This window comes from Vibrio sp. 704 (genome assembly GCF_033339295.1).
In genome coordinates this window covers 230,686-288,356 of the sequence record NZ_JAWOUH010000001.1, presented here as the reverse complement: position 1 = coordinate 288,356, position 57,671 = coordinate 230,686, and the positions used below count along the sequence as shown (strand labels likewise).

Genomic DNA, 57,671 nt, shown 5'->3' with positions numbered 1-57,671 from the left:
TCAGTAAGACCAACTGATTATCTAGGTTTTTCGGCAGGTTTTCTTTACCCGTTATGTTATTCAACATCGCAGCCCATTCGTTATTATAAGAAGGTACGCGCTATTCGGCGCAAATGACAAACTCCACTGTATTGTTTTAGCCCAAGCGCTTCAAAAACGATCATGAAACCAAGGGAAAAGTAGCAAACAGTAATCACTGAGTGCTACTTAGAGGAACGCCGATACAAACCGCTATTTGCTGTCTGCTACGGCATAAGAACGTAGGTCACTACTTACGTGTTCTTGGCTGAATGTATATGGATTATCGTCATCAGCTAACTCGAATGCATCGTAGGTGCAGTCACCGATATCATTTCTCGGACAAACATAAACATTCGAACGTTCTATCATTTCTGTGTGGCATTTCGGGCATAGGTTTTTCATGTCACTCTCCTCTGATAACTTATTGATACATTGATAATTCCATGTTCTAGAGATCCATCTCCCTCCTTTACCTAAAACATCACTTAAACCCAACTTTGTTACACCCCAATTACTGAATCGGTGAGACAAAACCATCGGGCTTAAGAGCGACCAAACTACAGTTAATCGATTGCAAAATATTTTCAGCCGTATTACCAATGACATAACCAGATATACCAGTCCTCGCTAAGGTTCCCATTACCAGCACGTCTACCTCAATACTCTCTACGTAATCTGGAATCTTTTCGTCGGGTTTTCCATGCAGGTGGTGAATCACAATTTCACCTGTAATCCCAGACTCCTCCAACAGCTGTTGCAGAGCTTGTTTATGATCGGCTTTTGCCTTGTCGAGTTCATGTTTCAACTCAGCATCATCGACTTGAATCCAAGCGTTACCATTAAGGTAGTTTTCTAAGTAATACTCCCAGCAAGAAATCACGTGTAAACGACTATCGCAGGTGTCGGCTATCGAACGCGATAATTCGAGTAAACGCACGGCTAATGAGTGCTGTTCATCGCTTGCCGTTAATGGGTCGATAGCCACAGCAACACGGCGCTTATCTCTTGGCTTATCAATTGGTCGGTGCAACCAAAGCGGACAAGGGCATTTTCGTAACAGAGTCATATCAATAGCTTTGAAACCCTCAGCACCTTCACCGAGCGGTTCAGCTTCTTTGATGATGAGATCTTTATTATCAGCTAATGCTTCTTGAATAATACAGACAGCGGGCTTTTCACTGCTTTTCACAGTAAGAGGAAATGCGAGATCCTCTTCAGAGAGTCCCAGCTTCTGTCTGTATTCGTGAATACTTTGTTTGAGTGAGTCTTGCAGCGATTGCTCATAACTTTGCTGATACTGGATCATGTCTGTTGGGAAATCAGGACACGCTATTAGCCCTGAGAGAGGCACTTTGTTGCTAGATGCAATCCTCATCGCTTGTTCGAGGGCGTCACTATGGCCTGGCAATCCTTGTGTTGCAAAAAGTATGTTTGCGAATCGTTTCATACACACCTCCTTGTTTGGTTAAATATTAACCACCCACAAAGTATAATACCTAACGGATAATTGTAACGGCTTGTGACGTTGATGAAATCAATTCTCATTAAGAGACGGATATTGCTTCATTTTGTTTTACGTCACACTCTCCTTTCTTCACAACTATCGCCTTCGACCTAAATAAATTCCGCTACCTAAAGTTGAGACCAAATAAAAACCCAAATTACTCAAAGTTTTTTCTCACCTTGAGTAACTTGGGTATAAGCAATAACACACTTAGTGTCCGGATTTAAATGGATGGCCTAAATTTTCACGCAACTTAGTTTAAAGATGCCATCTCAATCACGAATCGATATGCAAAGTTTTACGGCTTTAGTGACCTAAAATCGCCGTAACTCAATGTTAAGGTTGTTGTTTTGTCGGTGCCAAAGCAATTTCACGAACACATACACCTTGCGGTTGCTGATAAGCAAACAGCACTGCGCGTGCGATGTCATCTGCGGCCAACACACCGCCCATATCCACCTTCCAGGCGTCATAACCATCTTTAATATCTTGAGACGTTGTATGTGAAAGTAATTCCGTTTCCACTGCACCAGGTGCAATCGTGGTAACGCGAACATTTGATGACGCAACTTCTTCACGTACGTTTTCAGAAATAGCATGAACCGCAAATTTGGTACCGCAATAAGCAGCATGATCAGGGAATGTTTTCTTGCCCGCAATAGAGCTGATGTTAATGATCGTACCACTGTTACGTGCTTTCATAGGTGCTAGGACGGACTGCATGCCATTGAGCAAGCCAATTACGTTCACATCAAACATGCGCTTCCACTCCGATGCTTCCTGAGTATCTATCTGACCGAGAAGCATAACGCCTGCGTTATTTACAAGTGCATCTACCGGACCATACAACGCTTCAGCTTTCTCTATTGCAGCCTCGAAAGAAGCTTTGTCGGTCACATCTACCTTTTCACAAAGCGTATTTGGTAAGTTTAATGCTTCCAAACGTTCTACACGTCTTGCTAACAAAAGAAGAGCATGGCCCTGGTCACTGAAGTGACGTGCAATCGCTTCACCAATGCCTGAACTAGCGCCTGTAATAACAATTAACTTTTTCATTTTGAATCCTTAATCGAACGGTTTACATCAGTGGCGGTAAGTTTAAGAAAACTTTGTTTGTTGATATATACCGACCTAGTTGAAACACTGTTGTTATACTGCAACAATACTTTTTTGAATTATGAAGAAGTCATCATGCAAACACACATCAACCTTGCGGATATTCGCTCTTTCGTCCTAATCGCTCAACTAGGAAACTTCACGAAAGCAGCAGAGCAACTTGGCGTTTCTCGCTCACACGTTTCACGTCAAATAACAAATCTGGAGCAACAGATTGGTGTCACTTTGCTACAAAGGACCACTCGAACACTGAACCTCACCGAAGCAGGCAAGGTTCTGTATAAACAGTGTGAAACTGCCCTTCACAATATTGAGCAAGCTGTTATGGCAGTGGTTGATGATGTAGAAGACTTAAGAGGTGACATTCGTATCAACTGTGTGGGGGGCTATTTAGGAGAAGACGTTGTCGCAGATATCGTTGCTCAATTTCTAATCCAACACCCACAAGTGAGCATTAACTTAGATTTTAGTAGCCATCGTGTCGATTTAATCGCAGATGAATTCGATATCGCTTTTCGAATGGGAAAGTTAGACGACTCCAACTTTATCGCTCGCAAACTGATCGATGTGGAAATGGGGACATACGCAAGCCCAAACTATTTAGAAACATATGGCTATCCTTCACATCCAAAGGACTTAGAAAAACACGTTTGTTTGACAGGTAGTGTGACACGGTGGGCATTTGAGAACACGAATACAAAGCAGTCAACTGAACACCAGATACGTGGACAGTTACGATGTAAGAGCGGCAGAGTAATGATAAAAGCAGCCTTGGCGGGAAATGGCATCATCCGTGTGCCAACACTTTATTGCCAACAAGAACTCCAGACAGGCAAGCTAAAAGAAGTGTTTACCGACTGGAGCATTCCGAGTGTGGAATTTTCACTCCTTTATCATCACGACCGACATCAACCAAAACGCATCCGAGCCTTTGTTGATTTTACCACGCAATACTTTCGCAAACTGCAGAGTAAAGACAAGTAACCTGCATGTTGGTACCTGTCTATGTATGTTTTATAGGCTGAGCCTGCGAACCTGAGGTTTGTTCTAGAAAGAGTGTGAGCATTTTGACGCTTAAGGCTTGGTTTTCATAAACGTCAGAGGTGTTTGTCCAGTTTGCTTTTTGAAAAATGCAATAAAAGCACTGTCTGACGAAAACTCCAGCCAATCGGCAACTGCGCTGACTGGCATGCCCGTTGATAACAATTCAACTGCTTTTAAAAGCCTCCACTGTTGCCGCCAATCTTGATAATTCATGCCCGTTTCCGACTTAAATAATCGTGTTACCGTCTTGGTGCTTGCCCCAACTTTGCTTGCAAGAGTAGTAAGCGAAGGAGCCAGAAATGAAGGTTCAACCAACTCTCGACGAAACGTTGTTAAGCGCCGATGCGATGGCAAAGGCAACTGAAACGAATAACGTTTCGCAGCATAAAACTCCTCCCAAAAAAGCGCCGTCGTATTTACCATCTCGCTGCTAGGCTTATCCCACTCCCAAAATGACATTTTATCAATAAGAGCTTGGAGTAAATTATTCACTTCTATCATCGTGATCTTACTCGGACAGGCAAACTCCTCACAATCAAAATACAAAGATCGATACGCCACCACATTCGTCATTAGTGCGCGATGCGGCGTATTAGGTGGGATCCAAACCGCCTTTGTCGGTGGCAAAATACAAATCGAGTCTTCCAGAGCAAAACTCATACAACCTTGAGGTGCGTACAATAACTGCCCTTTCTTGTGCATATGCATACCTGAGTCGTGCTTGCCAATATCCGCAGCAATTCCCACTACACAATTAGAAATTTTGTCTGCATCAAATTGTGTTTTTTCGTTAATAAGCGCCATTTTGTCCGAATGTTGATGTATTTGGTTTTTATGTTGTTATTAGATCAATCATAGCCTCATTTATACTGCCCGCCAACTTCATTAACGATGGGTAACAATATGAATACTAAGCCCTCTTTATGGCTCATGCTGGTTATGTTGATGTTTCCGCAAATTGTAGAAACCATCTATAGCCCAGCGTTGAGCTCAATCGCTCTATCATTTGATGTAAACCACGCACAAGCAGCCCAAACATTGTCGATTTACTTCCTAGCTTTTGCCATTGGCGTTGTAGTTTGGGGAGTTCTCGCAGATAAACTGGGAAGAAGGCCCACCATGCTTATTGGGCTCTTTATCTATGGCTGCGCATCTTTACTCGCAACTCAAACCGAAAGCTTTGCTGTTGTCATGGCCGCGCGAGCCCTAAGCGCATTTGGTATCGCGGTAGGATCCGTTGTCACACAGACCATGCTTCGTGACGCGTTTGACGGTCAAGAACTGAGTAAAGTCTTTAGCTTAATGGGGATGGGTATATCAATCAGCCCGGTAGTTGGCATGCTATTAGGCGGGCAGCTTACAGCGCTTGGTGGATACCGTTATGTGTTTTTTGCCTTGTTTTTAATCGCGTTAGTATTGCTCGCTTATAACGTTATTAAGCTTCCTGAAACACAGAAGGAACAGACACCAGTACGGTTGCATCAACTTAGCTGGGAAATGGTAAGAGACGCGCGAATTTGGCGCTCAGGATTATTGGTTGCTTTGTATAACATTGCTCTATTTTCTTATTACCAGCTTGGCGCATTTACTTTCTCAGCACTTGGGTATAACTCCGAACAATTTGGATACAGTGGCATGGTACTGGGGTTAGGCACTCTGCTTGGGAGTTATTTAAACAAATCCCTAGTGTCTAAAAATGTTCGAAAAAGCCAACTACTTTGGCTCTCAGCAGTATTGCTTAGTTTGGGATCAGTCGGTGTGTTGATTCTGAGCCAATCAATCTGGTTTGTTGCTCCAATGGTGTTAGTCGTCATGTCTTATGGGATTGCGATACCCAATATACTCAGTGACGCACTCGTTGATTATAAACAACAGGTAGGTAGCGCAGGCGCTTTATTTGGGCTCATGTACTACATCATGATCGGGACGGGATTAGCGATGGCTGGAACAGCACAAAACTTAGGTGTCGTTCTATTAGCATGTAGCTGTTTAGCGATTTTATTAGCGTTTTCTAAAAGGCAAGTTCATACCAACTTGTGACCAGATACTACGCATTGCTTGCCTAATCTTCCGAAGATTGGTCTACATCTTTTCTAACGGTTAACTAAAACGTAAATAAAAAGCGCCTGTCGGCGCTTTTTATCTGAACATTTCTTATCCAAACATCTCGAGTAAATTTTCTAGAAAAGCTAACTCTTTATTACAATGAATTTTATTTAGGCTCTCACTGGAATCTATTGCTATTTAACCCCAAGCTTCAAACTCATTGGGCTTTACGTGCTTTATTTTTAATCTAACGTTAGGATCCAGAGCTGTTTCAGTCCCCATTTCACAGAAGTATTCAACAGCATCTTCGTCTTCAATCATGTCAACGGAGTTAGCAACGACACTCAACCGCCCACCACCTCTAGTCAATGAAAAATACACATTCTTGTTTTCATTTACTTCAAACTTCAAAGGAATGAATTCAGGTTCTTCAAAAGAAATATCTATCCATTTATAGTTATCTAAACTCTTCCCTTGTCTTGGAGTATAAACTGTTTTCAACCCATTTTCGTCAACAACAAAATACATCGAATTCTCGGCTTGATTAAAGCAAGCTTTCAAACTGCCACCTTTATTTTCCAAATTACATGTAAATACAACAGGGTCTTGTTCGCAGTCTGCATTTACAAAAAATGGTAACGGAAAAATAAATAAAAACCCCACTACCTTAATAAATTTACAAACCATATTAAACTTAAGTTTATCGACTGAATTTAAAAATAAAAACAATACTGAGCCTTGTCAAAATAGAGAACGCGAACATACATCGGACATTCCAAAAAATGAAACATTCATCAACAACTACTCTAGTCTTCTATACTATTCATAAGTTAATGTCGATCGTCATATCTTGTACAGATTTATATAAATTGTTAACTATAAAATCAGAGAGTGCTCTTCTATCATAACTTTCCAAGTTAATAATACTCTCTGGAGATTGCACATTGACTTTATATATCGTTTTTTTTCCTTCTCTTTTATCAAAACTCTCTTCGAGATATAAAACATCGGTTAGAACAATTTTATTATTTTTGTAAGAATAAACCAAAATAAAACTATAATTAGAATTATCTTCCTGTGTTGTTGTTAATATAATATTGTTTCCAAAATTTTGGTCGACTGAATAACCCAGTTTCTTTACTAGAGTATTTGATATAATCAATTTATAATTAATATCATCTTCTAAAATATCAGGATAATTACTCTCATTGCCTGAAATCGTTGATATTTGATTATCACCAAGCAATATATCTTGACCTAAAAAACGTTGCTCAGATTTTGAAAAGTAATAATCTCCATCAATTTTATTTACCTCAATTTCAACTTTTTTATTTTTAAGATCTATTAAAAATAAATCTTCAACTTGAGAAAAAGAACTAAAGCTAAATAAAGCTGAGGATATAAATACGATCAACCTTACTAAAAATTTATTCATTACATAAAACCTCATATATATCCAAAAAATACTTTGTTCTTTTTTCTTTGTCAGAACGTGGAAGGCGTGAGTTAACAACATTAGTGATACTATTTGTACTAGCTATAGTTCCGGACACTTTCTCATTCAAATTATTAACATCCCAAAAGCCAAGAGCAGCTAAAAAACCTTCTTTGGTTTTCAAAACCGAGTAAGGGTCATCTGAAATATTAAAACCCAAGTCTTGAATTTTATTTTCCAATCTAGTTTGAACAGCGTCATAGTTATATTTCCAAGTTAACTGTATAAACCCCTTCCCCTTATACCTCAATCCAGAAACGTCCCCTCCCTTGACGAGTACAAAATGGCCATCTGGTGAGTCACAAGAATAAACACGTTTCGCTATCTCATCTTCCTGAGGAAGCTGGCTATAATAATAGCTTCTTCTTCTCACATACTTTTTCTTATCCGCCTGTGAAAGTGCTTTGTATTCACTTTCATCAATTCGTATATAGCCAAGACTAACTGCTTCTTCAGGGTATTTATTGAAGTAACGCTTAAACATTTCTTTTAACCGATCGACAGAATACCATAAGTCCTCTTCATTACCTTCTAGTTTCGAACCAACTTCAGCTCTTATCTGAGCAAAAAATTGTGCTGCTCGTTCATTGGTATTTATTTCAAAGCTACTAGCATATTTATTAAATAAGTCACGCACTTCTTCTCTTTTACTGAGGGAAGAATCTGGAAACATCAGATTCATTTGCTTTTGAGTCACGTAGTAACCCGAAACAAAAGAATTAACAAAAGGCCAATAATGCCAAAGGCTCTTATCATCGCTTAGTTGCAAATCACCTTGTAAATCTTGCATCCATGAGAACTTATCTGCTCTTTCCAGTTCGAATTGCGAGAAAAGATCAAAGCTATCCATCACTTGATCGCGCCATGGGGAGTTACGGTAGTCCTCTATAGTCACAAAACCAGCGGAGCACTTAATATCTAGAGCTTCCTTTGCGGTCTGATGGATTGATTCATAAAGACTTTGTGACGACTCTGTATGCCAATCTGTAGGATGTTTTACAATAAATCGCTCAAAGTGTTTACGCTTACCGTCTAAGTATACTTTGGCATCGCGAGCAGTGAACGAGGAGAAGTCCGTTACTTGATCTTCTGTCACAGATTCAAGTAATTGCTGAATAAACGAATTACTCATATCAACGGCACCGCTACTATCGGCCCCATCGAGAACAACAAGTGGATTTTCTTCCGCATTTTTGGGAGAAATCTGTTTTTTGAAAAATTCGGGCGGCTCCTCAAAAGAGAACATCTCGATATGCACACGATTATCTTCTTTCTTAGTTCCAATTGCATCGTTACTGTACTCATGCAGTCCCATGTAACCGATATCTTCCCCAGCTGAAACCTTTATCCCCTCTCTAAATAGGAGTGGGAGTAAAGAAACCACACTACCGTCCCTAATCATTGCCGCCTTGTCCGACATCCATTTAGGTTCTGAAACTGGTTCTGATAGGACAGCAGAGGAATCTTCTAAAATGTCAAAGTCACTATTGAGACCCGAAGCAAACCAAACAATCTTGTTTAACAGTGCTTTTTCGCTACCACTTGCCGATTTACCATTCTCTACCACACGGCACTTTATCATTTTGTAGGTATTTTTGTCGATCTGGTATGGATGGGTCTCCTTCTCTTCTGCATACAGGTATTCAAGTAATGTTCCTTTAGACATCGACTGTTTTTTTTCACCAGAATTAGTAGGCACATCACTATGTTTGAAAGTGCGTACATTTCTCGCTTCTTGTAAACGGTAACGCGTGGTTATAGATGAATTGGCGCCAATATCTGAAGGTGGCGCAAGGTGCATATAAAGTGTATAGAACTTAAATACATCTTCATTATCTTCGGGGTTTACAGCCTCATGCTCGATAAGCACAAAGTTATTACTATACTTAAACTCTTGCTCTTGGTACGTTGATGTTAGGTAATCAGGATTTATGCGAAATGCCACTATTTTTCCATCAAGCATCGCTTGAATAGGTCTGAGCCCTTTCCCCCACGGTAACATTTTTGATGTTAAGTGAATGCCACTATGCCAACCGTACCCTTGTCCTATTAAATAACGACCGCTCTTAGCTTGATCAAACAATTTCGTAAAATCACTGAGCGTGTAGTAAGCGTCACCTTCTCGTTGCGCTATCGGAAAAACTGCATCCATGATTTAAATGTCCTAGTCAGAAAAGTTATCGTCAAAAGTGACAAATGATGGGCGGTTCAAGTTGTTTGACTTCGTGTACACCACCGCATTAACCCTACCTAAATTAGTAGCAAAGCTAGATTGGCTCGCTATGTTAACGGTACTCCCAAGGGCCATTGCCGATATAGAAATTAGGGTGTCATTTTTGGTTTCGAAAATTTGGCTAATGACGTCAGGAAGTGCTTGTTTGAAGTGGTTAAGTGCTTTTTTATAACCGTTTATACCCTCTTCAACAGAACTCAACGATCTTGCAGAAGCTTGGCTTTGTATGAAATCTAAACGACCGATGATTTCACTGTTTAGCTCATCGATGTATGAACAGATTTGATTGTTTATCAACGTCCATAAAACAAACTGCAAATACTTCACAGTATTCCCAGTCCCTAAAAAGCGAAGCTTCGCTAATAATTCATAGGGAGGCTCAAACACATCAGCTTGATATAAGACTCTCAATATATCGCCATTTTCGTGCACTTGCTCCAAGAGCAGTTCAACTAAAGGTTCATATTTCTCTAGCGCAGTAGTATCAGTTTGGATGTGATAAAGTGCCGAAACATAAGCATCAGAAAAATCTTTAGAGTGATTTTGACTAATCGCATAAGGAGACGATATACGGCTTTGCTCTAACACAATATCTTTAAAGTCATCATCACTGAAGGATGGGGACATCAATATGCCCCAGTCATTAGCAACCCCAACACGATCTTCCCAAAATGGCGAGCGGCGACCTGCGACAAACGTACAAAAATCATTCGGATCAGGGTAAGTTTCCGTAACAATATTTTCAGCTAAAGATTGGTTCGGGGTGTAAGAGTCTTGAGTTTCGCTGAGCACTAACCTGCATTCTTTTAGAGCGAGACCATTAACAGATGCTTTTCCGCTAGAGTCCAGCACTCCACTCCCAATGACAGCACCTGAAGGTTCGACTAAAGAAAATTGTGCATTAGAGTAAGGGAGCCCATTTGGATATTTGCATTCTATATCCAGCGTATACGTCCCTTCCTGCTCTTCAGTCACAGAAACCGATGGGTTTTGTGCGCCACCCAAACACATAGTGTTAGCTTTATTCATGGTCATTTGATCGGACAGGCGACATACGCCCTTACCTTCAAATTTAACCGTTGGTGAGGCTGAAATGAATTTTGCTTCGGCTTCTATCGTGCCTGAGGCAACGCCTTTTCTGTCACCGCCCGCATCGCCAGTACTTTTTGAGAACGTACTGCCCTTGATAGCGACACTGTTACCGCCATCCATAGAGACCGTCGTAGTCCCACCTGCAAGGTCTGCTGATTTAGCATTGTTGCCATAAGGGATAGGAACGACTGGCTTGCCGACCTTAGTTAAACAAACATCTGGGAGCGTTGCATTCGCTTCACCACCTGAGCCTTTATGAACTATCGAAAGTCCATTCGCACCAACTGTTACGCCCATAACCAATCCATTTGAATTTTATTGATTGAATGATAAAAGAGATCGCAAACTGCAATCTCTCTAAATAACTAGTGAATTTCACTAAAAGACCAGTGATATTCACAATAAGCCCTAAAACTGACAGAAGATCTCATTTTAGATCTCTGGTTATCTATACATTTCAAGCAGTTGCTGAAATTTTAAGTCTATGACGATGTAGGTTGCCGCATACATAAGCGCAAACGTCATCGCACTAAGACTTAAGATCAGCTTGGGTGAAATTACCCTTTTTAACGGCTTCTTTAGATATTTAGCTTTAAGGTTGATTAAAGAAACTTTTTCTTGTTCTGCTAGGCGGTCATCTCGCACTAATCGATAAATGGTGCTGCCAATTTCCGCTAACTTTTCGTTGCCACGCTCTTCACGGCCGTACTTGCCTTGGAAACCAAGTTGAAGCAATAAATAGAGAAACTCTATAACGTGACGGTATTTGCGAGGGTCGGCTTTTAAGCGGTCGAGAATAACGAAAAACTTGTCACCACCAGATGTTTCGTTATGGAATTCAGACAGTAAGCTGTTCTGGCTCCAGTGACTATTTGCTCCCCATTCTTGCCGACAAACAGATTCATCAATCGCCGCACACAAGCAGTAACGAATAACAAGAACCGAAGCACGATCGAGCTCCATTTCATTAAGTTTTCGTTCGCCTTTTCGAATCTCACGTGCCACTTGTTCACGAAATGGCATCGGGTCATCAAGCCAAGGGATCGAAGACATACAAGACAGACTGGCGATCAACCATGAGAACTGGTCCACTAGCGGGTTAATACCCATGTTGTCGATAGATAGATCTTGTACTGCGATGTTTCTCGACAAGTCAGGCGCTGGCATTACCTCCATTGGTTTGCCAGGCTCTGGTTGGAATAAGACTACGGTGACGTCGGTTTCTGCGTAACTCATAGACGAACGGCCCAAAGTTGCAATGATAAGTTAGCGAAATCGCCCGCAACGTGAATCGCAATCGCAGCAGTGTTCTTCAATGCCATCCACTCTTCGCCCGTTTTATCGAGCTCGAAATAGGTGTAGCCAGCGTGATACGGCAGCGCGCGTGGCACTACTGGCATTGGTTTGATCTCAATCCCAGGCAGTTGAAGGTTAATCAAGTCACGTATGTTATCGATAGAACCGATCTTCGTTTGGCTGACAAACTGGGTATGCAGAACATCCAAGGTCACGTCGGCTTTAACTGCGAGGATAAAGGTTGTCGTATCAATGATCTTATTGTCAGGGATTGCTGCCGTTCTGATGCCATAGTTCTGATCTTTTAAGGTTAGTGGAATTGCTCTTTGCTCAGACATCACGCTCAATGTCATTTTCGCACTGTCTAGGACGCGAGAAAGACAGCTAGTAAGATCACCATGATTGTACTTCGTAAACTCAATAGGTCGGCGTGTCGTTGAGCACAGCGTCGAAAGCTCACCCTCTGCCTGAAGAAGAATTCGATACAAAGACTCAGGATGCACAGCTTCTGTGCTTGCGAAATGCCAAAACAAGGGTTCGTATCGGTTGAGCGCTTGCAATAGCATAAAGTCAGAAACCGATGATACGCCTTGTTGATCCACCACCCCTAATCGCTGAACTATCGATTCCGCGCGATGCTTCAACATAGAAGCAAACTCGGTCGCAAATTTACTCAGTACTGTCGACGCATGAATATCGATGCAGGTAGGAATGAAACTATCATCTAAGATCACGCTGCCATCAGGCTTCACTTCTGAGATCTTTAAGATCGGAATAGACGTGTAAGCACTCTTATCTTCATGATCGTACATTAAGCAAAAGTTAAGCTTACCGACGACGATATTTGCCATGTCTTCCGAATCATAACAAGCGTCAACCGCTTCTTGAGATTCCATCGTATAGCGCGCACCGTCTTTTTTGGTACCAAATAACTCAGAACGTTCCGATGGTAACGGACAGCACAAATAAACGACTTTATCGGCAATCGAAGGATCTACATCTTTCACTTCAGGCAGCTCAGCAAGCAACGGAAGCTCAAATGGTGTCCGGTCTTGTAAAATACCTTCAGCACGAGTAATACCGATTTTACCCAGTGCTAGTAACTGAGAGTTGATTTCTAAACGTTTAATTCCCCAATGCAAAGGCGATGCATTGGCACTCAGTAGGCTCGATAGTTTACTTTGCGAACGATCGAGTTGTTGAAAATGCTGCGGCTTCATGAACATTCCATCTTGCCAAACAACTGGATTGTATAAAGACATGTTTCTATCCCTTAAAAGTAAACCTGTTCAATGCCGCGAGTGTTATCAGAAATTAACTCACTGCCCTCTAACTTGAGCTTGATGTAGTACTCGCTCTTCTCTTCAATAACTTCCACTTTTCGCCATGACGAACCATCAATATCACGAAAAGCCACTGAAAAACCGACGGCACGAGTGTCAGGGTCTAGCGTTAGCATTTCATGAACTTTTCCACCTGGCTGTATTTGATACTCGTAACGTTTGATGTACTCATCACCCAACGACGCTTTATCGCTCTCAAACAAGGCAAAGAAATCTAAGCTTCGGAACAATACTGGCGAACTTAATTCGTGAAGACGGAGAATAACTGGAGATGACTGGCCCCCATTTCTCACATTGAGTACAGGTGATGCCTCAATAACCAATTCAATCGACGAAGTTTCTGGTGTGATACCAGTGGACTCTTTAAATTGATCCCACATGGAACAACCGGACAACATGGCAAATCCGAGTAATACTGCGATACTACGCATGGTTTCCCTTAATCACTTTGTTATAGTTTTTCTTAATCAGCCCTTTTAAGGATGTTTCATTAAGCAGGCGACGATTATTAGTGTAGAAATCTAGGTATTCGGCCCACAGCTTTGACTTAGTTGAGAACAAAGACTGGCTAGCGACCCTGTTAGCAAATGCTACGGGATCGTTCGTTTCAGACTGTTCTAAAACGAGCTCATTCAGTGCTTTGTTAAACATAACTTGGTGATCGTTCAGCTCATCGAGCATTTGTTCAACCAGTTCATTTGGAGCCAGTAATTGCTGACTATTCAAAGTGAGCATTAGCTCTGCGATGTTCGAGTTAGCCTCACTCGCACTCTGCTCATCTTTTAACGATTCCACTTCGTGCAACTCTTTCTGTAGGTTATCAATACATAAACGCAAGCAAGTGCCCATTTGCTTGAATAACTGCGCCTCGTTTGTCATCAACTCTGGATTTCGAATACCCAAACCATCAAAAAACGCTTGCGCTATATCTGGAGAGCAAACGGCCGCATCAGTATCGACTTGTGCTTTCGTCGTACTGTTTATCGCGTGCTCTGCCGTAGGTATTTGAAGTTGCTGATTAGTGTTAGGAGAAGGCGTAAAAGATTGGGTCATCTCTTCCCATTTTGACCCTGTATTTGCCTGCTCTACGACCATCTCAGTAACATTAGGCGTACGATGTTGTCTTTGAATCGTGCTATCTGGGGCTACTGTGCCAGGTTGTATCGCCTCAACTGAGGCAATATCGGCTCTATGTGCCTTACCGCTTTCTGGCGCTAATGCATCATTGACTGATGCGTTACTCTTGGTTTCCGCAGCCATCCAGTCTTCAGGGATTAGGCTTGGCTGATCGAATTCGGAATATATGCTGAAACTGTCATCGACCACCTGACGCGTACTTTCCACGGTTCTAGGTTGTTCAGATTCTGTACGCTCATTATCACGAATTAAGTAATCGTCATCTCGCTGCATCGAAAAGTTAAGGTGAGCAACAGGATCATGACAATCAATGTCATCCTGTTTAGTCTCCATAAACAAATCTTCTAAGGCACCGACTTTTTCTTCCTCTTCGACAACCGCATCTCCTAGACTAACCAGAGGATCGCTAGATACTCGCTCAGGAGCAATATCAGCGGCGATGTCTAGTGTTGAGGTAACGTGCTCAAGAGAAACACCAATCTCATATTGCCCTAAAGAAATGATGTCGCCATCAACTATCGCAACGGGTTGATTTTTTAGTATTTTATTCCCATTTACCATTGTGCCGTTAGTTGATACGTCACTTATATAGTAGGTATCTCCATACACGCTGAGCAAACAATGAGTGCCCGATATAAAGCGGTTGTGATCGGCTAAAGACACGCTACAGCTTGGGGAACGACCTATCGAACCACCACTTTCAGGCATTTCAATATGCTTTGCACCGGTGTATTCCTCTGGACACTTTGAGATAAATAAAACTAGCTGATTTGAGTACATTTACGAACCTCAAAAGAGCAAAGAAACTGATAGTTCAAGCCCACCAATTCCATCATTTACAACCGGAAGGATATAAGAGGCCTGCGGGATAATTTGTATATGGGCGTCAGGATTACTGCCTAACTTTATAGCAATACCAAGGGTCACAACCGCACCTAACTCAAACTGGTCGATGTCTTCAACACTCTCATAACGATAGCCCTCTTGGTCTACTTGCCAGCGATTAGAATATTGCGAGTAACCGACAGACAAGCCCGCACCAACGTATGGCGTGAAAACACTCCAAGAAGTCAACGCATATTGAGGAACAACACGAAGTTCATAGTTCGTCGCTTCTTGATATAAGCCGTTTGCTGGCGCTTCAATATCTTCTGCTAGATAGTTTAGCCCTAACCACCAACGCCAACGGTTATTGTTTTCATCAATAGGACGAGTATGAACTAAGCCGAACCTAAGCGTATCCTGCTCACCACTTTTACCTTCATCGTATTTAATGCTATCGATAGTCAACATACTGGTAGAGAGTCCAAATCGCTCCCCTTTTGCCATTACAACAGAAGAAAATAGACACATGGCTGAAATCAGCCCAATTTGACTTGGTTTTAGCATTTCGTCCCTCTAGGAAAACCGATATTCTACTTAGAGGCGAAAGATATCAATTATATTCTCTTTTTCAATATGCCTAAAAAAACACCTATAATTTAATACATTTTAACTATCAGGTTGGTTGTTTTACCTACAAACAAAAACTAAAGAACCGACTACAGATTAAGTGACGAGACAGTAAATCTTTCTATTTAAATAGAAGTAACAGAATTTGATTGCTAATTGAACAAAACGTAATCTCCGATAACAATTTAGTTACTTTTTAATCAACGTTCTCATCTTCATATATAAGTTTCTTCTTATAAATAGACTTAACTATTGATATTAATATTATGAACAAAGATCACACTAAAAGTAATTTAATTTCTTTTAATGAATTTTTATTATCTAATCCGCTTATTTTGTCTATAGAATTGCGGCAGATGTGCACTGCTTATAATTTAATATAACAGTAGTGAAATCCTATATAACTTAATACTTCTATATGATCAGTTGGAACTTTCCTTATGTTTTTTACCGACTTCGCTCGAAGACCAATCGATGAAAATAACCCAAGCGGCTCTAATCCTAATGGTTCTGAGGATTTTGACGAAATTAAACGTCAAATAAACAACCTGAATAAAGTCACAGGGAGAGTCTCGTGGAAAACGGTTCAAACACTCTCAAAAAAGATCTTGAGTACCCAAGCGAAAGACCTACGTTGTTGCTGTTACTTTACCGTTGCATCAACCTATAACGACGGCTTAAGAGGCCTTGTCGAAGGGTTAAACTCAATACTTGATGTATGTGTCGTATATTGGTTCAACGCGTATCCAGAGCATTCAAAGTCAAAGGCACGAATGAGCGCTATTGAATGGATGGTAGAGCATACTGAAAAACGAATTAATAAGTATCGGGCGTTACCAGAAGAGCTTCCATTGATAGAGGCAGCACATCAATTATGCTTGAGGATTGAGGAAGAGCTTCGTCTTCATTACGGTATTGAAGCGCCGTCACTAGGTCGCATTCGCCGTATTTTGAATCAATGGATTGAGCAGATAAAAGAACAACAAATTGCGGCTGAGTTACGCGAGAAAAAACAAGCCAACACTAGCGCTCCTGCAGCAACGCAGAAGGCACCTGAAATTAAAGTGAATGTGTCTCCCTCTCCAGCACCGGTGTCATCACCCAACCTAAATAGCCAAGAGAAAGCATCACCGGCAAAGTCTGGTCGATTTATGATCTACTTCGTTATTGGTTTGATTGTTACTGCGATATGTTCACATTTCATGTACGAGCAACAACGTTATCGAACATTGGAACAAAAAATTAATCAAGCTTCACTTAATGAACTTGTAAATTTGGTCGCCTCGTTAGATTACGAAAATAAAAAATATGCTCAGTCATTGAAAACGCAGGCCATTAATCGTGTCGATATTATGATGAATAACTGGTTTTTAGACTCGGCAAAAGTAAGTAACGTCAGCGAGCTCGATAGCTTGACCAATGAATTAATCGCAATCTATCCGGATTCGTCTTCTGCACAGCAGCTACGTCAAAACTTTTTGACACAGAGCGCCCATTTAGAAGACCAGTTTATGGATGTTTATAAGCGATTCTCAGACGCAAGAACGGTGTTTGCCAACGTAGCTAGACAGAATGTAGATAAGAACTCTGAAAAGGCGTACGAATACAGTAACTCGTTATTCCCGCTTTTAGGTCGTATTGAATACGCTGAAAAGTATTCACAGCAAAAGGAAATTGACCGCGCAACCCTTTTACTGAACATCTACCTATATAAATTGAGTCAGCTACAAGCTGAAAAAACTGACAATAAATAACAATACAATTAAAGAAGTTTTAGGCTTATGTTCAAACAAAAACTGTTTAGAAATCCAGTGGTGATTTCTACTATATTGATGTTTTTAGTGGTTGCAATTATCACCACTATTTATCTGCTTTTTCTTGACGAAATCGATCAACTTTATCTTTGGCTGACCCTTGGTGCTATCGCCATTGTTTACGTCACTTTTCAATTCACATTATGGTTGAAGAAAAAGAACAACGCTAAAGCTCAACATTTGGAAACCGAGGAAGAAGCACTTTCTATGGTTATCCAGCCTCTTCTTGCTAACTCAGGCAAGAAACCAATTTACCTGATGCTTGGTAATAAAGGGTCAGGGCGACGTCAATTTTTATTTAATTCTAGTGCAATTAAACCGATGGATCGCACTAGAACCGCTAAGAATGACTTTTTTGAATGGTACGAATCTGACAGCGCTGTGTACATCAAACCAGACCAACGCTTAGTGTTCCAGGAAGTATCAAGCAGTGATGCTTCTTTATGGAATACGTTCATTGAAGAAGTTATTCATCATCGACCTCGAAAGCCATTTTCTGGGTGTCTATTCTTCACCGATTTCGAGTTCATGATCGTCTCTGAGCCAGAGCAAAAAGAGTACACCATTTCGTCGTTATTGGCGCGCTTGAGTACCATCAACTCTAAAACGTCTTCAGCATTGCCAATCTATTTGATTATGTCAAAGCTAGACAAGTTAGATGGCTTTAAAGAATACATGCACTTTAGCTCTCTCAAGACACGTGTTGAGTTCCTCTCTATCCCACTAAAAGAAGCCAAAGGTGTATTTGCAGAGTACTACCGCGATAGCTATCGAAATCTAGTGAGAGTGCTTGAAAGTAATGCGCTAGATGCATCCGCTAATTCAACGGACATTGATGAGAAACAAGCAATACTCGCTTTCCCTAAGCAGTTTGAGCTATGTCAGTCTGAAGTCAGCTATGTGCTTGAGCGTCTATGTGATGTTAACAACGGTGTCTATTCACTAGACATCCGTGAGATTTTCTTTAGTTCAAGTCTGCAAGGCGGTCGCAAGTACAATTTACTTGCAAAAAGTTGTAGTAATTACTTCAACTTACCTATTATCGCGTCAGAGCATACTCAGTTAACAGAAACGCCTTATTTCTCTCGCTTTCTGATTGATTCACAAATATTGCCGGAAAGCGACTTTGCGGGCGAAAACAAGACGTATCTTCGTCTAATTCAGAGACAAAGCCGTTTGGCAATACTCGGCTCTATTATCCTGCTTACTGGGGGCAGTTACTTCTTTTTCACGACATTAGACAGTAACTTACACGTGATGAATCAACTCTTGAGTATCGATGACAAATCACAAGTGGAGCAAGATGCAAGATTCAATGAGCTTTTAGCGAAGGCGACGAAAGCAATAGAGCCTTCTTATGGGGCGTGGCTTAAAGGTTCTAAGGCTTTGGATGAAGAGATATTACCACTCAACATTAGCCGTTTGGATCAAAGCACTCGCATCGCTTACGAAGCATTACTTAAGGACGTTGCTCAACAGTTGATACCTCTCATTGAGAAAGCTTACCGTCTACAACTGACACAAAATCAAAACACTTTTACACGCGCTTTACCTCTATTGAAGGGGTATCTAATGCTAAACGATCCAACAAAGCGTGATATCCGTTTTTTGCGTCATCAAACTCTCCAAATGATGAACGATTTGAGCAACCAAAGTGACGTCGTCAATCAGGCGATGCGTTATTTAGACGCTTACTTTCGCACACAGTTTGATCCAATTGATATCAATATGGATCTTGTTCGCGCAACACGTCGCTCATTGCTAGCAAATTCGAATGTTGATCTCGTTTATGCAGGCATTTTAAACGAAGCAAATTCGATTGATTTAGGAACCCTAGATCTGCAACGAGCTGTGGGTTTTGAGTTTAGCAATGTATTCAACACACCAATCGATAGTGAACGCTTGATCGTAGATAAGATCTATACCTCCACTGGTTTTAGCACTTTTTATCGACCACGCGTGGACCTAATGTCACAACAAGTCATCAGTGACAACTGGGTTTTAGGTCTGTCACAACACGTTATTCCTACTAGTGAAGAACAAGAAGCCTTCAAAGAGGAAGTACGTAAAAAATATACTGACGACTACATCAGTAATTGGCGCAATGCGCTGAGTGAACTAAAAGTCCAGAACTATGACAATGTCGGCGATCTAACGAACGCGATAGACTTAATCTCGGGCCCTTCTTCACCAATGACAACCGTACTGAAGCAGGTCTATGCCAACACACAATTTTCACCCGTTGGTGAAAAAAATGCTCTGATTTCAAAGCTAGACCCGAAACTCGTGGCAGCGGCAGACTCCGCATCAGACGTAGTAGAGGAAGTAGTTAAGCCTGATTACTTGTTAATGAAACGTGTTGAACAAGCTTTTCACTTATTAAACCAACTTCAGGTCAGTGAAACACCAAACTCCCCTACTCCTTGGGATGAGACCGTAACAGCGTTAAGCCGTGTTCGCACGTATATGAAAGACATCGCTGATGCACCCGACCCGCAAATGGCGGCGCTAGCGGCAGCTCAGCATCGAATGAACAGCAGTGAAGCTGACCCATTAATAAAACTTAAACAAATTGCCCAAAAATCACCGGAACCCGTTCGTAGCTGGTTGTTAGATGTGGTTCAACAAAGCTGGTCAGTCATGATTAAAGAGTCCGCTAAAGGCATTCAAACCCAATGGTACAGCGAGATTTACACCAAGTTTAAAGAGATAGGGCTAGGACGATACCCATTTGATCTAACAGCGACCGAGGAAATCTCAATTGAAGATTTTGAATTACTGTTTGCTTCAGGTGGCTTGTTAGACACATTTATTCAGAAAAATTTTGCACCGTTCTACGATACCAATTTGTGGACGCCAAAACAGGTGGATGGCGAGACGATGCCAATCTCTCCGGCTCTGTTAGTGCAACTGCGTAACTATAACGTTATTCGAGACACATTAATTAATAAAAGCACTAACCGCGTTCATATTCCGTTTAGTGCAAGAGTACTCGATCTTGATTCTAGTGCGATTAGAGCGAGCTTAAAAATTGCAGATACCAATATAAGTTACTACCACGGTCCAAGCCGCATTCGTGAAATGGCATGGCCACCGCAAAATGGTGACTTCAATATTAGTATCACACTCCAGGATGTAACCGATGAAGGCAGACAGCACGTTTTAAATAAGAGTGGTCAATGGGCGATATACAGATTGCTAGGTGACTCGACCTTGACAAACACTCATAACGGCAGCTTTGTCAGTGACATAAAAGTGTCAGGGAGGGACTTGAGCTTACGCATCACTCCGTTGACACAGAAAAACCCATTCACTCTTGCTGAGCTGTATAACTTTACGCTCCCAGAGTCGATTTAATAACAATATAAAAACAAAATAGGCAGAACACATGATTTCAAACATGACTTTACAAGGTTTAGATAAATTGGATCGAAAAATACTTTCAAGTCTATTGTCGAATGGGCGAGAGTCGATTGCGAATCTATCCCGAAACATTGGTTTGTCTCGAACAGCAGTAGCAGAAAGAATTAATCGTTTAGAAAAGACCGGTATTATCAAAGGCTATACCGCACAGATTCGTGTAGAAAATGAAGGGCGAAAAGCCGCTAGTTATCTACTGATCTCTTGTGAAAAGGGTAAGAAGAATGATGTAACGAATGCACTTAAAGAAATTCCTGAGGTTCGCTTAACGAGCGTTGTTGGTGGCAACTTTGATATTATTGCCCTAATTGAAGCGCCCGACCTGCAGTCTATTCATCATCTTTGTAATGAAATTGAATCATTTAACGGCATTCAAAGGCTTGATACTACCGTTGTACTGCATCAGCCGATCAGTCGTTAAGCTTTTCTGACCTCTTCGAGGAAAACATAAAGGGCCGCTCGTTGAGCGGCTTTCTTATATGCTTCCGATAAGTCGAATTTTGGCGTCTTTATCACCTGGGTTACCAAGCCAGAACGTTTGACCTAGTTGGTTCCCTTCTCCATTACCCAGTTTGTTTTCTGGAATACTGTCTAGGTTAACTGTCAACTTTAGGTCCCACGACATTGGGTCACGCAGAATAAAGCGCATCAAGCCCACCAGCGTCTTATGTAACTCACCATCGTAGGAAAACTGCTTAAACGTTTCAAAATCAATGTTGTCGATACACAAGTTAAACTTGCCGTTCAAATCCGCAATGCTTTGTCCCAAGTGTAAGCTTTGCCCCAATACACAATTGGAACGATTGAGTTTGTTACGCTGGCTTTCTGCAATCTCGACCCGCCGATAAACCCATTCTTCGATTCGCACATTCGGCAGTGAAAAGTAGTGCGAAACAATACCGGAAATAAGCTTGGGTGAACGTGTACGCGTAGATAACTGGTTCACGTAAGACAGAACTTTCGCTCGATCTAACTCCGCGACTTCACAATCTTGCATAACGCTAGAAAGACCAGCCAAATGCAGTATGCGCCCAGAAAACGCATCGCTCGCCCCGCTTTTGTACTGCACGTGATATCGGTATTTCTTCCAAACACGATACAGTAAGCTTGTATAGCGGTTGTGGAAAAAGTCGAAGAAATCCTTCACTGGGTTATCATCGGGATCACGACCGACGAGTTTCTCAGTGTAAGACGCAGGTAGGGGCGAGCTTGAACCATGCAAGCCAAGAAAGTTCGTCTCAATACGTGAATATTGCTGTCCGTTTCTTTCCATATGAGTAATAAAGTCCATATCACTCTTTGGAAAGCACAGGTTTGGCGACACGCTGAACTCAATTCGCTCTTGGTGAAAGTATTTGTTCTCGCCCACGGCAACAAAATTTGAGTTTGGCTCCAGCTGGTAGTGTTTCTCTAACAGCAACACCGCTTGGTAGAAACTAAACTCATTCGACTTATCAGAAAGTGTGTTAATCATAGTATCGTCTGCTGCCCGATTAGGCTTGCCCAGTTGTAAACCTCGCCCGTCGCTTCATCGAACACCTCTAGTTCGGTAAAGGAGTTCACACTCGAATATAAACGGATAAATTCATTCAATACCGTGGCCATAAGGAACATATCGCCTTCATTTACGAAGAACTTAGAGTCCGTCACGAGCTTGAATTGGTTACCACGCACAGATACACCACGAAATACGCGATCGATTGGTTTCATCTCTGAAGAAATAATGCCATCAAGTCGATGAATCGACGCGCGGTGGGCTTGTCTATCGACTCGAGAGTGGAAGTCGTAAGTCGAGAGCAACACTTTCAACACATCGATATTGGCCAAAGACAAGTAGTTGAGCGACATGTTGGCAATCAACTGCCATTGAAGTTCACCATTAACCTGAGGACTTACTGACTGTGTTGGCTTAGTAATGTTTTTAAACGTCGCATACGTTGGCGATTTGTGCGTCGCGTACGTGATGTCCCCTACTGACAGGCGCTCCGCTAAGTCCGCGTTACTGCATTGCAGTTTCATCAATACGGTTTCAGTCCCTAAATCCGCGATGTCGCCATTGTGAGTATGGAATGAGATATAGCGCTCTAACCCTCTTCCGCTTACTCGCTCGCCCACTTTGGATTTGTAGAACTCTCGCTTATCACGCTGGTTGATTTGGTGCTCAAACGATTCAAATTCAATCAGTGGTTTTCGGCGACGCTCGTCTTTACTCCAGCTCTCCACTTGCTCAATGGAATAAACCTCGTAATGCTCTTGAATGTTACTTTGTGGACGCACCTTGTACTCGTTTCGTCGATGCTCTAAACGGATTGGATCGCCGTCTTTTTCAAACAAGTTAACGGCAGGTGTGCAGTGCAACCTTAAGTGTTTATCTTTAAGCACCACCTCTGAAGGCAAAGCACGCTTAAAGTGGAATTTGATTTTGACCGTACTGCGCTGTGGAATGCCTTTTAGCCACTCTAAGCCTTTAATGTCGAAGAACATGAACTTATCTGGCAAAGAGAAGAATTCTTGCAGCAAACGGTAGCCTGCAAAGGAATTTTTGCTGTAAGGCAACAGCGCCTCGTCCTCTTCATGCCCGACTGGCTTAACGTATTCTGGCCCTAAACGATGTTTGTAGCCGCCACCAACATCCAACTCGACGTGATCTAGATAACGGAACAGCCATAAGAAGACAGTGCGAGTAATATGAATCTCACCATGCAGGTGCAAACGCAACGTATCTAAACCGATACGAGACAGTTCCAGGCCTTGCTCCGTCGATAACGTCACATCAATCATCGAACTGGTGCGGCTGTTAGTTTGTTCGATGTTAGTAATCGTAACTGGGTATAGATTGACGTCATAACAAGTACGGAACAAACACTGCGTGCCTTCTACCTGTTCGCTGGCCATTTCCGCACCACGTTTCACCACGGTTTTCTCAGTAACACTTCCGGTATGCGGTTTTAGTTCGCTAATGCACAAAGACGGAATCGAACGCATGTAATGTGGCCACAGCAAAGTCATCAGAGATTGCGTTAGCTCAGGAAGTTCATCGTCAATCTTTTCGCGGATGCGTCCGGTCAAAAAAGCAAAACCTTCCAGCAGTCGTTCGACATCTGGATCAAAAGTTCCTTCAGAGAGAAAGTGAGTTAACTTCGGATGATATTTGGCAAACTCACTACCCGACTCGCGTAAATACGTGAGTTCATCTTGAAAGTATTTACTGTTACTCAAGTGGCACCTACTAAACGTTAAATTGGCCGTCGGTTCCCATGTAGACATCGATCGACATTGGGACTTTACCGCCGTTATGGGAAACTTCGCCGCGAATACCAAAGCCGAGTTGTAATGGGTTATGGTGGTCTTCACGGTAGTGAACCTCGACATTCAGCAGTCGGGGCTCAAAGCGTTCTATGGTTGACGTGATGTTTTTTTGAATATGGCGAACGAGGTTCGTGTTGTTAGAAAGTACGTCGTTAAAATCTGGCAGACCATACTCATTGTCGATCATTGCGTTGCCGGAATGCGTATTCAACAAGTCAGCGAGATGCGAGTGAATGGATTCAATCAAATGCTTATGAGACACCACTTTCTCGTAGCAGTTTTTTGGTTCTCCTAGCTCGATCCGCTCTAAAAGACGGTAACCTTTTTCCATATGCGATCCTACGAAAAAAGCAGCCAGTCTTCACTGGCTGCTTGATGGTTTCAGTAATGGGTTATTGGTCTAGCTTACCAACTAGAGACAAGTCGAAGCTTGCGCCCATGTACTTGAAGTGAGGACGTACAGACATCGATACTTTGTACCAGCCTGGATCGCCTTCTACGTCTGATACTTCAACCTTCGCAGCGCGAAGTGGGCGGCGACCACGAACTTCCGCTGGCGGGTTCTCTTGGTCAGAAACGTATTGACGAATCCACTTGTTCAGTTCGATTTCTAGGTCAGAACGCTCTTTCCAAGAACCAATTTGCTCACGCTGTAGCACTTTTATGTAGTGCGCTAAACGGTTGATAATGAACATGTAAGGAAGCTGAGTACCTAGCTTGTAGTTCATCTCGGCTTGTTTGCCTTCCGGCGTGTTCGCAAACACTTTTGGTTTTTGAACAGAGTTTGCAGAGAAGAACGCCGCATTGTCAGAACCTTTACGCATGGTTAGCGCAATGAAACCTTCTTCTGCTAGCTCATACTCACGACGGTCAGAAACCAGGATCTCGGTTGGGATCTTAGTCTCGATTTGACCCATAGCTTCAAAGTTGTAAACCGGTAGATCTTGTACAGTACCACCGCTTTGAGGACCAATAATATTCGGACACCAACGGTACTTAGCAAATGATTCACTGATCTTAGACGCCATCGCGTACGCTGAGTTGCCCCATAGGTAGTTATCATGGCTGTCTGTTACTTGCTCATCGTAGTCAAACGCCTTGATTGGGTTATCTTCAACAGAGTAAGGTGTACGTAGCATAAAGCGAGACGTACATAGACCTAGGTAGCGCGCATCTTCGTGCTCACGCAGACCACGCCATTTCGCGTACTGTGGACCTTCGAATACAGACTTCAGATCTTTTAGGTTTGGCAGCTCTTCGTAGCTGTCTAGACCAAAGAATTTAGCCGATGCCGACGTGATGAATGGTGCGTGAGACATTGCACCTACGTTAGCCATGTATTCCATCAATTTGATGTCAGGCGACGAAGCTGACATAGCGTAATCACAAATGACGGCGCCAACAGGTTTACCACCGAACTGGCCGTATTCACGTGTGTAGATTTGCTTGTACAGGCCAGACTTCACCACCTCTGGAGCGTCTTCGAAGTCATCAAGAACTTCGTCTTTCTTCGCAGAGATCAGTTCGATTTGAATGTTCTCGCGGAAGTCAGTGTGATCAACCAGGTACTTAAGGCCACGCCACGTTGATTCAATCGCTTGAACTTCTTCGTTATGAAGAATTGCATCAACTTGCTTAGACAATTTTTGGTCGATTTCAGAGATCATCAGATCAACCAGAGATTGGTCGACTTTCTCTGTGTTCGAACTGCTTAGTAGCTCACTGATGAATGCTTCTACGCCGCGTTTTGCAACGTCAAAACCTTCATCACTTGGCTTTAAACGTGTTTCGTTAAGAATGCTATCCAGAAGTGAGCCTGATTCAACTAAGGCTGCTTCTTGTTCTGGCGCTTGTGCTTCTGCAGACATGATATCCCTTACTCTTCTTTCGCGTCTTGGTCGTTGCCAATGCTTAGTTCATCCAACAGTTTCTTTCTCGCTTCTTCATCTTGAAGAACCGATGCGATCTTCTTACGGAACGCAGGAACGTTTCCTAGAGGACCTTTCAGTGCAACCAAGGCTTCGCGAAGCTCAAGTAGGCTGTTTAGTTCAGGTACACTTTTCGCGATCGCTTCAGGAGAGAAGTCCTTCATGTTTTGGAACGTCAGATCAACACCAATCTGGCCGCCTTCTTCATCAGAAAGACGGTTTTCAACGTTGACTTTAACGTTTGGAGACATGCCCTCTAGCACTTCGTTAAAGTTGTCTTTGTCAATGTTAATTGGAGTACGTTCTTCAATTGGTGTCTCATCTGCACGCGCAGTAAAGTCGCCAACTACCATCATGCTTAGCGGCAGCTCTACGTCTTCTTGCGTATCGCCAGTTGCTGGAACATAACGGATATTAATTCGCTCTTTAGGAGCCACCGAGCCGTCACGTGACATAATTCGTTCCTTATCTAACTCTTTAATTAGTCGTAAATTGCTTTCCACTCTTCATACTTCTCAGGTAGAAGATCCTTGCTTCCAAATAACCGATGGAGTGTTTTTCGAATTAGGTCTTCTAACTGTGACGATAAGTGGGGTTCCCAGCTCGCGAGATTAAACGCTTTTTGTACTTCCCACCCCTTCTCAAGATACGGCAAACACAAAGGGTATAATCCAACAGACTGGTAAGCTGCTATCAATTGCAAATACAGCATGAACTGCCCACGTCCCGAGCTATCCAGCTCAAGTTTGCGGGCAAGCTCTGCGGCACATTCCCCTAGATTTTCTAGAGTGATATCCTCCATTGGCAGCGAGTCTTCCTGCGAAATCACAACCGTTTGAACAACGGGTTGAGAAGTCGAAGAAGTAGTATCTTGAGTCGATAACCAGCTCAAGGTCGCTTCATCTGCAAATGGTATAGAATTCTTAAATGAGAGGTGCTCGATGCCCTCTAGCGATTCAACAAAACGCGTCACTTCTTGTTTCACAGCAAGCGCTGCATCATCAAAGCCCAAGTTATTAAGCATCGAATACACGAAGTAATGGCCCGTCAGCCAAAACGGCGCATCCGTTAATGTGCGCTCCAAACGCTTAATGGTGTCGATGTCGCTTTCTTGTTCAGCTTTATCTCGGTATTCCGCTTGTTGATCGGACGACACTGCCAAGCTCAAAGGCGTTTGATTATTTTGGTGGTCGGGTAGACCATCAATGTCATCCCAAGTCAGATGACGATAAATCCGGTAAGCCAGCGGATCACTTGGGTTCGCATGAAGCATGACTTCCGCAACCTTCTTCAAGGTGCGCTTAGAAGCTGTCGGCGAAGAGAAGTCCGTATCGACATCGACTTCTTTTGCTACCGCTTTCTTAACTGGCGCAGGTTTAGGGGCCGGCGGAACCGCCTTCACCGGTGCGGTTTGCACTTCATTCTGCGCTGGCGTTTCTTCGGCAGCAGACTGCGTAGCTGGTGCAGGCGCCGCTTGTTCAACGTTAACGACTGCATCATCGCTCTGCTCATCAGCCGCCGCTTGTTGAGATAAAACATTGAGTTGAGTGCGAATCTCAAAGAAATCCGCTTCTGAGTCTTGATAAACCTCGTCGTACTGACGCTGCACTTCTTCAATAGTCGAAATGCAGTTTGATACCAAATCCCATGACTGAGCACTTTCCGCTAACTTGCTGCTGACCAGTTTAAACTGATGGTTCAACCATTCGACCGCGCCATCTCGACCCCGCTTTCGGGAAGGATACAATTCAACGCCAAAGCGACTTAACGCCTCACTAAGCAGCTTCAGACCTTGTTCAAAGCCTTGCAGACCAAACTCTTCTGTTAGCGCGCGAACGAGGTAACAAATGGCTTTTAAGTCTTTACTGTGGTGCTCTAGAACTTCAGTCGCGTGCGTTTTTACCACGCTCCAATCTACTGTTTCGCCAAACAAGGAACCGAATTTCTTCACTTCGGATTCCATCATTTCATAGCAAAACTCGTAACGGGCATCGTTACCCACTGGAGATTCATCAGAAATAGGATTAAGCAGACGATCGATATCAATGTTGGACAAAGTTCACGTCTCCTTCAGTCAAGTAATCTCTCAACGCACGCGCTACCGCAATTGCGCCATTTGCTGGCTTAGATAATCGATGGCTCTGCTCTATCGCATCCGACGCCATGCTATCTAGAATTTTCGTGATTTCTGTAAATTTACTTGGTGCATTCCGTTCTAAATCGGCAAGGGATTCATGTAGCTTTTGTTTGTCGTAAACGGATTGCTCCATCACGGTGCTAAACAAAATAAATTCGCTTCTTGCGACGATTAAATCTTTTATTTTTTTGTCTAGTTCTGGCGTATTCCCGAAGTAGGCTTTGGCTAATTCAGCTTCTTCAATTGCTTTGGTGTAAAAGTGCGCCTCTGCATGTTTATCGATGGAGTCATTAATATTTTCCATCACAGCCTTTGGTAAGATTTGGTTGTAGAAATAGGCTTGTGACTGGTTTAACAACCATGCCTCTTTCATTTCATTTTCTGCGAGCTTAGCTTCACCATCTAAAATTAAGCGAGCAATCTGCTTATCTCGACTGCCAGCTATGGCAGATACTCTCATGGAATCGATAGACGCGACATTTAACCCAGACATCACTTTAGTCAACGCCTCATCTGCATATGGAAACAGGGCACCGTCACGAACAAGGGTTTCTCGCAAGGTGACAAGCTCCTTACGTAATTCGACTAATGCCATTGGTAAGCCATCCGCTAACGATTGATACGACGTTAACTGAGCCTGTTTTTCTTCATATAAATTCGAGAGGCTTAACTGCTGAGCTTGATATGCTGTTCGATAAGCTTCTGTCATATCAATACTCTGAGTAGCTTGAGACAATTCTTCTTTGATTTTCCATGGAGGCTGAGCCAAAAAAGAAGCCGTTTCAGAGGGCGTAATAACGTGAGTTACAGTAGTGACACCTCGGGAAAAAATGGCATCCAATTGATCTTTATTCTGTTGATACAAATAACTTCCTGCTGTTGCCAGCACACTCAACACTAAGCTCGCCTCTAATATTTTAAAGCGACCATACGCCGTTTTATCATTTGGCTTACAGTGTGTAAGCAGCAAATCCGCGTTACGCAAGCTACTGAAAATTGGTGCGTTAGAATTTGAGCTAATTGATTGCGTATCGATTCGCGCTAACTGTTGAGCAAAAGAAATAGCGGTATAGCCATGCCCTCTTGGTTTGTTGATGACTTCTTTCAGCAATTTCCAAATATGAACCGGGATCAAAGCTGGACGCTTTCGGTCTTTTAACTGCTTATTCCAAGCATCACCAAATATTGAGCCTAAAAATAGATGTCCAGCGAGCAAAGCGAGAGAGTAAACATCATCTTGCGGTTCCGCGATGCCAGTTTCTATATAAAGAGGGGAAGCGTAGCTCAAGCTTGCTTCTGCGTAAGGTTCTGTCTCTCCAATGTAACGAGCAGCGCCGAAATCAATGAGCTTAACGTAATCGCCTTCACTCACTAATACGTTAGATGGTTTAATATCAAGATGGCAGATACCTCTTGTATGCATAAACTCTAGAGCGCCAGCGAGTTGATACACCAACCAAGCGATGTGGTCGTGGCGGAAGCCTTTAGAAGAATGACGCTCCATTTTTTCTGCCAGTGATTCACCTTGGATCCACTCGTACATCAAATATGGGCGTTCGAATTCGTTGCCGATTTTTACAAAGTTAGCAACGCTAGGGTGTTGAGAAAGCTCCAGCCTGCTCGCTTCGTTAATCAACATTTTGCTCGCAAATTCTGGCGAGTCATCATTGATAACTTTGCAACAGATTTGCTTCTCTGGCTGCCCTTTTTTTGCAAGATGGTAAACCGTTGTCTTACCATTTCTAGAAGGAAGCTTGTCTAATACATCAAACTGTGAAAAAAGCACGTACTCAAGCTTCGGCTTATTTTTTTCTGCTAGCCTTTGCTCATTCAGTTTCTTTTTCTCAATAGCTTTAACAACCAACTGATCGATATATCCTTTGGCTGTACTCTGATTATTAGACACTTAGTACTCTTTCATAGAATAAATATTATTAGAGTTGAATAATATTTTCTTGAACGTACTTGTATCAAGGTTGGTATTTAAAACAAACAGTAAGCCTATTATTTTAGTTATTATTACTAACTTATTAGACCTTTTTACTTACGCTTTCACTGCATGAGTTATACGCTTTTTCGTGTTACAAACTTCAACCTAATAATATGAGTATACTTTCATTGCCATTTGATCGATGAGTGCCCACTAACATTGCAGTAATTGGAGAACTCCTTTGTCACCATGAAAGTCGAACATTAACAACGTAGTTGGTTGCTTAAAGTGGTGCTCTCTGACCGCAAAGGCAATTAAAGCGAGAGAAGAACAACTGCCCATTGTGCCCCACAACTCATTGATAAGCTGCGGTTGTTCTGGGTTCGTGAATCGTTCTGCTTTAGCCCCCAGAGCAAAACCGTAATCTTCCGAATGCATGCGCAGGTTCGTCATATCGGAATACACTTCACCAAATGAATCGAGCTTTTTACTCGCACGTTGAACAAGTCGAAACATGCCTCTTCGGTCTGAAGTGTTTAATTCCGTATCAATGTAGCCAAGCTGCGCTTGAGGCTTAAGTTTCAATGTTTCTACGGTGTTTTTTCGACAAAGAATTAAACCCGCCCCACCCTCGCTCGGAATAACGCCCCATGGATTATTGGTACTCATTACCATCGCATCGTCGATGAGTGTTTGCATCGAACTCACCAAGGAATCGACACTGATACACATCATAGCATCATATTTATCCAATGATTTCATGGCCTGGAGAACGAAACTGGGCCCACTGGCATGAACAGCATTCACCACAGAGAGAAATTCAGCATAGTTACTTTCACCAAGCCATTCTTGCACCTTTACTAGTGAAACAGACACAGGCACCGCTATAAGCAAAGGTATTGGTCTCAATGAACGTGGTAACTGTGCTAACAATGAATCAAGCAAGTGGGTGATTAACTCACACGTTTTCTCAAACTGCTCACTTTCTTTGGTGTATTCGATTTTGGCGTAAGTAAAACGCTCGATACCATCATCCCCTACACATTGGTCGAATCTTCCTAAGTCAGCATACGAAACTGCACTAGCAATATCTAAATTCATACCGGTTGGCGTCATCACTTCCATCCCTAGCACGTAACGGCCTGTTGAATTATGCATGCTCGCTTACCTCTTCCAACTTAGTGATGGATGTCGACACCAACAAATGCTCCTTGCCCTGACAAGGAAACGCAGCGGTGTAACTGATTGATATAGTTTTCTTTTCCGCATCAACGAATAAGGTGTACATCGCCATATCAGCTTGATAACTTTGATCTTTGAACGTCGCGATCGCACTGTATTTTTCTTTAGGAATTCGAAATGAAAGCGTGTCATCATGACAAAAGCCACTCATCATCAAACGCTCCCCCCCACGAAGGAAGCCTTTGCACTGTTGATCAATAGGCGCGCTTTGGAAGAACCGCTTATCAAAATCGAGTGGCAACATTGGCTTGCGATTCTCAATCCAATCGTCATCGAACGTGCCGGCCAGCTTCTGGCGCGACTCAAAGAACGGAGGCACTGGCCCGAACCCCGCAACGCGTAGTTTTTTCGCGGCGGCACTCCAGTCCTCTCGGGGATAAAAAATCGAGGGTACTTTCTGTTCAAGCAATTCTTTGTTGGAGTCGGCAACCCCACCACCTATTCGGTTACGTAAATCACCGCCTACCGCGCAAGTGTAATCAATGTCTTTTTCAATAAATGGGACTGGATTGCTCAGCGTGATACTGCCAGCATGCTCAACCCATACGCGTTCCCCGTGAATAGCGAGAGTCTTATCGATATGACCATCAATCAACACGCGACACTCTTGGTATGTCACTGGCTTTTTCGCGTAACTGCGCGCTTTACCGTAAACAAGTACATCTGTATTGTCTTTGGTATACGCGAATTCGTGGTCAACTTTCATCGCAGAGAAGCCTTCTTCGCCCAAATATTGGGGATCATCGAAGATTTCACTTTCACCTAATTCGTGCCAAACCACACCATCGAATTGCCATGTGCGTTTGGCGACCACAACCCACACTTCATCGCCGTTTTCGTCACGTTGAAAACGACCTTTAAGTGATAGCTCAGGGTGCGCCTCAATATCCCATAACTGCATTGCTATTCCTTAAGTTGAATCGTTCGCTCGCAGAAGGTGCGGCCTTTAAATTGTTAAAGTTCCAGTCTTGTTGATGAATCGACATTGCCATATCCCAAGGCACGTAGGCTCTGGATTGAATACAGATTTGGCGCCATAGCCAGTCGCGGAACAGCACATCAACGTTAGAATCTTGCATCGCAGCTAACGTAGACTCGAAGCTCAATGCGTAACCCAAGCGGCTTGGTAGATTTTGGATATATTTTTCATCTTCCACCCACTCATTGAGCAGATCGACGATCTCTTCCCATTCATACTCGACACCAACATCTTGCGGAGTCAGAGGAAGAAGCTTTCCGTAGACGACATACAAGGCTTGAAGCCAAATTTCACCTTCAGCTTCCTCCAGACTTTCCAAGTGCTCGATGATTTGGGGCACCAGTTTCCAATCACCACTCAGCGCAAAATCAACAGGTGCTAATGAAGAAGAGATATCAAACGCCTCAAACTCTTTTAACTCAAGCAACTTGGCGTAAGTGAGCACTTGCGCTGATGGTAATCTATTTGGTTCGATGCCAAAGCACTGACGGAACCAAGTGCCTCTGTCACGTTTGGTAATCAAACGTTCAAATAGATATTGTTCGCTGCCTGCATTGTCATTAAGCCAATCAATCCCCTCTTTTACGTCTTGTAAAACGAGCAGTGGCAAAGCAACTTGAGAGCTAATGATGCTGGCTTTGTGCCAGCGCTTGATGAGAGAAACACTTAATGTTTGACGTACACGTAAGCATTCAAAGTAAAACGCACTGGATGTCGCATTGCCCTCAATAAGCTCCGAAAGCGTGCTATCCATAGATTCAACCGGAGATTGTACGGCAATGACCATTGCGGTTTTAGCGTCAATATCTTCGAGTAAACTCAATCCGCACAAAAGGTTATCCAACTCTGAGCCCAACTCGCCCTGTAGCATCAGCCAGCTGTAGATTTCTGGCTCCTGGCCTCTTAGCTGATGAATCAACCCCGGTGCTAGCCGATAAAACGACAAGTACACCTGCTTCAGTTCTTCAATTTGGCGTTCGATCAGCTTGAGATACGCCAACTCACGACTTGGATAACCCCTTTTGTGAATTTGAACTCGCTGCCTGATTAAAAACCCGATACTTTCAGAAGCAATGGACAGCTTTTCATTACAGAAATCCAGCCATGTTACTGGCAACTGGGAAAGGTCATTCACAGCGCGATCAGCTTTTGCTAACGCGCCTTCGACTTCTTGATTGGTTATGGGTGCCTTTAGGTGCTCGACACCGATTCTTTGTCGCATCTAGTTATCCGTTATTAGCGTGCCATAACGCGATTGCAATTAGTTAATACAAAGTAATTAGTTAATTGCGATCGTTCCGCCTTGAATTTTTTGTGCTTTTTCTGCTTGAGAAGTGACGTACTTCGCTTTAGTGGTAATTCGTCCATCGCGCCCGCTATAGCGAGTTTCTGTCTCACCACTTTTGACTACCAACTCTTGTTCTGTCTCGATAACCATCTTCTTCGCTCGCAATACAAACTCGTCAGAGTCATCCAGAATGGAGAAGAAAATGTCCGTCACAAGAGGCAAGCTTAAGTCGTCGTTCAAAAATTCAACTCGACAACTTAATCGATTATCGATAGCCATTTGCAGCTCAGAACGACGAAAGCCACGTCCTAGTCTCGCAGTGAGTGGCTGCTTAAATGGGTTACCATCAAAATCAACTCGCACACTGCCCGTAGACTCATTGATAGCCACTATTCTTCCAAAACGCGAAAAGCAAGCCGTTGATTCGGCTTGCTGCTTTGATATTACTTCTGTTGTAAGAGGTTGTTTTTCCATTGTTAGTTAACCACTACGTTGCCACCTTTCACGACGACTTTGTCACTGCCTTCGATCGTAATAGCCGAGCCTGATAACTTTATTGAACCATCACTGTTCATCACTAAAGAGGAACCACCCGTTTTCAATACAATCTTGTCGCCACTGATAATTTGCGTTGCACCATCAGCTTTATAAGCGGTGTTCCCTTTCACTGATACCGTTAAGTTGCCACCAACCGTCTGGTTATCATCCGCACCAATATCTGAACTCCTAGACGCACCGATAGTAAGGTTACTGTTTTCGCCAATATCTAAGTCATCATTTTTACCGATCTTAGTCGTACGGTTATCACCAATTTCTAAGTCAGAATTGTTTTTCACATACTGGGCTTCGTTCGCGTTGTATGTGACGGTAACGTCTTGCTCGACTGTCTCGGTAAACGTACTGTTTACTTGTGTCGTTTTATGCCCATTAATGGTTTCTTTATGGTCACCATGAACTTCATTCGTTTGGTGACGTGCAACCTTCAAGAATTCATCTTGACCGATATCACGGTAACGGTTGTTGAGCACCTTGGTCGACATGTCTTTTTGAGCGTGAATATAGACTTCTTCTTGGTTCGCTTCGTCTTCAAAACTCAACTCGTTGTAACCTGTTCCTTTGTGCGTTTGCGTGCGGAACGTGGTACGAGTTTTGTTTTCTGGCAAAGAGTACGGTGGGAAATGCAAACCGTTGTAAACTGCGCCCGTAACTAACGGACGATCTGGATCCCCCTCAAGGAAAGTCACTACGACTTCGTGGCCAATACGCGGCAAATAAACTGCGCCCCATGTTGGCGCCGCCATGGATTGGCTTACACGAATCCAACAGCTTGAATGTTCGTTGTTATCACCGTAGCGATCCCAATGGAACTGTACTTTCACTCGACCAAGCTTGTCGGTGTAAATCTCTTCACCTTCTGGTCCTACAACAACCGCCGTTTGAGGGCCATCCACTACTGGTGCTGCTAGTTTAGGCGCTTTAAACACCACATCACGTGGAATACACGAGAACTGGTTGTAGTAAGTGGTTGGCATACCACTCGCTTCATCTTCATGCACTTGCGGATCTTGACCTGTGTGCATTACAGACAACATGAGGTAATCGCGGTTAATCTCAGAACGCGGGTGGTCACTGACGTTAAAGCTGTAACCAGATGCTAAGCGCATTACGTCACTCGTTGCTTCCACTTGTTGATTATCGACTATGTGTTCCGACATCCACTCCGTGGTTCTCACCTGACCCATCAGCGGGTCAACGTATCGTCCAGGATAATCAAACTGCTTGAGATCTTGGTCTAGCTCGCCAGCCTGTGTCATCTCTTGTGGAATTTTAGGGTGTTCGTAGTTGTAATCTGTGTACGTAACCTGTCCTGTTCTAACGCGGTTAACTAACTCGAGATCAGAGATATGTTCGCGATCGGCAACACCGCCACCATCGGCATGATAAACAATCGGCCCAATGTAAGAAGCATTTAGTGGCGAGCTTATCAAAGGTGCAATCGCGTCATTACTGTCGACAATGACCATCGTATGATTTGAATCGCTATGGTCAAAGTAATACCACATACCGTGTTCAGCCATCATACGCTGCACGAAGTGCAAGTCAGACTCACGGTATTGCAGAACGTATTCTTTTGGAGGATAAGTACCCGACACTTCAAATCGGTAATCGGTGACTGCCCCATCATCGAGTACTTCTGTGATGATGTCTTGCGCTGACTTTTGCTGGAAAATACGACAATCTTGGCGCTGAGATAAGAACCAAGCTTGAGGAACCAAGACTAATTGATAACGAGAAAAACGACGTCCAGTTCCTAAGTAACGCACTTCATTCACCACGCCGTTGAACACACGCGCAGCCCCAACACCTTGTCCGTAAAGTGTCAATGTTCCTGCTTTACGTATTAACTCATCGAACGAGATATCTGGATCAAGTGAAAGTAATGAGAGATTGATGTGGAAAGGCTTAGATAACTCTTCATGAACATGAAAGCTCTCGACCCGAAATTCATGCCCACATCCAGGCACTTCAAATTTAAATTCTACGTCATTCACCATATCTTTTACCTGATACAAATAATCGAATTAGGGCCAACAATCGTTGGCCCTGAATCTTTACGCGACGAGCAATTAAGCTTCGCGTGGAGCACGCCAGTCGTCGTTACCCGCAGTACCACAGTTTTCGTGAGTTACTTCGATCGCACGGTAAGTGAACTTAAGCACTTCTTCTGTCACGCGGTCAGCTGTTGCTGCGTCTTGACAGTGGTTCATACGAGTTTGGATATCGACAAGTAGCGCATCAATCAATTTGATTGAGTAGTAGTGCTCTTGTTTACCTTGAACTGAAGTGCGGTAGAAGCGGATCACACACTCAGGAAGTTTTTCGCCAGATACTAGTGCGTTGAATAGTAGTGGAGATGAGCGATCTTGAACTTTAGTTACAACAAGTGGACGGTGTACACGTTGACCAGTTGGCTGACCACTTTGTGGATCACGTGGAACTGTTAGCACGTGATCAAGTTCTTGTACTAGGAACTCATCAACATGAGCTTCTTGCCATGTGTTACCTACTGAATCTGCAGAGTAAGTATCTTTAGTAATATGGCCTTGAGTCTCACCTTGGATAGACATATATGCTGGAGTTGGCATCGCTATTTCCTTTTCTAAAATCTGTTTTGTTTAAATCACCAAATCGCTTATCACCGCGACTACTTGGTATAATCAAAGTCCGTGCCAACTTTAAAAACACAATAAAAACAACAACTTATACAAATTAAGGCATTATTCACTAATATCTTGAGTACAATTTATTGGATAAAAAACCAAAAAGTTGGATTAAGATAATAATAAATTGTTCTAACTTTAAAAAGTGAAAACAACCATATAAAACCGTGTAAATAAAGTCATTAAAACTAATAAATCCGACACTTTTACTATCAATTAATTTAGAATAACAACGCCATTAAAATAACCACAAACATTAATGTCACAATAATCATTAAAAATAACCAACAAACGATAGTCAAAATATCTTGATAAAAAAAGAACGCAATCACTTTTAGTATAATAGCCGCTACCTCTTTTCCTCTAAAGAATAAAATGGCTATGATAAATATAAACCTTTCTTCATTAATTCAGCGTCTACACCCGATTGCAAAAGTAGCATTAGAAGACGCCGCTGCACTTGCAGTCTCTGAAAAAGCAAACGAAGTTCAAATTGAGCATTATTTACTGAGTCTATTAGAAAGGCCAAATAGTGATTTTGACGTCTTATTAAGTCATTTTGATTGTTCTGAGAACTTATTAAGACAATCGGTTCGATCCACACTCGACACCAACGCCAAAGGAAATGGCAGCAAACCTGTTTTTTCTGCGTTATTAATCGAATGGTTGCAAGAAAGCTGGCTGGTTTCTTCTTTAGATCTATCCGAAACACAAATCCGCTCTGGTGCCTTACTCCTTACTCTTGTTAGCAACCCTCTCCGTTACGGCCAACATGGTTACGCCTCTATCCTTGAAGCGGTAAACCCTGACAGCCTTAAGCGTAACTTTGCAGAACTAACAAGCCACTCTATTGAGGCGCAAGTTGCTAATTCAGAGAAAACACAAGCTCGTGAGGATGGCTCAGCACTGAGCAAGTTCACGACAGACTTCACTGGTAAAGCACGCAAAGGCGAAATCGATCCTGTTTTCTGCCGTGACCAAGAAATCCGCCAAATCGTGGACATCCTTGCTCGTCGCCGTAAAAACAACCCTATTGCTGTTGGTGAACCGGGCGTTGGTAAAACCGCAGTAGTAGAAGGCTTGGCACTTAAGATTGTACAAGGTGACGTACCAGACAACCTCAAAGGTGTTGAGCTTTACGGCCTGGACATGGGTCTTCTGCAAGCTGGTGCAAGCGTAAAAGGCGAATTCGAAAAACGCCTAAACGCAGTATTGGATGAAGTGAAAAACTCGCCAACCCCTATCATTCTATTCATCGATGAAGCACACACCCTTGTTGGCGGTGGTAACCAAGCAGGCGGCAGCGACGCGGCAAACTTGCTAAAACCAGCCCTAGCGCGTGGTGAAGTGAAAACCATCGCTGCGACAACATGGTCGGAATACAAGAAGTACTTCGAGAAAGATCCTGCTCTTGCGCGTCGTTTCCAATTGGTGAAACTCGACGAACCGTCTCCTGAGCAAGCAGCATTGATCATTCGTGGTCTGCGCCCAGCATACGAGAAGTCACATAACGTTTACGTGCGTGACGATGCTATCACTGCTGCGGCAGCACTTTCTGCTCGTTACATCTCTGGTCGTCAACTGCCAGACAAAGCGATCGATGTACTAGATACGGCGTGTGCACGAGTGAACATCAGCCTTAATGCCATTCCTGCTTCTGTAGAGACACTGCAACAAGAACTTGCAGCTCAACAGCGCGAGCTTGAAGCACTTGAGCGTGATGCTCTGCAGCAAACTGGCGACAAGCACAGCCTTGCTAACATTCCAGACCTAAAACTGGCAATGGAAACAACGAAAGAAGAGCTAGCAGAACAAGAAGCGCAATGGCACAAAGAAAAAGAGCAGATCCAAGAGATGATTGCTCTACGCTCTCGCTTACATGAACTGGTCTTTGGCGAAACAAATGAAGAAGAGCTTGCTGCAGACGAAGATTCAGAACAAGAGCAAGACGTTTCTCCATATGCAGAAATGGATGAAGAAGCCGTTCGCATTGCAATTTCAGCCTGCCAAGAACAGTTAGACGCAATCCGCAGTGGTAACCCGCTGGTTCACTTTGAAGTGGGTCCAGATGAAGTTAGCCATGTGATCTCGGACTGGACTGGTATTCCTATGGGTAAGATGCTTCAAGACGAAGCAGAAACCACGCTAAAACTGAAAGAAAGCCTAACACAAAGCATCAAAGGCCAAGAATACGCTATCGATGCCCTGTCTGAAGGCATTCAAACTGCGAAAGCTGGTCTAGGTAACCCAGACGCACCAACAGGCGTATTCCTGCTGGTTGGCCCAAGTGGCGTGGGTAAAACCGAAACGGCTCGTGCGATCGCTGATCAAATGTTTGGTGGTGAGCGCTTTATGACGACCATTAACATGTCTGAGTTCCAAGAGAAGCACACGGTATCTCGCCTAATCGGTTCACCTCCGGGTTACGTAGGTTACGGTGAAGGCGGCATGCTGACAGAAGCGGTTCGTCAACGTCCATATTCTGTTGTTCTTCTTGATGAAGTGGAAAAAGCCGACCCTGAAGTGTTGAACCTGTTCTACCAAGTGTTCGACAAAGGCACGCTGAACGACGGCGAAGGCCGCACAATCGACTTCAAGAACACGCTGATCATCATGACCAGTAACCTTGCGACGCATGAGATCGAATCTTTGGTTCATCAATCCAAAGACATCGATGCAAACATCATCGCAGAAGCTATTCGCCCTACTTTGAACCAACACTTCAAGCCGGCGCTGTTGGCACGTATGTCAGTACTACCATTTGTTCCGCTGTCTGATGAAGCAATGACAGAAATTATTCACCACAAGCTGAACAAAGTTTCTCAGCGTCTACAGAGCCATCACAAGTTGTCTCTGAGCTACGAAGACAGCTTGGTTGAGTTCGTACTAGGTAACTGTCGCCTTGCTGAAACGGGTGCGCGTAACATCGACGCGGTCATCAACCGTCAGTTGCTGCCGCAACTATCGACTCAGCTATTAGTGCATGACAAGGATGATTCACATACGCAAATCGAAGTGTCTGTCGATGAGCAAGGAACACTAACCTATGCGTTCAGCTAACCATAGCGAACTTAGTAACGCCCTACTTGCGATCAGTCAGTCTTTGGCTGATCGCAGCCAGCTTACCCAAACGTTGGATGCTGTGTTGACTGCTGCGAGACAAATGACCCTCGCAAAGCACGGCATCATTTATGTGTTGGACCAGACTGGGCAGGCGTTGATTCCAAGTACCGCTCACCATAACGATAAAACTATCGTTTCCCATCCTTGGGATGCATTACAGTTAGACTCAGCCAGTGAGAACGATCCATTTAACTTTGCCATTCGTAATGGTGAAGTGGTGTTGATTAACGAGTTGTATAAGTACAACGGCTATGACTGCGAAAGCATCTATCAAACTGAGCAGACACTGGGATTAAAAAGCGAGAACTTACTGGCTTGGCCTTTGATTGATAGCGAAAGCAAAACCATTGGGCTGTTAGTCTTACTCGATTTAAGTGTTATCGACAATGAAACTGCATTGACTGAGTTTTGTCGTATGGCCGCGAGTAATATTCGCCAAGCTGTGTGGTTAGAGCAATACGGGCAAGTGATTAAAAATCTCAATGCCGACAATCAAGCCCTAGTGCGCGAGAACACTCAGCTCAAAAAACGTACCCAAAAAACCTATCAGGGTCCTATTGCAGAGAGCGAAGAAATGCTCAATGTATTGAATCGTCTTGATAAGGTGCTATCTCTCCCTGTCGACGTTCTATTGCGTGGTGAAACGGGAGCCGGTAAAGAAGTGATCGCGAAATACATTCACGAAAACTCTAACCGTTCAGAAAAGCCTTTGATCGTACAAAACTGTGCGGCAATTCCCGAACAGTTGTTAGAGTCTGAACTGTTTGGGCATAAGAAAGGTTCATTCACGGGCGCGGACAAAGACAAAGTCGGTTTGTTTGAAGCAGCCAACGGCGGCACGCTTTTCCTAGATGAAATTGGCGATATGCCAATGCTACTGCAGGCAAAGTTACTGCGTGTACTGCAAGAACGCAAAGTTCGCCCTATCGGTACCAGCAAAGAGATTGAGGTGGACGTTCGCGTTATCGCGGCAACGCACTGTAACCTTATGCAGCAAATTAAAGATGGTGGATTCCGTGCCGACTTGTTCTATCGCTTGAATGTCTTCCCTATTACATTACCACCACTGAGAGCACGCAAATCGGATATTATTCCCCTTGCCGAACATTTCGTGCAACACACAACCAACACGCTAGGTTTGCCGCAAGCGCCAGGGTTAAGTGCCAATGTACGTAAACAGCTCCTTGCCTACCAATACCCAGGGAACGTGCGTGAGCTTAAGAACATCATTGAGCGCTCGGTGCTACTGTCCGATTTTGAAACCATTACTCACATTGAGTTTGGCGAACAAATCCCAGAAGATGTACCAAGTATTGACATGAAAGCAGCTTCACCTACCCCAGAGCAACCTGCTTACGAGCAGCAAGCACAAGCGGATTTAGAAGACGTTTCAAAGAGCCTTAAGGACGTTGTCAGCCAATACGAGCGTACAGTAATCATCGATTGCTTAAATGCCTGCAATTGGCACACCAAGAAGGCCGCCGAGCAATTGGCACTTCCAATGAGCACTCTCAACCATAAGATGAAGAAATACGACATTTCTGCAGCGGGTTGATGGGGCTTAAAAAGAAAATTCTAAATTCAGTATGAAGTCATAAGAAAAGAAAAACCGCCCGAAGGCGGTTTTTTTTGCATCTAGGAAGGGTTATCAAGTGACTTTTCCAAGGGCTTGGGTGCTTGAGTTACCGCAGGTTGTTTCTCAATCCAATCTTTCAACCATTTCTTGCGTTGAGATTCGTTATACTGCTTCCAAGTTTCAGCCGCAGACTTGTCTACGCCTTCCTCTGTCGACTCTTTCTCAATTAGCCAAGGCATATCACTAAAGAAATTACCTGCCAAAGCACTATCCGCATTTAAAGAAGGAATAGAAATTACAGCATCACGACCAATATCATAGTCATCAGCTCCATTTAATCCGACTTGTTTTAGATGAGCAACCGAAAGCTCCAAGTTCGCTTTACCACCAATTACACCACCAAACGGTCTTAGACCTTTTAACCTAACTCCCGTTGGTGCAACATATTCCAAGTTAAACCTCATGCAGTACATCGTATAGTTTTTGCTCTTAGATAGTTCATTCTCTTTAGTGAGACTACCTACAGCTTCACCTATAAACTCACTCATAGCATCAACTTGTTCTCGATGGTTTTCTGAAATAGATTCAGTAAACATCCACTCTTCGTTTTTATGAGCAAACTCACCAATATGATACATATCGGTGAAGTAAAGAGGACCTTTAACTGGCTTGCCATCATTTCCGTCGAGCGCCAGTTGAATGCACATATTCACTGCTTCCCACGGCATACCCAAACGTTCATAAAGTGCTTTTTCATGACTCTCACCCAAAATCAGTACATAAATACTGGCAGGATCGTCTTTCTTTTTGTTTCCCCATGAGAAACCATCACGCCAGATATTATCAGCCGATTGGTACCACTTTCTTTCACTGAAAAAGTTCAAACCAGACGCTTTGGTGTCTATAGCCACCAATTGCTGTTTAATGCCATGAAGTATAGGGATGGTATTTTTGTCTCCCTCAGCTGCCATTAAGGTAAAGCTCTCTACCATAAGGTCCTGTTCACGTAGACGCAGTTGCTGCTCTCCCAAGTAGGTATCAAGCAAAACCAGTCTAGTTTCTGTACTTAAAGCGCCAATTTGCAACTCATCTTCAGCATCATCAAACTTCTGCCCCAGACTGTACTCTTGTGGTAAATAAAAACTATGTTGCCCTTGATTTGTTCTAATTCCCAAGCAGTAACGCATATTTTGGAAGCCTCCGCCTTTTACATAGCGCTTAAAGGAATCCACTTCTGCAAAATAGTCGCTTGGCTGACCCGATATCGCTGCTCCGGAAACTGCCATACTGAACATTGCATCAGAGAACATTAGCTTTGCTTTAGAGGTCATTGGTTTCATACCGTCGATCATCACATCACCGAAGCGGAATGAGGGAATATGCTCAATAGCAATCAACGTAGCGCCGTCATCAATCCCCTGTTGCTTGTAAAAAGCACTTATTCGCCCATCAGGATCAGTTTTGAAGTCACTAACCTTCATTGGCAGCATCCAGTCACTGAAAGCTGGGCCTTTAATATTTTCGAGCCCGTCAACGCGATCGTAGCCAATCGTAACTGGCTTCGCATACTTGTGTTCTTTTTTAAGTATCAACTGCACTTTCACTTTATCGTATGGACCTAGGCGACTGTTGCTAGATTGCTGAATCCAACTATCATATGACATCCATTCTGGTTCATCACTTTCAGTATAACGAGCTGACTGAACAAGTATTCGACAATAACCGATTTCATCTTTCTTTAACTCACTTCCCTGCGGGTTAAATGACTCGGTAAAGTTATCAAACATCGTTTCATTTGGGTGTTCAAACAACATGGTTTGTATCGGGAAGATTTGATTAAATGCACCTGACGCTTTAAAGCTATCCCTGTTTTCGGTTATAGAGAGATGAGAAACTTTGCTATTAGTTGTTATTGGAGCAGGCCAATGCTGCGCACCTTGTGGCATCTTTGTCGATAATTCGGTGTAGTACTCGTTATCACAACGGTTCTTCCAGTTAGCCGCTAAGGTGTTTCCTTTGATCGTATGTACAGACCAATCATCGCTCAAAATGTAGTTCTCAATGTATTCCTTCACCTTGTAACGCTCAACCAAAAACCTAAACGAGATATTAGAATTCCGTTTGGTTTGAGATCCTAGGTCAGCGAGTAATAACACTAAGCCATTAATAGCAAGCGCTCGTAGTTGGTAGCGTTTTAACACCTCCTTACGAACTTCTTCGCTCTCAAGGTGAGTAATGAGTTCCTGATAAGACCTACATTCAATACCTACATCTACCTTACTGCGTCGCAAATCGTTAAGTAACTCGATATGTATTTTTGCCAGCCTTTCAAGCTCACTGACAACCTCATGGCTTTGCTTTAACTCTTCTAGGAAGGAGTCCAACATTAAACTATCAATCACTTTCACCGCAGATATTGCTGTCTTTGAACCCTCTATGGCAAGCATAAACCCTCTTGCCGCAGGAGCTATAGCAGGAATATAGGAAGCGACGTCAACGACACTGTCAAAAATCGCCATTCGCAGTGCGACTTCTGCTTTATCTTGCGCAACCATCTCAGCTTCTAGAGCAAGCCTAGAGCGTTCCATTGCATGCGAGCCATAGCGACTGGGGTGAAAGAATATGTTCAGGGATTGCAGGTAAATACGGATTACAACCCGACGGTTTTGTCTTAGATTAGGGTTGTTGCGGTCGACTTTTTCACCTTGTTTGGGAACATAGACAGGTTTACTTTCACCAAAAGCGGCTACCGAAACACGACCTTCAAAAACAGGGAACTCCTTCATGAGCAGCTTTTTCGCATATTCTGCGCGCTCTGCCGAGACCTGCATATTTGCTTTCTCGGTACCGACTTGGCAAGCATGCCCTTCTATCTCTACTCTAAGGTTTGGCTCATTCTCTAAAACGTTGGCAAGAGAAGCAGCAAGCTGTTTAAATATAGGTGCATGATCCTTTAACTCTTTTTCACGCGAGTTAAAGGCAAATTCTATTTTTATTCCTGCGCCTCTAGAGCTATTTACGAGAATGGCGTCAATCTGATTGCCAGATTGATCACGCGCATCTTTTAAAGCCTGTTCTAGTTTTTCTTCCTGGATATGGTTAGCTGTCTTCCAAACTGGAATTTGAGCAAGGTAGTCTTTTGTAACTTCTTCTGTTCCTTGCTCTGCTTTATCAACCTTTTTATTTTGATTAACCAGCTGTTTAGCTTTTTTATACAAACTAAGTGCTGTCAATCCCGTTCCGAAGCCATTAAAACCAACGGTTTTACCACCAGAAAGCCAAGCTTCCGCAACTCGCCCGGCAACCACACGTCGGTTACCCAGACGTGATTCTAAAGAAAGTGCAAGTGCGCTTGACCGAGCTTCATTGGTGTTAAAAACCTTATCGTGAAATAGCGCCTTCCAACCAACACCCGCGATAGTTGGAGTGTGGAGTTCCTGCAACTTATCAAGCGCTTCTTTCGTACTGTAAATACCGTAATACAATTCGCCCGCCGCTTTCATCGCAGGCGGCATCTCGGACTTAACTGCATCCCAATACAGTTTCGAGACGTTATTAAACACCGCTTGGCGGCCATCACGGTCTAAAGTGTCTTGCAAGCTACCGCTCAGCAGCCCTGCTCCTAGCTGAGCAGACACATCTCGGATATTCTTGAGTAACGCAATACTCCTTGAAGCTGGCGTATTGGCTGTTACACCTTGTACATTACCGTGAAGGTAATGTTTCATATTTCCAAAGTACTGAGGGTATTGATAAATCAAGGATTCCTCAAGGGAGATCATATCGCCACTGACAATGGCAAATTTCCCTAACGGAGTGCTTGAAGAAAAGGTAATCTGTTCACGTAGCTCGTAAGTATAGACTGTATCTAAGCCTTCAGAAAATTGCTGAATATGAGCGTCTTTAATGAACTGTGGAACACCATTTTTCATCTGGCTTGGAATAAATTCGACACGGATACTGTATAAGCCTTCTTTAAAATCAGCAGGATCAACGTGAAACATCGCGCATGGATATTGCTTAGCATTTTCTTCTGAAAGCTCATCTTCAGGTAATGCCGCTTGTACTGAAGAGCCTATCGTTTTGTATTCCCCACCTTCTTTGGTTGAGTCAAACTTTTGCAAAGTAACCGTCGCACTTTCATAGCCTTGATCAGAAAAAACCACCGCGCAACTCGCCACAACAGGTAAAACGAAGCCTTTTAGTGTCTCTCCCGATTCACTTACATCTTCATACCACTTGTTATATTCTGCCTGTTCTTCGCTGAGCCCCCCGTTCGCAGCTGGTTCGTAAGGCTTAGCCAATTGTTCAATGCTGACCTCTGTCAAGGTGAGTTTTGCTTCGCTGTTTTCCAACTGGCTACTCAAATCTGCAACTTTTGTAGCTAACTCTTTGGGGTTTAACTCAGAAAGTGAAGCTATTAAAGGCAAGGGCGGAAAGCGGAAAGTGAAGGTCTGCTCACCCTCTTTGGGTAGATCCCTACCTAACGCATGAATTGTGTGCTCTGGTGTCAGGACCTCAAAAGCCCCATATTGATCGGGCTTTCCGTTACCCAGTGAACATAACTTAAATTTATGGTCGGTAGCCCAAAGCTTAGGGCTATCGCTATCAGTGACGTTAAGCATCGGCACTTTCGCTAAAGGGCGAATATTAGCGATTTGTTTTCTTACCAAGCTTTCCTCTGAATGCCAAGATGGGAATTCAGTTGTTTTAGTTTGAGAGTTAAATTCCCCCTCATAATAAACACCAAACAAATAGTAATTTGCACACAAAGGTATCGCGTTACTGGTATCATGAGTGCTCACAGTTCATCCCCTTTAACAAAATCACCATTGTTGGCAAAGGCGTTGTAAAGAGAAGAGTTACTGGCACTATGGCCCGTCCCTATTTGCTCCCATTTTAAATAAGAACCAAATTCTTTATTTTCTTTTAGTTTACTGAGGATGGCCCGCGCCGCTCCATCCCGAGCATAATTCGCATCTTTACTCAAAATTTCAAAATAGCGCAGTTTACCTACCGCTCGCGGTACAATTTCTTCTTGTTGAAATGAATCCTGCTCGATATCAATTAGATAACGAAACTTCCTACTTTCACCCCAAGCGTACTTACCGTCTGGACTAATACTACGTTTGTTAAACTTATAATCACCCAGATTTTGTTCATCAGGATTAATTCCCGTGCTAAAGAGAAATTCGTCTTTTGCCTCATCATAAACTGCAACGCCAAAGTCGTTTAGTACGTATCTTTTTCCTTTTTGAATCACGGAATACTCATTAAACTCTGTGTCTACTTGCTGTTTGTCGCCTGTCGCTAAGGTGTACTTCCAGTCTTTAAACTTGTCTACGTAGTAAAGATAGCTGCTGTCTTCTGCCCATAGAAACTCTGGGTAGCCACGTGAACGACCTAGTTCAATATACTCACCCGTCTTAAGATCTTTAATTACTTTAAACATCCCTTCTGAGGCCGAATAGGCCAAAGCCAAGTAGCGATTATTTGGAGAGACACGCATTAGACGAACTTTGCCAACAAACTCATCTGCGACCAGACGCAAGTCCGTCCCATCCGTTTTGATACTCCACACTTTATCCCTTTGATCATAGTGGTCTTTCGCTTCATTTCGGGCGTTATCCCAACGAAACACTACACGTGGTAAATCATAAGAGCTTTCATTGGTGAGATCTTCACGTGGCCATTCTTTAGCTTTAAAAATAAAGTGTTTAGGTTTACCCGTCTCTTTGTCATAAATAACGTAATTGTTTTCTGTAATATAAACACGACCATCTTCCCACTGTTGAGCATTTTTTTCTGCGATTCGGTCTTGAACCGTCTGAGGTTTTGGCGCGTGTTGTTCTGGTTCCTTGGCTGATTCTTGATTACAACCAGATAAGACCGCTAAGGTAATCAGGCATAATGTATGACGTAGGTTCATCTTATATTCTCTTCGTTATCTTTCTCGATCGCGTTTAATAATGTGACAACGCAACCCGAATAAGTTGTTTTGTTAACTTGGCTGATCTTTTTTCTTATAAGCCAGTAAATCCGCAATGGGTGTTTGAGCAAAAATGACCGTTTTATTATCTCTTCCGTGATGACTATTGCCCTGATAACCACGGAGAAGATCCACTTCTTTAACCTCTGCAGGCCAACCAGTAAAACGAATCAACCTAGAACCATTCTCTTTTTTTATACATTGGCGCAAGCACACTCGCTGCGACCAATCACCATCGCTTTGCCTTAACTCAAAGTAATCATCTGACTCGTCCAGCGTCGTATAGCCCGGATATTCGAAAACTATCTCGACAGATTTAAGTAAATACACGACCGCTACATTTTTATTTAGCTGGCTTCGTAACATTGCGTATTTTTCAGGTTTTGAGGTCGCAGCACTTGGTAATACTGAGAGCAGACGAACAGAACCGTCTCCAATTTTAAAGCTTTTCTCACTGCTATAATGGTTAAGATCAGTGACTTTTATGGCCTTGGTTCCGGGATCACTTTCTAGTTCAGATAGTTCACTCTCGCTCAATCGTTTACTGTTATAAGCCAAATATACTTCTTGAGGCTCACCTTTAATCTTGTAGGGAAGCCATATATGCGGGAGAGGGTAACCTTGCGCGCTCCGCTCCACTGGGCTAGAAGCATTAATAGGGCTCAAATTTGTTTCAATCTTTTCTTTGATTTGTGGTTCATAGCCTGTCATGACTATCTCAACTTCTTCCTCAACTAAGTTGAACACTCGAGCCTCTCCAGAGCCATTCAAAGAGCCTTCACTTACCACCTTGCCGTTCTGCACGATTTGGAAAGGCTCATAAGCGAAAACACCGCCTGTTTCAGGATTGGTCATATAGATATCGGCGTGCCTTTTGGGTCTAGAGCCTTCACGAACACTATTAATGTCCGTATCTGAAAAGTAACCATTTTCCGTAATTGCCACTTCGCGCCAAATTTTATTGTTCCAAACAACATACACGTAGCCTGATTTAAACACTTCTGCAGCTTCATCTGATTTATCGCTACCAGGGAAGTGCAGCGGAACCACAGGCACCAACACGTTATCCCACTCATCCATTTGAGTTTCTTTATCAACGGGTTGCAGGTCTTCGGCGAGTTTAAGCAAAATTGGCTGAGGCTGGTCAGTGCAAGGGATTTTGATATAGAGCGTTTTGCCCTCAGCTTCGAGATCTTTAAATATCGCGAGGCTGCGGTGTTTGTTTTCTGTATCAGCCTTGCCTACAGTCACTTTTTCTTTTTGAGCTTCGGTTTTTCCCAACATCAAACATGCCGCGTTGCTAGACCACTGCCCTGCAAACTCGACAACGATTTTTTGATCTGGGCTTGGCTCAGAGGGGACATGCGTGTAACTACGAACTAAAGCAACATCGTCGGTAACCTGCTTGTATCCTGCTTTAAAAGCTTTGCTTTCATTCGAAGCAGATACAGAGTCAACGAGTGATTTAAGTCTAGGGAAGCTTTGCAGCTGAGAGTCCGTCAATGGCGAACGACGAGCAACGGTAGATAATGACACCCAATTGCCTTTCCCCAATTCGATTCTTATCGCAGCTAGCAATGCGCTGGTCGTGTTTTTGGCAGAGATGGAAATCTTTTGCGCCAATTCTTTAGGGAGGTTTCTAAGGATGTCATCTGAATTTCGCAAACGCGAAAGCTGTCCTATACACTCGTCCGGTGTAAGAACATAAGATAGCTCGTTGGAGGATAGCTTCGAGCTAGGTATAAATTTGCAAACTAAATGCATTTGAATTCTCCACAACCAACATCGTAAATATGGCTGCGGTGACAATTAAGCTGATAAGGCTTACAAGTACGATTTGGTCTGCGTATCCTACTTACTTAGCCATTTATTTTCAACGAGATAGAAAAATCGCCCGAAATCAAAAACACCAAAAAAATGGCGACTTTTACTATTAAAACATGCGATTTAACCACAATAAAAGCCAGTAACATCACCCACTCTGTCAAAATGGTAAAATCTTACTATCTAAAAAAATTTAATTTATGGACTGAAGTTAACAAAAATTGTAGTCACGTGCGCTTCAGGTAAGCACGAGGAAATTCAGAAGTTTATGAGGTGCCCTCCTCAGCAACAAACAACAAATTGACTGTTACTGAGGAAGTTTAAATAAAAAGGTGAGCGCATTACGCACTCACAAAAGTAACTGCTCTGAAGCTTGCTAGGATTAAATTTGCTTCATCGCGAGTTAAAGAGGCGAGGTATTACCCATCGACCTCATGCAGAACACTATACTCAGAGTATAGAAACGAGCGTAAATATATAATATTTAAAAAGATTTTCAACGCGACACATTCACCACAGCACCTGCCGAGCGACCATCACAATCACTTCATACACACCTAAAAGCAACATTGGCCTAGTTATTATAGTTATTCAGCCTTGTATTAAGACGATTCATTAATTCGAGTAACTTATCAATAAAGGCAATTATTTTGATAAATATCACAAAAAATCCCAAAGAAATAAAGCGAGCTAAACGCTCGCTGTACTTGCGAAACGATCATAGTTAAATGTTGCTTGAGCCTCTTCGGCAGAGGCGGAAAGCTTGTTGGTACCATTTACATAAATCGTCACTACCCCCTCCTTCAGTCCTGAAAGATCTAAATCAGTTGTCCATGAGTCTGAAAGCACGGTAGCCATGCCTGTGGCTTCTGTACCATCAGCGTCGACTGCTTTAATATCTATGAACTCACCATCTTCAAACCGTTCACTGCTACCACTTACTGTCACGCTTTCCACTCCAGTAACATCGTTGATAACGTCTAGGTGTATTGTCGGTGTAATTGGCATGGAGTAAGCCGTGTTCTGGCCACCGGTATTTCCTGATAAGTCTTGGTAGTCACGAACAAGCAACGCCACATTGAGCTCTGACGTGCTTGGTACCACCACATCACCAGTCCAAACACTTGGGTCCGCGGTTGCCACTAATGAAGTGATCGTCGTGCCACCTAACTCCGCTGCGGCGGATTGCAGATCTTTATCGAATTCCAGCGTCACCGTCACGCTTTGGCCGATGGCTTGGTGCTCAGGCGTAAACGTCGCGTTAGTCAGCGTTGGCAGAGACTGCGCCAGTGTAAAGCTCTGGCTTTCACTCACTTCAATGCCCGCAGAGTTCGTCCCCGTCACCATCACAGTATAAGTACCATTGGTTTGGTGACTCATGTCCATTGCGTCACTGATCCAAGTGCCACCGGCTTGTACTGTCGCGCTGCCGCTTTTTAGTACCGTCGCGCTGCCTTGGGCTTTCACTTCAAGACGCAGGGACTGACCGTCAAAACGTGTCGACGTGCCTTCGAATTGTAGTGTGGCGGCATGCGTTTCATCCACATTGCCCACTGGCGTAATAGCTAAGGTCGGCGTGATCGGCATGGAGTAAGCCGTGTTCTGGCTACCGGTGTTTCCTGATAAGTCTTGGTAGTCACTAACCCGCAACGCCACATTGAGCTCTGACGTGCTTGGTACCACCACATCACCAGTCCAAACACTTGGGTTCGCGGTTGCCACTAACGAGGTGATCGTCGTGCCACCTAACTCCGCTGCGGCGGATTGCAGATCTTTATCGAATTCCAGCGTTACCGTCACGCTTTGGCCGATGGCTTGGTGCTCAGGCGTAAACGTCACGTTAGTCAGCGTTGGCAGAGACTGCGCGAGAGTAAAGCTCTGACTTTCACTTACTTCAATGCCCGCTGAGTTCGTCCCTGTCACCATCACGGTATAAGTGCCGTTGGTTTGGTGACTCATGTCCATTGCGTCACTGGTCCAAGTGCCACCGGCTTGTACCGTTGCGCTGCTGCTTTTCAATACCGTCGCGCCGCCTTGGGCTTTCACTTCAAGACGCAGGGACTGACCATCAAAACGTGTCGACGTACCTTCAAATTGTAGCGTGGCGGCATGCGCTTCATCCACATTACCCACTGGCGTAATAGCTAAGGTTGGTGTGATCGGCATGGAGTAAGCCGTGTTCTGGCTACCGGTATTCCCTGAGAAGTCTTGGTAGTCACGAACAAGCAACGCTACATTCAGCTCTGACGTGCTTGGTACCACCACATCACCAGTCCAAACACTTGGGTCCGCGGTTGCCACTAATGAAGTGATCGTCGTGCCACCTAACTCCGCTGCGGCGGATTGCAGATCTTTATCGAATTCCAGCGTCACCGTCACGCTTTGGCCGATGGCTTGGTGCTCAGGCGTAAACGTCACGTTAGTCAGTGTTGGCAGAGATTGCGCCAGTGTAAAGCTCTGGCTTTCACTCACTTCAATACCCGCTGAGTTCGTCCCCGTCACCATCACGGTATAAGTGCCATTGGTTTGATGACTCATATCAATCGCGTCACTGGTCCAAGTGCCACCGGCTTGTACTGTCGCGCTGCTGCTTTTTAGTACCGTCGCGCTGCCTTGGGCTTTCACTTCAAGACGCAGGGACTGGCCATCAAAACGTGTCGACGTACCTTCGAATTGTAGCGTGGTGGCATGCGTTTCATCCACATTGCCCACTGGCGTAATAGCTAAGGTTGGCGTGATCGGCATGGAGTAAGCCGTGTTCTGACTACCGGTATTCCCTGATAAGTCTTGGTAGTCACGAACAAGCAACCCCACATTCAGCTCTGACGTGCTTGGTACCACTACATCACCAGTCCAAACACTTGGGTCCGCGGTTGCCATGAATGAGGTGATCGTCGTGCCACCTAACTCCGCCGCTGCGGATTGCAGATCTTTATCGAATTCCAGCGTCACCGTCACGCTTTGGCCGATGGCTTGGTGCTCAGGCGTAAACGTCGCGTTAGTCAGCGTTGGCAGAGACTGCGCGAGTGTAAAGCTCTGGCTTTCACTCACTTCAATGCCGGCTGAGTTCGTCCCCGTCACCATCACAATGTAAGTGCCATTGGTTTGGTGACTCATGTCCATTGCGTCACTGGTCCAAGTGCCACCGGCTTGTACCGTTGCACTGCTGCTTTTTAGTACCGTCGCGCTGCCTTGGGCTTTCACTTCAAGACGCAGGGACTGACCGTCAAAGCGTGTCGACGTACCTTCAAATTGTAGCGTGGCGGCATGCGTTTCATCCACACTGCCCACTGGCTTAATAGCTAAGGTTGGCGTGATTGGCAATTCGTGAGCGGTGTTATCCTCACCTATGTTGCCAGTCAAATCTTTAAATTGACTAACAACCAAGTCGACACTTAACAGCGCGGTGCTCGGAACTTGTACATCACCAACCCAGACCTTTTTATCTACCGTTGCTGATAGAGAACTAATGCGATTGCCGCCAAGCGTAGCGGTCGCCTCTTGGAGCTCTTTATCAAACTCAAGCGAGACACTCACGCTTTGCCCCACGCTCTGATGCTCGGGGTTAAATGTCACATTGGTCAGTTTTGGTAAGGTTCCTTCAACCGCGATACTTAAACTGCTTCCTTTTCCAGGAATGGTGTTGGTACTTTGGTAGCTATCATCCTCTACCTGTATTGTTATGTTTTTATCTTGCTTTTCTGGACTGATGTAATTAACCGTCCACGTAACGTTGTCTGACGTGGACCACGTATCTTGCTTTAACGTTCCTGTTGCGCCGTTATCACTAGCGATAAGGTGGACATCTGAGATATCAAAGTTAGTAACTTCTTCTGTAAAGTTAAACGTAAGTGTAATCTCTTCACCTCCAAAAAGAGGAGCGCTTGAAGCAGCAGAGATACTTAGCCCGGGAACGGTTGCAGCTTCCACATGCGCGTCAATAGAACTTTCACTCTTGTTATCCACCTTGTCTGTTGCTGCCACCGTGATCGTATGATCGCCTTTAGGTAACAAATAGCTTATGACATAAGGCCCCGCTTCGGTTGTCGGCTCAGTAATCGCTTGAGGAGCCACTGTGCTACCACCACTCACCGCTTTTGACGTGACGAGATTTAAATTTTTATCTGTAATGTATGCACTAATTTCTAGTTGATACTTATCGTTTGTCGGTACCTTAGAAATTTGATTAGCATTTAAGCCAGAAATACTTGGAGCATCATAATCAACAATAGATTCGATAACCTTTCCATCATAACTTTTTCCTAGTAACTCAAAGCTTGTATTCTCTCTTCCAACTGAGTCCGTCACTGTCACTTTAAGGGTATATGACCCTTGGTTATCGACGGCAAAGTTCATCATTCCATTACCACTAGATGAGATAACATCACCTGAGTAACGCAAGGAATCACCGAGGCTTGGAATAAGCTCCACAGAATATTGTGAAGCTTTCACTCTTTCTCCTTCCACAGTAGATACCGTAAACGGCTGGCTCGCCTTGGTTAAAAACAGTTTCCCACCCTGCAAACTCGTAATTCCATCGAAATCAACCGTGACTTTAGGAACACTAATATCAATGACTTTTCTGATGTCTGAATATAGCCCAACACTATCTGTCGCTTTGATATCAACCGTGATTGAACCACGCCCCTCTAACTGAGATTTCGGTAGTTCAAAGTACGTAGATGAACCGTTCCCATCCTCTACTCTTTCTTCTTGATAGCTTGGGTTTAAAATTGAATAGTTTACTTTTGCCAGGCTGCTACCAGTGTCTGTTATGTCGAAACGAAAACGAACATTATCTGGATTTGTTGGCGATTCAGTTACGATAATCTCATCGCCAACACTTGGAGATGTATTGTCAACTTTAATATCAACGGTCGCTTCACCGACTCTCGACCACACATCCGTTGCGATAATCGTTGTCCTGATCGTTTTTCCATCCGCATCGCTAGGAAGTTCACTCGTAAATGTTGAACACTTGTAAGTTGGATCATCTGCACACACCTCTAATTGCGCAAACTTCTCCGGGTTATCTTTATAGTTGTAGGATTCCGTTCCAAATCTGGCCATCACATTGTCTAGTCTAGAGTTTTCATACAGCTTAATTCTGAATTTGGCGACAAGCTGCTGACCATTAATGGTTGTGTTTCCAACCGGATCAGTAATTTCGACGACTACCGAACCTTTAGGTAATTCAAGCAGTAGATCGTGCTCTGGCGTCAAGTTTCCTGCTAAATCAGATAAGTTCTTGATTTTGTATTCTTGAGTTGTACTCAGGCCATCAATAATATCGGCATAGGATTCAGAATACGTACACTTGATATTTCCAACACCTTTGGCACAAGTCGTTGGTGTATAAGCTTTGTTGCCAAGATTACGAACCAACTTTGGATATTCATCTGAACTTTCGGTATTCACGCCTGATAAAGCATCATTAAAAGAGAGCTCAAATGTGAGCATCTTCTTCTTCAAAGCTTCATCAAACCAAACATCACTTCCTTTAAAACTGTATGAGTTACCATCTACGACTGTCGGTGCATCAATATCCACCATCGAGAAATTGAACTTGTTGATCGTTTCACGCCCATTTGTACCCAAGGTTTTAGTGATCAAAGTGACAGGTGCTTTGGTCATGTTTTGCCCAACATTGACACTACAACTGTAAGGTTCTTGCGATACGTTGATAACACCAGAAGTTGGTTGCTCATTAGTTGGTGGCGCATCTAGAGAGTTGTATTCTTCACGAACCCAACACTCTAACGTTTTGGCTTTGACCGCACTCAATGTAGTAAAGGTGACATCAAGAACACCATCAGATAAGTAATTTTGGAAGTCCAGCGGGCTTTCAATTGTTAGAACCACGCCTTCACGCTGTACGCTAAAGGTTTGGTTTACTTTTCCAACCTTTCGGTCTTTTTCATCAAGGTAACGAACTTTGTTATAAACTTTGATATCAAGTTCATAATTACCATCTTTGGCAATTTGTGTAGAAAGCAACGTTGCAGTCCAAGTGCCATCTGCGGTTTCTGAGAACGTAAAGTTAGTCCCGTTTTGCTCTCCAGAGAATCTATACGTTGAGTCAATTCGATCAACGCCACTATCATCAACAATATCAAGCGTAAGTACGATATTCCCATCTTGATAGATGGTGTTGTTTGTAATTGGCGTTCCATCCGTGTAACTCATCGCCAGCGTCACCTGCGGGATTGAGTTGTACACTTTGACGGTAAAATCTTGCTCATCACTGGTTAAGGTTGTGTTGCCACGAACATCAGACCCTTTTAAACGAACCTTGTGTGTACCCGTACCTAAATCACCAAGGCTCACTTTGAGATCCTCATTGATTTTTGTACCGGGAGAGCCAGGTAATGGCTCCAGATCGCTAAACGTCCAATACTCTAGGCTTTCTCGATTGACACCATTAATTGAAACATCACCGTTTGCATTTAGGTCTAGAGCCGTTAGGTCAAAGACATAGTTACCTAAGTAGTAGTCATTCGCATTGAAACCACTTAATCCTAATGTTGGTCCATCACGATCAAGAATAACCTTGTGCGTGTTAGAACTAGACTCAAAACCATAAATATCGGTTGCTTTTACATACAATGACGTTGTTTTTTCATCTTCAGAAATGTCTATTTTATCTGTGTCACTCTTGATAAGAGACATGACAAATTCTTTAGATGAATCCGTTGGCACAATTGTCTTAATTGGCGAATCTTTACCACTTTGATACAGCGAGACTTGCTCAAGGTCTGAATCGTCTATTACGGATTTAAATCGCACATTGAACTCACGCCCTATGACATAGTTCTCTTTAGACAATGTGTCTTCAACCCAAGGCGTATTTAGGATGATTTCAGGGCCTTTGTTATCGACTTGGAAGGTAAATTTCCCTGTTGTACTAACATTGGCAGGGTAAGCGTTGTCCGTCGCAGTGACGTAAAATTCATTCCATTCATCGTAATCAAATGCTTTTGAAACCAGTTGGACTTTGACGTCAGGCTGTTCACCAACTAGGTATGGTACGTCACACGCCTCTGTTAGAGGGTCACAGCTTTCTAATGTCAGAGCCTGACCAGATCCGCGGCGCAAATCTATTTTTACGTTATTGCCAGAGCTTAACGTCCCCCAATCAATGACAGGTGCCCATTGGTTATTACCACCTAAACGGCTTTGAACCTGCTCACTTTTTACAATAGGGGCTTCAGAGTCGATACGAATATTGAATCTCGGAGCGGTGCTAGTTAACTCTGAAACGGAGTTACCTAAGTTGTCCTCTGCTGCTGCAACAACTAACCAATCTCCATCACCAGGATAAATCGTAGAGCCTTGATTTGAACAAATCTCGCCCGTACATAGTTTGACTTTAAACGCGTCTTTCGAGTTACTTGCAAAGTTTTCTGGTGTGTATGTTACTTTTTCACCGGTTTGCTGGTAGAAAACAAGGCCCCTCGAGGCAAGCTTATCACCAACAATATCCTCAACCTTGAAGGTTAATTCATGAGTATTGTTCGCGTTTAAATAAATACCGTTTTCTACAGGTTTACCATCGACATCATTGGGTGGAAGGTAACTGGCCTTAGGGAAGTCGTTATCAATAAACACCGATTCTATAAACGGAGATTTACCATTGTAACCATACGCATTGCCATGTGGGTCCATAGCACTGGTCTCCACGGCAAACTCTATAATATCTTTTAGTTCACTAGACTGGGAGTTAAGGGTGAAGAAGTACTCTTTTCGATAAGCATTGCTGCTGTCTGAGTTTTCTACGATGTTGATGTCCAGTGGTATTTCAATATTTGGCTCATTGGCTTGATACCACATCGTGCTAAACTTCGGGCCGTGAGCGTCGGTTCCTACAATACCAGAAGGATCGTCTAGGACAATTTTAGAAACAACCTCGCCAGCGATATAAAGCCTATTACCAACCATCGTCTCTCTACCGCTTTCAATGGTTAATTTTGGCTGCGGAGGCAAGGTATCGATACTGCTACCCTCTGTATCAAAAATGTTCTTACCATTTAAGTCAGGATTAGCCATCGAAATATCATCAGCATAGAGCTGCGCGATATTGGTCTCAATACCGTATTTGCTCGCCATGATTTC

At 43.4% G+C, this 57,671-nt stretch carries 37 protein-coding genes and 1 pseudogene (2 of these 38 only partly in view); 7 read left to right on the top strand and 31 right to left on the bottom strand.

Annotation, left to right across the window (positions count from 1 at the left end; all coding sequences use genetic code 11):
• The 4 genes from mbhE to R7R24_RS01155 all read right to left on the bottom strand — a co-directional run.
• Positions 1-67: the 5' end (the start) of a hydrogen gas-evolving membrane-bound hydrogenase subunit E gene (mbhE, locus tag R7R24_RS01170; protein WP_155484638.1), read on the bottom strand. It extends 2,603 nt beyond the left edge of the window; 67 of the gene's 2,670 nt are visible here — the first part of the coding sequence; it begins with the start codon at positions 65-67; its stop codon lies beyond the left edge, outside the window.
• A gap of 164 nt (positions 68-231) precedes the next feature.
• Positions 232-423 (bottom strand): hypothetical protein, encoded by a 192-nt coding sequence (locus R7R24_RS01165; protein ID WP_005373328.1) that lies wholly within the window; start codon positions 421-423, stop codon positions 232-234.
• 109 nt (positions 424-532) lie between these two features.
• Positions 533-1,468: a universal stress protein gene (locus tag R7R24_RS01160; RefSeq protein ID WP_053307576.1), complete on the bottom strand. Its 936-nt coding sequence runs from the start codon at positions 1,466-1,468 to the stop codon at positions 533-535.
• 393 nt (positions 1,469-1,861) lie between these two features.
• Positions 1,862-2,581: an SDR family oxidoreductase gene (locus tag R7R24_RS01155; protein WP_053307575.1), complete on the bottom strand. Its 720-nt coding sequence runs from the start codon at positions 2,579-2,581 to the stop codon at positions 1,862-1,864.
• A 135-nt stretch (positions 2,582-2,716) separates the two neighbouring features.
• Here R7R24_RS01155 and R7R24_RS01150 point away from each other — a divergent pair, with 135 nt between their 5' ends.
• The gene (locus R7R24_RS01150) at positions 2,717-3,625 is read left to right on the top strand and encodes a LysR family transcriptional regulator (protein WP_053307574.1); all 909 of its coding nucleotides are present in this window, start codon (positions 2,717-2,719) and stop codon (positions 3,623-3,625) included.
• A gap of 90 nt (positions 3,626-3,715) precedes the next feature.
• On the opposite strand, the gene R7R24_RS01145 is transcribed toward R7R24_RS01150, so the two are convergent.
• Positions 3,716-4,489 (bottom strand): AraC family transcriptional regulator, encoded by a 774-nt coding sequence (locus tag R7R24_RS01145; RefSeq protein ID WP_017633708.1) that lies wholly within the window; start codon positions 4,487-4,489, stop codon positions 3,716-3,718.
• A gap of 99 nt (positions 4,490-4,588) precedes the next feature.
• Here R7R24_RS01145 and R7R24_RS01140 point away from each other — a divergent pair, with 99 nt between their 5' ends.
• Complete coding sequence (locus R7R24_RS01140) at positions 4,589-5,725, top strand: multidrug effflux MFS transporter (protein ID WP_053307573.1); 1,137 nt, start codon at positions 4,589-4,591, stop codon at positions 5,723-5,725.
• A gap of 204 nt (positions 5,726-5,929) precedes the next feature.
• Here R7R24_RS01140 and R7R24_RS01135 read toward each other — a convergent pair whose 3' ends face one another.
• The 9 genes and pseudogenes from R7R24_RS01135 to R7R24_RS01095 all read right to left on the bottom strand — a co-directional run bounded on the left by R7R24_RS01135 (position 5,930) and on the right by R7R24_RS01095 (position 15,716).
• Entirely contained in the window at positions 5,930-6,460 is a 531-nt protein-coding gene (locus tag R7R24_RS01135) for a hypothetical protein (protein WP_230818659.1), read from the bottom strand.
• A 94-nt stretch (positions 6,461-6,554) separates the two neighbouring features.
• Complete coding sequence (locus tag R7R24_RS01130; protein ID WP_318119409.1) at positions 6,555-7,166, bottom strand: hypothetical protein; 612 nt, start codon at positions 7,164-7,166, stop codon at positions 6,555-6,557.
• Positions 7,159-9,378, bottom strand: coding sequence for a hypothetical protein (locus R7R24_RS01125; protein WP_230818657.1), 2,220 nt, complete (start codon positions 9,376-9,378; stop codon positions 7,159-7,161). The genes R7R24_RS01130 and R7R24_RS01125 overlap by 8 nt, the downstream gene beginning before the upstream one ends.
• Positions 9,379-10,400: 1,022 nt before the next feature.
• Positions 10,401-10,848: pseudogene (locus tag R7R24_RS30960) on the bottom strand (DUF4150 domain-containing protein); the annotation flags it as partial.
• A 147-nt stretch (positions 10,849-10,995) separates the two neighbouring features.
• Entirely contained in the window at positions 10,996-11,787 is a 792-nt protein-coding gene (gene icmH, locus R7R24_RS01115) for a type IVB secretion system protein IcmH/DotU (RefSeq protein ID WP_005373354.1), read from the bottom strand.
• Positions 11,784-13,109 (bottom strand): type VI secretion system baseplate subunit TssK, encoded by a 1,326-nt coding sequence (tssK, locus tag R7R24_RS01110; RefSeq protein WP_005373357.1) that lies wholly within the window; start codon positions 13,107-13,109, stop codon positions 11,784-11,786. The genes icmH and tssK overlap by 4 nt, the downstream gene beginning before the upstream one ends.
• Positions 13,110-13,120: 11 nt before the next feature.
• On the bottom strand, positions 13,121-13,621 hold the full coding sequence (gene tssJ / locus R7R24_RS01105; protein WP_005386118.1) for a type VI secretion system lipoprotein TssJ: 501 nt from the start codon (positions 13,619-13,621) through the stop codon (positions 13,121-13,123).
• The gene (locus tag R7R24_RS01100; RefSeq protein WP_053307570.1) at positions 13,614-15,107 is read right to left on the bottom strand and encodes a type VI secretion system-associated FHA domain protein; all 1,494 of its coding nucleotides are present in this window, start codon (positions 15,105-15,107) and stop codon (positions 13,614-13,616) included. The genes tssJ and R7R24_RS01100 overlap by 8 nt, the downstream gene beginning before the upstream one ends.
• A gap of 9 nt (positions 15,108-15,116) precedes the next feature.
• Positions 15,117-15,716, bottom strand: coding sequence for a hypothetical protein (locus R7R24_RS01095; RefSeq protein ID WP_213883414.1), 600 nt, complete (start codon positions 15,714-15,716; stop codon positions 15,117-15,119).
• A gap of 503 nt (positions 15,717-16,219) precedes the next feature.
• On the opposite strand from R7R24_RS01095, the gene R7R24_RS01090 reads away from it, so the two are divergent.
• From R7R24_RS01090 to R7R24_RS01080, 3 genes are read left to right on the top strand one after another with little or no spacing between them, the layout of a single operon-like run.
• Positions 16,220-17,533 carry a type VI secretion system ImpA family N-terminal domain-containing protein gene (locus R7R24_RS01090; RefSeq protein ID WP_053307568.1) on the top strand — a complete coding sequence of 438 codons (1,314 nt, stop codon included), beginning with the start codon at positions 16,220-16,222 and terminating at the stop codon, positions 17,531-17,533.
• A 27-nt stretch (positions 17,534-17,560) separates the two neighbouring features.
• Positions 17,561-20,950: a type VI secretion system membrane subunit TssM gene (gene tssM / locus R7R24_RS01085; RefSeq protein ID WP_213883412.1), complete on the top strand. Its 3,390-nt coding sequence runs from the start codon at positions 17,561-17,563 to the stop codon at positions 20,948-20,950.
• 31 nt (positions 20,951-20,981) lie between these two features.
• Positions 20,982-21,434 carry an Lrp/AsnC family transcriptional regulator gene (locus R7R24_RS01080; RefSeq protein WP_005373369.1) on the top strand — a complete coding sequence of 151 codons (453 nt, stop codon included), beginning with the start codon at positions 20,982-20,984 and terminating at the stop codon, positions 21,432-21,434.
• Between the two features lie 54 nt (positions 21,435-21,488).
• Here R7R24_RS01080 and tssG read toward each other — a convergent pair whose 3' ends face one another.
• The 13 genes from tssG to R7R24_RS01015 form a co-directional block, all read right to left on the bottom strand.
• Entirely contained in the window at positions 21,489-22,487 is a 999-nt protein-coding gene (gene tssG, locus R7R24_RS01075; protein WP_005373373.1) for a type VI secretion system baseplate subunit TssG, read from the bottom strand.
• Positions 22,484-24,232 (bottom strand): type VI secretion system baseplate subunit TssF, encoded by a 1,749-nt coding sequence (gene tssF, locus R7R24_RS01070; protein ID WP_318119408.1) that lies wholly within the window; start codon positions 24,230-24,232, stop codon positions 22,484-22,486. The genes tssG and tssF overlap by 4 nt, the downstream gene beginning before the upstream one ends.
• Positions 24,233-24,242: 10 nt before the next feature.
• Positions 24,243-24,653, bottom strand: coding sequence for a type VI secretion system baseplate subunit TssE (gene tssE, locus R7R24_RS01065; protein WP_005373376.1), 411 nt, complete (start codon positions 24,651-24,653; stop codon positions 24,243-24,245).
• 61 nt (positions 24,654-24,714) lie between these two features.
• Positions 24,715-26,190 (bottom strand): type VI secretion system contractile sheath large subunit, encoded by a 1,476-nt coding sequence (gene tssC / locus R7R24_RS01060; RefSeq protein WP_005373378.1) that lies wholly within the window; start codon positions 26,188-26,190, stop codon positions 24,715-24,717.
• Between the two features lie 8 nt (positions 26,191-26,198).
• Positions 26,199-26,705, bottom strand: coding sequence for a type VI secretion system contractile sheath small subunit (gene tssB, locus R7R24_RS01055; RefSeq protein WP_005373381.1), 507 nt, complete (start codon positions 26,703-26,705; stop codon positions 26,199-26,201).
• 26 nt (positions 26,706-26,731) lie between these two features.
• On the bottom strand, positions 26,732-28,306 hold the full coding sequence (gene tssA / locus R7R24_RS01050; RefSeq protein WP_005373383.1) for a type VI secretion system protein TssA: 1,575 nt from the start codon (positions 28,304-28,306) through the stop codon (positions 26,732-26,734).
• Entirely contained in the window at positions 28,293-30,293 is a 2,001-nt protein-coding gene (locus R7R24_RS01045) for a serine/threonine protein kinase (protein WP_191115761.1), read from the bottom strand. The genes tssA and R7R24_RS01045 overlap by 14 nt, the downstream gene beginning before the upstream one ends.
• Before the next feature lie 237 nt (positions 30,294-30,530).
• Positions 30,531-31,475, bottom strand: a complete 945-nt coding sequence (locus R7R24_RS01040; RefSeq protein WP_017633759.1) for a hypothetical protein — start codon at positions 31,473-31,475, stop codon at positions 30,531-30,533.
• Positions 31,468-32,460, bottom strand: coding sequence for a DUF2169 domain-containing protein (locus R7R24_RS01035; RefSeq protein WP_191115762.1), 993 nt, complete (start codon positions 32,458-32,460; stop codon positions 31,468-31,470). Before R7R24_RS01035 ends, R7R24_RS01040 begins: the two co-directional genes overlap by 8 nt.
• Positions 32,441-33,760 carry a hypothetical protein gene (locus R7R24_RS01030; protein WP_191115763.1) on the bottom strand — a complete coding sequence of 440 codons (1,320 nt, stop codon included), beginning with the start codon at positions 33,758-33,760 and terminating at the stop codon, positions 32,441-32,443. The genes R7R24_RS01035 and R7R24_RS01030 overlap by 20 nt, the downstream gene beginning before the upstream one ends.
• Positions 33,761-33,817: 57 nt before the next feature.
• Positions 33,818-34,300: a hypothetical protein gene (locus tag R7R24_RS01025; protein WP_017633762.1), complete on the bottom strand. Its 483-nt coding sequence runs from the start codon at positions 34,298-34,300 to the stop codon at positions 33,818-33,820.
• A 2-nt stretch (positions 34,301-34,302) separates the two neighbouring features.
• Positions 34,303-36,381, bottom strand: a complete 2,079-nt coding sequence (tssI, locus tag R7R24_RS01020) for a type VI secretion system tip protein VgrG (protein ID WP_136976736.1) — start codon at positions 36,379-36,381, stop codon at positions 34,303-34,305.
• 72 nt (positions 36,382-36,453) lie between these two features.
• Positions 36,454-36,972, bottom strand: coding sequence for an Hcp family type VI secretion system effector (locus tag R7R24_RS01015; protein WP_005373415.1), 519 nt, complete (start codon positions 36,970-36,972; stop codon positions 36,454-36,456).
• 456 nt (positions 36,973-37,428) lie between these two features.
• Between R7R24_RS01015 and tssH the strand changes: the two genes are divergently transcribed.
• Positions 37,429-40,107, top strand: coding sequence for a type VI secretion system ATPase TssH (gene tssH / locus R7R24_RS01010; protein ID WP_054577877.1), 2,679 nt, complete (start codon positions 37,429-37,431; stop codon positions 40,105-40,107).
• Complete coding sequence (locus R7R24_RS01005; protein WP_054577787.1) at positions 40,094-41,725, top strand: sigma-54-dependent Fis family transcriptional regulator; 1,632 nt, start codon at positions 40,094-40,096, stop codon at positions 41,723-41,725. The genes tssH and R7R24_RS01005 overlap by 14 nt, the downstream gene beginning before the upstream one ends.
• Before the next feature lie 80 nt (positions 41,726-41,805).
• Here the strand turns inward: R7R24_RS01005 and R7R24_RS01000 are convergent, their stop codons facing one another.
• The 4 genes from R7R24_RS01000 to R7R24_RS00985 form a co-directional block, all read right to left on the bottom strand.
• Positions 41,806-46,551: an OmpA family protein gene (locus R7R24_RS01000; protein ID WP_206946563.1), complete on the bottom strand. Its 4,746-nt coding sequence runs from the start codon at positions 46,549-46,551 to the stop codon at positions 41,806-41,808.
• Entirely contained in the window at positions 46,548-47,675 is a 1,128-nt protein-coding gene (locus tag R7R24_RS00995; protein WP_054577785.1) for a hypothetical protein, read from the bottom strand. Before R7R24_RS00995 ends, R7R24_RS01000 begins: the two co-directional genes overlap by 4 nt.
• Before the next feature lie 72 nt (positions 47,676-47,747).
• Positions 47,748-49,499: a hypothetical protein gene (locus R7R24_RS00990; protein ID WP_191115766.1), complete on the bottom strand. Its 1,752-nt coding sequence runs from the start codon at positions 49,497-49,499 to the stop codon at positions 47,748-47,750.
• Between the two features lie 750 nt (positions 49,500-50,249).
• A protein-coding gene (locus R7R24_RS00985; protein WP_242533929.1) for a tandem large repeat crosses the window boundary here: on the bottom strand, positions 50,250-57,671 show its 3' portion. The gene runs 3,066 nt beyond the window's last position; the window shows 7,422 of its 10,488 coding nt (coding positions 3,067-10,488); its start codon lies beyond the right edge, outside the window; it ends in the stop codon at positions 50,250-50,252.

Excerpts from the sequence above, each read along its gene's own strand:
- R7R24_RS01080 (WP_005373369.1), top strand. The coding sequence starts at position 20,982 with ATGATTTCAAACATGACTTTACAAGGTTTAGATAAATTGGATCGAAAA.
- R7R24_RS01150 (WP_053307574.1), top strand. The coding sequence starts at position 2,717 with ATGCAAACACACATCAACCTTGCGGATATTCGCTCTTTCGTCCTAATC.
- R7R24_RS01165 (WP_005373328.1), bottom strand. The coding sequence starts at position 423 with ATGAAAAACCTATGCCCGAAATGCCACACAGAAATGATAGAACGTTCG.
- R7R24_RS01155 (WP_053307575.1), bottom strand. The coding sequence starts at position 2,581 with ATGAAAAAGTTAATTGTTATTACAGGCGCTAGTTCAGGCATTGGTGAA.
- tssM (WP_213883412.1), top strand. The coding sequence starts at position 17,561 with ATGTTCAAACAAAAACTGTTTAGAAATCCAGTGGTGATTTCTACTATA.
- tssJ (WP_005386118.1), bottom strand. The coding sequence starts at position 13,621 with ATGCGTAGTATCGCAGTATTACTCGGATTTGCCATGTTGTCCGGTTGT.
- R7R24_RS00995 (WP_054577785.1), bottom strand. The coding sequence starts at position 47,675 with ATGAACCTACGTCATACATTATGCCTGATTACCTTAGCGGTCTTATCT.
- R7R24_RS01095 (WP_213883414.1), bottom strand. The coding sequence starts at position 15,716 with ATGCTAAAACCAAGTCAAATTGGGCTGATTTCAGCCATGTGTCTATTT.
- tssB (WP_005373381.1), bottom strand. The coding sequence starts at position 26,705 with ATGTCACGTGACGGCTCGGTGGCTCCTAAAGAGCGAATTAATATCCGT.
- tssG (WP_005373373.1), bottom strand. The coding sequence starts at position 22,487 with ATGATTAACACACTTTCTGATAAGTCGAATGAGTTTAGTTTCTACCAA.
- tssE (WP_005373376.1), bottom strand. The coding sequence starts at position 24,653 with ATGGAAAAAGGTTACCGTCTTTTAGAGCGGATCGAGCTAGGAGAACCA.
- R7R24_RS01005 (WP_054577787.1), top strand. The coding sequence starts at position 40,094 with ATGCGTTCAGCTAACCATAGCGAACTTAGTAACGCCCTACTTGCGATC.
- R7R24_RS01145 (WP_017633708.1), bottom strand. The coding sequence starts at position 4,489 with ATGGCGCTTATTAACGAAAAAACACAATTTGATGCAGACAAAATTTCT.
- tssH (WP_054577877.1), top strand. The coding sequence starts at position 37,429 with ATGATAAATATAAACCTTTCTTCATTAATTCAGCGTCTACACCCGATT.
- R7R24_RS01015 (WP_005373415.1), bottom strand. The coding sequence starts at position 36,972 with ATGCCAACTCCAGCATATATGTCTATCCAAGGTGAGACTCAAGGCCAT.
- R7R24_RS01040 (WP_017633759.1), bottom strand. The coding sequence starts at position 31,475 with ATGCATAATTCAACAGGCCGTTACGTGCTAGGGATGGAAGTGATGACG.
- tssC (WP_005373378.1), bottom strand. The coding sequence starts at position 26,190 with ATGTCTGCAGAAGCACAAGCGCCAGAACAAGAAGCAGCCTTAGTTGAA.
- R7R24_RS01160 (WP_053307576.1), bottom strand. The coding sequence starts at position 1,468 with ATGAAACGATTCGCAAACATACTTTTTGCAACACAAGGATTGCCAGGC.
- R7R24_RS01100 (WP_053307570.1), bottom strand. The coding sequence starts at position 15,107 with ATGTACTCAAATCAGCTAGTTTTATTTATCTCAAAGTGTCCAGAGGAA.
- R7R24_RS01025 (WP_017633762.1), bottom strand. The coding sequence starts at position 34,300 with ATGGAAAAACAACCTCTTACAACAGAAGTAATATCAAAGCAGCAAGCC.
- R7R24_RS01130 (WP_318119409.1), bottom strand. The coding sequence starts at position 7,166 with ATGAATAAATTTTTAGTAAGGTTGATCGTATTTATATCCTCAGCTTTA.
- tssI (WP_136976736.1), bottom strand. The coding sequence starts at position 36,381 with ATGGTGAATGACGTAGAATTTAAATTTGAAGTGCCTGGATGTGGGCAT.
- R7R24_RS01030 (WP_191115763.1), bottom strand. The coding sequence starts at position 33,760 with ATGCGACAAAGAATCGGTGTCGAGCACCTAAAGGCACCCATAACCAAT.
- R7R24_RS01090 (WP_053307568.1), top strand. The coding sequence starts at position 16,220 with ATGTTTTTTACCGACTTCGCTCGAAGACCAATCGATGAAAATAACCCA.
- R7R24_RS01035 (WP_191115762.1), bottom strand. The coding sequence starts at position 32,460 with ATGCAGTTATGGGATATTGAGGCGCACCCTGAGCTATCACTTAAAGGT.
- tssK (WP_005373357.1), bottom strand. The coding sequence starts at position 13,109 with ATGTCTTTATACAATCCAGTTGTTTGGCAAGATGGAATGTTCATGAAG.
- R7R24_RS01140 (WP_053307573.1), top strand. The coding sequence starts at position 4,589 with ATGAATACTAAGCCCTCTTTATGGCTCATGCTGGTTATGTTGATGTTT.
- R7R24_RS01125 (WP_230818657.1), bottom strand. The coding sequence starts at position 9,378 with ATGGATGCAGTTTTTCCGATAGCGCAACGAGAAGGTGACGCTTACTAC.
- icmH (WP_005373354.1), bottom strand. The coding sequence starts at position 11,787 with ATGAGTTACGCAGAAACCGACGTCACCGTAGTCTTATTCCAACCAGAG.
- R7R24_RS00990 (WP_191115766.1), bottom strand. The coding sequence starts at position 49,499 with ATGCATTTAGTTTGCAAATTTATACCTAGCTCGAAGCTATCCTCCAAC.